Origin of the sequence: Pseudoalteromonas amylolytica (genome assembly GCF_001854605.1) — a bacterium.
GTDB lineage: Bacteria > Pseudomonadota > Gammaproteobacteria > Enterobacterales > Alteromonadaceae > Pseudoalteromonas > Pseudoalteromonas amylolytica.
The window spans coordinates 1-57,671 of record NZ_MKJU01000038.1 but is presented as its reverse complement, the minus strand read 5'-3'; the positions used below and the strand labels follow the sequence as shown (position 1 = coordinate 57,671).

At 44.6% G+C, this 57,671-nt stretch carries 54 protein-coding genes (1 of these 54 running past the window's edge); 34 read left to right on the top strand and 20 right to left on the bottom strand.

Annotated features, from left to right (window positions below; all coding sequences use genetic code 11):
- The 9 genes from BET10_RS20920 to BET10_RS20880 form a co-directional block, all read left to right on the top strand.
- On the top strand, positions 1-23 hold the end of the coding sequence (locus tag BET10_RS20920) for a restriction endonuclease subunit S (RefSeq protein WP_240503728.1). It extends 631 nt beyond the left edge of the window; the window shows 23 of its 654 coding nt (coding positions 632-654); its start codon lies beyond the left edge, outside the window; it ends in the stop codon at positions 21-23.
- Positions 24-117: 94 nt separating this feature from the next.
- The gene (locus BET10_RS20915) at positions 118-363 is read left to right on the top strand and encodes a DUF2188 domain-containing protein (RefSeq protein WP_070988069.1); all 246 of its coding nucleotides are present in this window, start codon (positions 118-120) and stop codon (positions 361-363) included.
- A gap of 9 nt (positions 364-372) precedes the next feature.
- Positions 373-603, top strand: coding sequence for a hypothetical protein (locus BET10_RS20910; RefSeq protein WP_005085357.1), 231 nt, complete (start codon positions 373-375; stop codon positions 601-603).
- Between the two features lie 81 nt (positions 604-684).
- Positions 685-2,307, top strand: coding sequence for a type I restriction-modification system subunit M (locus BET10_RS20905; RefSeq protein WP_070988067.1), 1,623 nt, complete (start codon positions 685-687; stop codon positions 2,305-2,307).
- Between the two features lie 109 nt (positions 2,308-2,416).
- The gene (gene dinD / locus BET10_RS20900; protein ID WP_070988065.1) at positions 2,417-3,259 is read left to right on the top strand and encodes a DNA damage-inducible protein D; all 843 of its coding nucleotides are present in this window, start codon (positions 2,417-2,419) and stop codon (positions 3,257-3,259) included.
- A complete protein-coding gene (locus BET10_RS20895) occupies positions 3,256-4,464 on the top strand; it encodes a restriction endonuclease subunit S (protein WP_083330642.1) in 1,209 nt (402 codons plus the stop codon). The genes dinD and BET10_RS20895 overlap by 4 nt, the downstream gene beginning before the upstream one ends.
- Entirely contained in the window at positions 4,461-7,724 is a 3,264-nt protein-coding gene (locus tag BET10_RS20890) for a type I restriction endonuclease subunit R (RefSeq protein ID WP_070988063.1), read from the top strand. Before BET10_RS20895 ends, BET10_RS20890 begins: the two co-directional genes overlap by 4 nt.
- The gene (locus BET10_RS20885; RefSeq protein ID WP_070988061.1) at positions 7,724-8,470 is read left to right on the top strand and encodes a M48 family metallopeptidase; all 747 of its coding nucleotides are present in this window, start codon (positions 7,724-7,726) and stop codon (positions 8,468-8,470) included. Before BET10_RS20890 ends, BET10_RS20885 begins: the two co-directional genes overlap by 1 nt.
- A 407-nt stretch (positions 8,471-8,877) precedes the next feature.
- Entirely contained in the window at positions 8,878-9,102 is a 225-nt protein-coding gene (locus BET10_RS20880; protein ID WP_070988059.1) for a hypothetical protein, read from the top strand.
- A 16-nt stretch (positions 9,103-9,118) separates the two neighbouring features.
- On the opposite strand, the gene BET10_RS21655 is transcribed toward BET10_RS20880, so the two are convergent.
- Positions 9,119-9,388 (bottom strand): hypothetical protein, encoded by a 270-nt coding sequence (locus BET10_RS21655; protein WP_170829194.1) that lies wholly within the window; start codon positions 9,386-9,388, stop codon positions 9,119-9,121.
- A 467-nt stretch (positions 9,389-9,855) separates the two neighbouring features.
- On the opposite strand from BET10_RS21655, the gene BET10_RS20870 reads away from it, so the two are divergent.
- From BET10_RS20870 to BET10_RS20860, 3 genes are read left to right on the top strand one after another with little or no spacing between them, the layout of a single operon-like run.
- Positions 9,856-10,047: a helix-turn-helix transcriptional regulator gene (locus BET10_RS20870; RefSeq protein WP_025630236.1), complete on the top strand. Its 192-nt coding sequence runs from the start codon at positions 9,856-9,858 to the stop codon at positions 10,045-10,047.
- 12 nt (positions 10,048-10,059) lie between these two features.
- Positions 10,060-11,733, top strand: a complete 1,674-nt coding sequence (locus tag BET10_RS20865; RefSeq protein ID WP_070988057.1) for a DUF927 domain-containing protein — start codon at positions 10,060-10,062, stop codon at positions 11,731-11,733.
- Between the two features lie 59 nt (positions 11,734-11,792).
- Positions 11,793-12,128, top strand: a complete 336-nt coding sequence (locus BET10_RS20860; RefSeq protein ID WP_070988055.1) for a helix-turn-helix domain-containing protein — start codon at positions 11,793-11,795, stop codon at positions 12,126-12,128.
- 20 nt (positions 12,129-12,148) lie between these two features.
- Here BET10_RS20860 and BET10_RS20855 read toward each other — a convergent pair whose 3' ends face one another.
- Complete coding sequence (locus tag BET10_RS20855) at positions 12,149-13,327, bottom strand: site-specific integrase (protein ID WP_070988053.1); 1,179 nt, start codon at positions 13,325-13,327, stop codon at positions 12,149-12,151.
- A gap of 171 nt (positions 13,328-13,498) precedes the next feature.
- Positions 13,499-14,863: a tRNA uridine-5-carboxymethylaminomethyl(34) synthesis GTPase MnmE gene (gene mnmE, locus BET10_RS20850; protein WP_070988050.1), complete on the bottom strand. Its 1,365-nt coding sequence runs from the start codon at positions 14,861-14,863 to the stop codon at positions 13,499-13,501.
- A gap of 104 nt (positions 14,864-14,967) precedes the next feature.
- On the opposite strand from mnmE, the gene BET10_RS20845 reads away from it, so the two are divergent.
- Positions 14,968-17,223: a winged helix-turn-helix domain-containing protein gene (locus BET10_RS20845; protein WP_170829193.1), complete on the top strand. Its 2,256-nt coding sequence runs from the start codon at positions 14,968-14,970 to the stop codon at positions 17,221-17,223.
- Here the strand turns inward: BET10_RS20845 and BET10_RS20840 are convergent.
- The 7 genes from BET10_RS20840 to rpmH all read right to left on the bottom strand — a co-directional run bounded on the left by BET10_RS20840 (position 17,199) and on the right by rpmH (position 21,976).
- On the bottom strand, positions 17,199-17,984 hold the full coding sequence (locus tag BET10_RS20840) for a thioredoxin domain-containing protein (protein WP_070988046.1): 786 nt from the start codon (positions 17,982-17,984) through the stop codon (positions 17,199-17,201). The two genes, BET10_RS20845 and BET10_RS20840, sit on opposite strands and share 25 nt — an antisense overlap.
- Positions 17,977-18,462: a TlpA family protein disulfide reductase gene (locus BET10_RS20835; RefSeq protein ID WP_083330639.1), complete on the bottom strand. Its 486-nt coding sequence runs from the start codon at positions 18,460-18,462 to the stop codon at positions 17,977-17,979. The genes BET10_RS20840 and BET10_RS20835 overlap by 8 nt, the downstream gene beginning before the upstream one ends.
- A 23-nt stretch (positions 18,463-18,485) precedes the next feature.
- Positions 18,486-19,178: a cytochrome c biogenesis protein CcdA gene (locus tag BET10_RS20830; protein ID WP_070988045.1), complete on the bottom strand. Its 693-nt coding sequence runs from the start codon at positions 19,176-19,178 to the stop codon at positions 18,486-18,488.
- 200 nt (positions 19,179-19,378) lie between these two features.
- Positions 19,379-21,013 (bottom strand): membrane protein insertase YidC, encoded by a 1,635-nt coding sequence (gene yidC, locus BET10_RS20825; RefSeq protein WP_070988043.1) that lies wholly within the window; start codon positions 21,011-21,013, stop codon positions 19,379-19,381.
- Between the two features lie 8 nt (positions 21,014-21,021).
- A complete protein-coding gene (yidD, locus tag BET10_RS20820; protein WP_205987564.1) occupies positions 21,022-21,261 on the bottom strand; it encodes a membrane protein insertion efficiency factor YidD in 240 nt (79 codons plus the stop codon).
- Positions 21,262-21,373: 112 nt separating this feature from the next.
- Positions 21,374-21,835 (bottom strand): ribonuclease P protein component, encoded by a 462-nt coding sequence (rnpA, locus tag BET10_RS20815; RefSeq protein ID WP_070988041.1) that lies wholly within the window; start codon positions 21,833-21,835, stop codon positions 21,374-21,376.
- A gap of 6 nt (positions 21,836-21,841) precedes the next feature.
- A complete protein-coding gene (gene rpmH / locus BET10_RS20810; RefSeq protein ID WP_008488847.1) occupies positions 21,842-21,976 on the bottom strand; it encodes a 50S ribosomal protein L34 in 135 nt (44 codons plus the stop codon).
- A 558-nt stretch (positions 21,977-22,534) separates the two neighbouring features.
- On the opposite strand from rpmH, the gene dnaA reads away from it, so the two are divergent.
- The 8 genes from dnaA (at position 22,535) to BET10_RS20770 (ending at position 33,727) form a co-directional block, all read left to right on the top strand.
- Positions 22,535-23,935, top strand: a complete 1,401-nt coding sequence (gene dnaA / locus BET10_RS20805; RefSeq protein ID WP_070988039.1) for a chromosomal replication initiator protein DnaA — start codon at positions 22,535-22,537, stop codon at positions 23,933-23,935.
- Between the two features lie 13 nt (positions 23,936-23,948).
- Positions 23,949-25,052 (top strand): DNA polymerase III subunit beta, encoded by a 1,104-nt coding sequence (gene dnaN / locus BET10_RS20800; RefSeq protein WP_070988037.1) that lies wholly within the window; start codon positions 23,949-23,951, stop codon positions 25,050-25,052.
- Between the two features lies 1 nt (position 25,053).
- A complete protein-coding gene (recF, locus tag BET10_RS20795) occupies positions 25,054-26,142 on the top strand; it encodes a DNA replication/repair protein RecF (RefSeq protein ID WP_070988035.1) in 1,089 nt (362 codons plus the stop codon).
- A gap of 12 nt (positions 26,143-26,154) precedes the next feature.
- Entirely contained in the window at positions 26,155-28,578 is a 2,424-nt protein-coding gene (gene gyrB, locus BET10_RS20790) for a DNA topoisomerase (ATP-hydrolyzing) subunit B (protein WP_070988033.1), read from the top strand.
- Between the two features lie 257 nt (positions 28,579-28,835).
- Positions 28,836-29,849, top strand: a complete 1,014-nt coding sequence (locus BET10_RS20785; protein ID WP_070988031.1) for a hypothetical protein — start codon at positions 28,836-28,838, stop codon at positions 29,847-29,849.
- Positions 29,850-30,167: 318 nt separating this feature from the next.
- The gene (gene glyQ / locus BET10_RS20780) at positions 30,168-31,067 is read left to right on the top strand and encodes a glycine--tRNA ligase subunit alpha (RefSeq protein WP_070988029.1); all 900 of its coding nucleotides are present in this window, start codon (positions 30,168-30,170) and stop codon (positions 31,065-31,067) included.
- Between the two features lie 2 nt (positions 31,068-31,069).
- Positions 31,070-33,139: a glycine--tRNA ligase subunit beta gene (glyS, locus tag BET10_RS20775; RefSeq protein WP_070988028.1), complete on the top strand. Its 2,070-nt coding sequence runs from the start codon at positions 31,070-31,072 to the stop codon at positions 33,137-33,139.
- A 144-nt stretch (positions 33,140-33,283) separates the two neighbouring features.
- Entirely contained in the window at positions 33,284-33,727 is a 444-nt protein-coding gene (locus BET10_RS20770; protein ID WP_070988026.1) for an early set domain-containing protein, read from the top strand.
- 55 nt (positions 33,728-33,782) lie between these two features.
- On the opposite strand, the gene tusA is transcribed toward BET10_RS20770, so the two are convergent.
- The 3 genes from tusA to fadB all read right to left on the bottom strand — a co-directional run bounded on the left by tusA (position 33,783) and on the right by fadB (position 37,542).
- A complete protein-coding gene (gene tusA / locus BET10_RS20765; protein WP_070988024.1) occupies positions 33,783-34,022 on the bottom strand; it encodes a sulfurtransferase TusA in 240 nt (79 codons plus the stop codon).
- Between the two features lie 180 nt (positions 34,023-34,202).
- The gene (gene fadA / locus BET10_RS20760; protein ID WP_070988121.1) at positions 34,203-35,369 is read right to left on the bottom strand and encodes an acetyl-CoA C-acyltransferase FadA; all 1,167 of its coding nucleotides are present in this window, start codon (positions 35,367-35,369) and stop codon (positions 34,203-34,205) included.
- Between the two features lie 10 nt (positions 35,370-35,379).
- Positions 35,380-37,542 carry a fatty acid oxidation complex subunit alpha FadB gene (fadB, locus tag BET10_RS20755; RefSeq protein WP_070988022.1) on the bottom strand — a complete coding sequence of 721 codons (2,163 nt, stop codon included), beginning with the start codon at positions 37,540-37,542 and terminating at the stop codon, positions 35,380-35,382.
- A gap of 272 nt (positions 37,543-37,814) precedes the next feature.
- Between fadB and BET10_RS20750 the strand changes: the two genes are divergently transcribed.
- The 5 genes from BET10_RS20750 (at position 37,815) to BET10_RS20730 (ending at position 44,121) form a co-directional block, all read left to right on the top strand.
- On the top strand, positions 37,815-39,701 hold the full coding sequence (locus tag BET10_RS20750; RefSeq protein WP_070988119.1) for a transglycosylase SLT domain-containing protein: 1,887 nt from the start codon (positions 37,815-37,817) through the stop codon (positions 39,699-39,701).
- 125 nt (positions 39,702-39,826) lie between these two features.
- Positions 39,827-41,149: a Xaa-Pro dipeptidase gene (gene pepQ / locus BET10_RS20745; protein ID WP_070988117.1), complete on the top strand. Its 1,323-nt coding sequence runs from the start codon at positions 39,827-39,829 to the stop codon at positions 41,147-41,149.
- Between the two features lie 67 nt (positions 41,150-41,216).
- Complete coding sequence (locus BET10_RS20740; RefSeq protein WP_070988020.1) at positions 41,217-41,831, top strand: YigZ family protein; 615 nt, start codon at positions 41,217-41,219, stop codon at positions 41,829-41,831.
- Positions 41,832-41,880: 49 nt separating this feature from the next.
- Positions 41,881-43,332 carry a TrkH family potassium uptake protein gene (locus tag BET10_RS20735; protein ID WP_070988018.1) on the top strand — a complete coding sequence of 484 codons (1,452 nt, stop codon included), beginning with the start codon at positions 41,881-41,883 and terminating at the stop codon, positions 43,330-43,332.
- A gap of 114 nt (positions 43,333-43,446) precedes the next feature.
- Positions 43,447-44,121 (top strand): flagellar brake protein, encoded by a 675-nt coding sequence (locus BET10_RS20730; protein ID WP_070988016.1) that lies wholly within the window; start codon positions 43,447-43,449, stop codon positions 44,119-44,121.
- Positions 44,122-44,126: 5 nt separating this feature from the next.
- On the opposite strand, the gene trkA is transcribed toward BET10_RS20730, so the two are convergent.
- Genes trkA through def form a run of 4 tightly spaced genes read right to left on the bottom strand, consistent with a single transcriptional unit; the run spans position 44,127 to position 48,309 of the window.
- A complete protein-coding gene (gene trkA, locus BET10_RS20725) occupies positions 44,127-45,503 on the bottom strand; it encodes a Trk system potassium transporter TrkA (RefSeq protein ID WP_070988014.1) in 1,377 nt (458 codons plus the stop codon).
- Between the two features lie 9 nt (positions 45,504-45,512).
- A complete protein-coding gene (gene rsmB / locus BET10_RS20720; RefSeq protein WP_070988012.1) occupies positions 45,513-46,799 on the bottom strand; it encodes a 16S rRNA (cytosine(967)-C(5))-methyltransferase RsmB in 1,287 nt (428 codons plus the stop codon).
- On the bottom strand, positions 46,796-47,743 hold the full coding sequence (fmt, locus tag BET10_RS20715) for a methionyl-tRNA formyltransferase (protein WP_070988010.1): 948 nt from the start codon (positions 47,741-47,743) through the stop codon (positions 46,796-46,798). Before fmt ends, rsmB begins: the two co-directional genes overlap by 4 nt.
- A 59-nt stretch (positions 47,744-47,802) precedes the next feature.
- Positions 47,803-48,309: a peptide deformylase gene (gene def, locus BET10_RS20710; RefSeq protein WP_070988009.1), complete on the bottom strand. Its 507-nt coding sequence runs from the start codon at positions 48,307-48,309 to the stop codon at positions 47,803-47,805.
- Between the two features lie 119 nt (positions 48,310-48,428).
- Between def and BET10_RS20705 the strand changes: the two genes are divergently transcribed.
- The 6 genes from BET10_RS20705 to hemF all read left to right on the top strand — a co-directional run bounded on the left by BET10_RS20705 (position 48,429) and on the right by hemF (position 53,297).
- Entirely contained in the window at positions 48,429-49,550 is a 1,122-nt protein-coding gene (locus BET10_RS20705) for a LysM peptidoglycan-binding domain-containing protein (protein ID WP_070988007.1), read from the top strand.
- A 24-nt stretch (positions 49,551-49,574) separates the two neighbouring features.
- Complete coding sequence (gene dprA, locus BET10_RS20700) at positions 49,575-50,678, top strand: DNA-processing protein DprA (RefSeq protein ID WP_070988005.1); 1,104 nt, start codon at positions 49,575-49,577, stop codon at positions 50,676-50,678.
- 2 nt (positions 50,679-50,680) lie between these two features.
- A complete protein-coding gene (locus BET10_RS20695) occupies positions 50,681-51,154 on the top strand; it encodes a DUF494 family protein (protein ID WP_070988003.1) in 474 nt (157 codons plus the stop codon).
- A 79-nt stretch (positions 51,155-51,233) separates the two neighbouring features.
- Positions 51,234-51,809, top strand: a complete 576-nt coding sequence (locus BET10_RS20690) for a DNA topoisomerase family protein (protein WP_070988001.1) — start codon at positions 51,234-51,236, stop codon at positions 51,807-51,809.
- Complete coding sequence (gene tsaC, locus BET10_RS20685; RefSeq protein WP_240503727.1) at positions 51,802-52,377, top strand: L-threonylcarbamoyladenylate synthase type 1 TsaC; 576 nt, start codon at positions 51,802-51,804, stop codon at positions 52,375-52,377. Before BET10_RS20690 ends, tsaC begins: the two co-directional genes overlap by 8 nt.
- A gap of 5 nt (positions 52,378-52,382) precedes the next feature.
- On the top strand, positions 52,383-53,297 hold the full coding sequence (hemF, locus tag BET10_RS20680; protein ID WP_070987999.1) for an oxygen-dependent coproporphyrinogen oxidase: 915 nt from the start codon (positions 52,383-52,385) through the stop codon (positions 53,295-53,297).
- 51 nt (positions 53,298-53,348) lie between these two features.
- Here the strand turns inward: hemF and BET10_RS20675 are convergent, their stop codons facing one another.
- Positions 53,349-54,956 carry a methyl-accepting chemotaxis protein gene (locus tag BET10_RS20675; protein ID WP_070987997.1) on the bottom strand — a complete coding sequence of 536 codons (1,608 nt, stop codon included), beginning with the start codon at positions 54,954-54,956 and terminating at the stop codon, positions 53,349-53,351.
- A gap of 105 nt (positions 54,957-55,061) precedes the next feature.
- Positions 55,062-55,511 carry a group II truncated hemoglobin gene (locus tag BET10_RS20670; RefSeq protein ID WP_070987995.1) on the bottom strand — a complete coding sequence of 150 codons (450 nt, stop codon included), beginning with the start codon at positions 55,509-55,511 and terminating at the stop codon, positions 55,062-55,064.
- A 27-nt stretch (positions 55,512-55,538) separates the two neighbouring features.
- On the opposite strand from BET10_RS20670, the gene aroE reads away from it, so the two are divergent.
- On the top strand, positions 55,539-56,363 hold the full coding sequence (gene aroE / locus BET10_RS20665; RefSeq protein WP_070987993.1) for a shikimate dehydrogenase: 825 nt from the start codon (positions 55,539-55,541) through the stop codon (positions 56,361-56,363).
- Entirely contained in the window at positions 56,360-56,596 is a 237-nt protein-coding gene (locus tag BET10_RS20660; RefSeq protein WP_070987991.1) for a DUF1488 family protein, read from the top strand. The genes aroE and BET10_RS20660 overlap by 4 nt, the downstream gene beginning before the upstream one ends.
- Here BET10_RS20660 and BET10_RS20655 read toward each other — a convergent pair.
- Positions 56,582-57,112, bottom strand: a complete 531-nt coding sequence (locus BET10_RS20655) for a gamma carbonic anhydrase family protein (RefSeq protein ID WP_070987988.1) — start codon at positions 57,110-57,112, stop codon at positions 56,582-56,584. The genes BET10_RS20660 and BET10_RS20655 overlap by 15 nt on opposite strands.
- Positions 57,113-57,671: the final 559 nt, after the last annotated feature.

Sequence of the window (57,671 nt, the reverse complement as noted above, 5' to 3'; positions counted from 1 at the left end):
ATTTAGCAATGAATACCCAGTAATGACAGTTACTGGGTTTAGACGAGCCGAAAGTGTGACCGCACTTTTAGCAAAACTTTAATCCACGTTTCATTTGAAAAAACAGGAGCCAGAATTATGGCAAAGAATACATCATCAAGCAAGGGCAATACCCGACATGTCGTACCACATCCTGATGGATGGGCGAACAAAAAAGGCGGTGCAGAACGCGCTTCAAGCGTACACAGCACCAAAAAAGAGGCCGAAGCTGCGGCGCGCGAACAAAGCAAGCGCGAAGGCTCTGAGCTTTTTATACATGGCAAAGACGGCCAGATACAACGCAAAGATAGCCATGGTAACGACCCTAAAGACATTAAAGGATAAGGAGCCCTCATGAGTGATGAATACAAAAAGAAAATAGGTGTACCTGAATCGCATACCCTCAACATCGTAAGTAGTCAGTGGTCGCAACGAAAAGGTCAAGACACTGATACCTATGAATGTGAAGAGCTAAACGAGCAAGGTGAAGTCATTGCACGGTACACCATAAAGGATAGTACATCGATTTACCCTCCATTTGGGCGGTCGATTACCTGGACTCAGTCTGCCGTACTCGATTCTTAACCTTTTAACTTACAGCTAGCGGGGCGCTACCGGTATAGCCTGCCCCGCCCTATAGACACTGACCAAATTTGAGGGCCATTTATGAGCGATAAAATTCAGCAAAAAGACATCAACAATGCAGCATGGGCTGCATGCGATACTTTCCGAGGCGCGGTAGACCCTGCGCAATATAAAGACTACATCCTAGTAATGCTGTTCGTAAAATACATCTCCGATGTATGGAATGACCACTACGCAGAATATAAAAAACAGTACGGTGACGATGACGTCCGTATCAGACGTAAGCTTGAGCGCGAGCGTTTTGTGCTGCCAATGGTGGAACTGACAGAAGAAATTGAAGACCCAGCAACCAAAGAGAAGAAAACCGTTGTTACCGACACCTTTTTGGCCAACTACTATTCATTGTTAGAGCGTAAAAACGAACCCAACATCGGCGAGCTGATCAACATTGTTTTAGAGCATATTGAAACCGCGAACAAAGCCAAGTTAGAAGGCGTATTCCGTAACATCGACTTCAATAGCGAAGCCAATTTGGGTAAAACCAAAGACCGCAACCGCCGCCTAAAAACCTTGCTGGATGACTTCAACAAGCCCGCACTCGACATGAGCCCATCGCGCGTGTCTGAAGATGTGATTGGTAATACCTACATCTACCTTATTGAGCGCTTTGGCTCCGATGCAGGTAAAAAAGCAGGTGAATTCTACACCCCTCATAAAGTCTCTGAGCTGGTTGCGCGTCTGTCTGCACCAAAATCGGGGGCTCGTATTTGTGACCCTGCCTGTGGCTCAGCCGGGCTATTGATTGAAGCCGCTCGTCAAGTAGGTGACCGCAATTACTCACTCTATGGCATGGAAGTCAACGGCAGCACTTGGGCGCTTGCGCGTATGAATATGTTCTTGCACGGCTCCGACTCTGCTCGTATCGAATGGTGTAACACCCTCACCTCACCAGCGTTGGTCGAAAATGACAGGCTGATGAAGTTTGATAACGTGGTTGCCAACCCTCCATTTTCACTCGACAAATGGGGTTCAGAAGACGTTGAATCCGACAGATACAACCGCTATTGGCGCGGTCTACCACCTAAATCAAAGGCAGACTTTGCCTTTATCAGCCACATGGTTGAAGCCGCCGTTGAAAAAGAAGGCCGCATTGCCGTAGTGGTGCCTCATGGTGTGCTGTTTAGAGGTGCGGCGGAACTACGCATTCGTCAAAAGCTCATTGAAGAAAACCTGTTAGATGCTGTGATCGGTTTGCCCGGCAACTTGTTCCCAAGTACAGGTATTCCAGTGGCAATCCTGATATTTGACCGCTCACGTGAAAAAGGTGGTGCCAATGAAAACCGCAAAGACGTGCTGTTTGTCGATGCCAGCGGCAAAGACCATTACCAAGCAGGGAAAAACCAAAACATCCTGCTGGATGAACACCTAGACAAAATTGTTGCAGCGGTAACAACCCGTGAAGAGGTAGAAAAATACGCCCATTTAGCCACCTTTGACGAGATCAAAGAGAACGACTTTAACCTGAATATCCCGCGCTACGTCGACACCTTCGAAGAAGAAATCGAGATTGATATTGTGGCGGTACAGGCTGAGATCACCAGCCTTGAAAGCGAACTTGCCGATGTTCGCAGCAAAATGGCGGCGCTGTTAAAGGATATCGTACCTAACGAGGCGCAAAGCAACACAACGGAGGTGGCTGAATGAGTATGACGAACAACAACCATTTTGTTGACGCCAACAAAATGGTGTCTAAGTGTAAGTACGGCACTACAAACCATTTGCGTGAAGTCACGAAAATGGTGGGAGGTACGCGATGAGTAACAAGCAACTTACCCAACCAGAACATACCAGCTTTGAAAGCTTAAAGCATGAATCTGAAGGTAACGAGTTCTGGTATGCCAGAGAGTTACAGACTGTTCTTGACTACAGTACTTGGGACAAGTTTGAGCGTGTTATCAAAAAAGCGATCACAGCTTGTGAGGGCTCCGGCCAGTCGAGTGAAGACCATTTTTCCCAGGTGGGAAAAATGGTCGATATTGGCTCGGGGGCTAAGCGAACTACCCGTGATTATCAGCTTTCCCGTTACGCCTGTTACCTCATTGTGCAAAACGGTGATGCCAGCAAGCCGGTGATCGCCAATGGGCAGACCTATTTTGCCATTCAGACTCGTCGCCAAGAGCTACAGGATGACACTGGTTTTCAGCAACTAAATGAAGACCAAAAGCGTTTAATGCTGCGCAATGAACTGGCCGACCATAACAAGCAACTGGCCGCTGCAGCCCGTGATGCAGGTGTTGAGTCTGGTTTGGACTACGCCATTTTCCAAAACCATGGCTACAAAGGCTTATATGGCGGGTTAGACAATAAAGCTATTCACCAACACAAAGGCTTAAAAAAGAGCCAAAAAATCCTCGACCACATGGGCAGTACCGAGCTTGCCGCTAACCTGTTCCGTGCCACGCAAACGGAAGAGAAACTTAAGCGTGATAAGGTCAGCAATAAAGTCCATGCCAACCAAACTCATTTTGAAGTAGGTGCCAAAGTGCGCGCTACTATTGAGGAACTAGGCGGCACTATGCCAGAGGATTTGCCAACGCCGGAAAAAGGCATTCCCCAGTTGGCGCGTGCACAGAAGAAGTTGGAGAGTGATCAATGAAAAAACTGAAGCACTTTCTTGCTACTCCAGTAAAAAATGGTTATTCGCCTGTTTGTACTGATAAGCCGACTTCAAAAGTTGTACTTGGACTTGGCGCTCTGACTGGCACGGGACTAGATCTCTCGCAGGTAAAATGGGTTCCAGAGTCCAATACGCAAGCTGATAAATTTCCTATTGAGTCTGGTGATTTCTTGGTTAGTCGCTCAAATACACTTGATAAGGTTGGAAGAGCAGCTCTCTATCGTGGGGGGCTATCTAACTGTTCTTATCCTGATTTGATGATGAAATTTCGAGTTGATGAAGAGAAAATCATTCCAGATTTTATGGAATTGATTCTACAAAGTGCCCCAGCGAGAAAGCATTTTATGCGATGTGCATCTGGCACAAGTAGCACAATGGCAAAAATAACTAAATCTGTTGTTGAGTCGCTGAGGGTTCCAGAGTTTTCAATGCAGCAGCAACAGAGCATAGTTAAAATTGCCAGAGAGTGGGACAATGCCATCGAAAAAACAGAGGCGTTAATTGCGGCTAAGGAAAAGCAGTTTGAGTGGCTGAAGTCGCAACTTCTTTTAAACAACCCTAAATCAAAACGATGGAACACAAGTACATTAGGTGAGTTTATCGTTGAGAAAAAAGAGAAAAGCACTACGCCTGATTTATACCCTTGCTTAACCTCCTCTCGCCGAGGAATTTTTCTGCAAGAGGACTACTTCTCTAAACAAGTAGCAAGCAAAGATAATAGTGGCTACAAGATAATGAGTCGTGGGGACTTCACATTCAGGTCAATGAGTGATGATGGTTTATTTGTATTCAACAAACAAACCATAATCGACAAAGGCTTAATTAGCCCTGCATATGGTGTATTTTCTCCAAAACAAAACATGGACTCTGATTTTTTATATTATTTCTTGAACTCTCCTGCATTTAGGCGAGCTTTATCGCGCGAAGTTCAGGGCGGTACACGTACAGCATTAAAGCTAAACGCTTTGAAGAAATTAGAGGTAAAGATACCTTGTATTCAAGAGCAAAAGGATATCGCCAGCAAGCTTAATATTGCTAAAAAGGAAATTGATTTAGTAAAAGAACTCCTTGAAAAATACCGCAGCCAAAAACGCGGTCTGATGCAAAAACTGCTTACAGGTGAGTGGCAAGTGACCAGTGCTGAGGGTGAACTTCAGGATCGTACAAAGGAGAACGTCGCATGAGCACACCTCCAGTCAATTACGCAGCAAACTCGGAGCCTTCGGGCTTTGAGTTTAACGAAAAGTACTTGTCGCAAATTCCTGCCCTGCAACAGTTAATCAATTTGGGTTATCAGTACCTTACCCCTGAGCAAGCGCTGGCTGAAAGGGGTGGGCGCAGTGCCAATGTGATCTTGGAAGGGGTGCTACGTCAGCAGCTAAAAAAGATTAATCGCATTAACTATAAAGGTGGCGAGTATCTGTTTAGCGAAGAGAACATTCAAACCGCGATCCAAAAGCTCAAAAATATTAAGTTTGATGGCCTGCAAAAAACCAATGAGTCGATTTACGATTTAATCACCTTAGGCTCAGCCATGGAGCAAACCATTGAGGGGGACTCAAAAAGCTTTACCCTCAATTACATTGATTGGAAAACACCTTCAAACAACAGCTTTCATGTAGTCGCTGAGTTCTCGGTTGAGCGAGCACGCAGCACCGATACCGTGCGCCCCGATATCGTCCTGTTTGTCAATGGTATTCCCTTTAGCGTGATTGAATGTAAATCACCAAAAGTGGATGTAGAGCAAGCCGTATCACAAAATATTCGTAACCAGGGTGATGACTATATTCCGCGCCTGTTTACTTATGTGCAGCAAGTGTTGGCAGTGAATAAAAACGCCGCCCAATACGCCACAGCTGGCACACCTAAGAAGTTTTGGGGCGTGTGGAAAGAGCAGGAAGATAAACCCGCCGATGTCGATAAAGCCGTAAATACCTCCTTGAGCGAAGAGACTAAAGCACAGCTATTCAGTGGCGAGTTTGCTGCAGCACGGCCATTTTTTGATGCGCTAGAGGCGGAAGGTAAACGCTTGGTGACGGAACAAGATAATGCCATTTATAGCCTGTGCCGCCCAGAGCGTTTATTAGATTTGGTGTATCGCTTTACCCTTTTTGATGGTGGCATTAAGAAAGTAGCCCGCTATCAACAATATTTTGTGATTAAAGCGACTATCGCCCGAATTAAGCGTTTGGCCAATAAAGGCAATGGCACTAAAGAAAACCGCCAAGGTGGTGTTATTTGGCACACTCAAGGCTCGGGTAAGTCGCTCACCATGGTGATGCTCACCCGTGCTATGGCACTAGAGTCGCAGCTTATCAATCCGAGGATCATTTTGGTTACCGACCGGGATGATCTTGATAAACAATTGGGTAATACCTTTGCGGCCTGTGGTTTAAGCCGCGAACGTGCCACGTCTGGCCGAAACTTAGTTAAGCACCTGAAAAACAAAGTGGGTCTGATCACCACACTGATCCACAAATTTGACAAAGGCTGGGTGGCCGAGAAGTTTGTTGATGAGTCGCACGATATTTTTGTATTAGTCGATGAAAGTCACCGCACCAACTTTGGCTCATTGGCGGCCCGAATGCGCCAAATGCTACCTAATGCCTGTTTTCTTGGCTTTACCGGTACGCCACTACTGAAAAAAGAAAAGAATAACTTTGCCAAATTTGGTGGCCTGATTGAGCCGCACTATACCATTAAACAAGCGGTTGCCGACGAAGCAGTATTGCCACTGCTGTACGAAGGCCGACATGTTGAGATGGAGCAGAATCAGTCGGCTATCGACCTCTGGTTTGAGCGCCACACCGCCGATTTAAGCAAAGAGCAAAAGGCCGACCTTAAAAAGAAATACGCCCGCGCTGAAATGCTAAACAAAGCCGATCAGGTGATATATATGCGCGCCTTTGATATCAGCGAGCATTTTCGTGCGAACTGGCAAGGCACCGGCTTTAAGGCTCAGCTGGTTGCCCCGGGCAAACCGGCGGCGTTAAAGTACCAGCAGTTTTTGCAAGAGATTGGCACCGTCACCACAGAGGTGGTGATTTCTGGCCCTGATACCCGCGAAGGCCACGACGAAGTGGACGAAGGACCAACCGATGAGGTAGGTAAGTTCTGGGACAAAATGATGAAGCGCTTTGGCTCTGAAGAAGAGTACACTAAGCAAATCATCAATCAGTTTAAATACGGTGATGACCCTGAAATACTCATTGTGGTGGATAAGCTGTTAACTGGTTTTGATGCGCCGCGCAACACCGTGCTGTATCTATGCCGAACCCTGCGAGAGCACACGCTATTGCAGGCTATCGCTCGGGTTAACCGCCTGTACGAAGGTAAAGAGTTTGGCTATATCATCGACTATGCCAGCGTATTGGGTGAGCTGGATAAAGCCCTAACCATGTATGAAGCCTTTGAAGGGTTTGACGAAGATGACTTAGCAGGCACGCTCACCTCCATCAACGAAGAAGTGTTTAAACTGCCACAGCGTTACTCTGACTTATGGGATTTGTTTAAAGCCGTTAAAAACTCAAAAGACGAAGAAGCCTATGAGGTGTTGTTGGCCGATGACGAGTTGCGTGAAGAGTTTTACGAATGTTTATCGGCATACAGTAAATCTTTAGCCATCGCTTTATCGTCTGAGCAGTTCATCATGAGCTCTGATGAGAAGAAGCTACAAACCTATAAAAACGATTTAAAACGTTTTCAGAACTTAAAGGCAGCGGTTAAGTTGCGTTACGCCGAGGCGATTGATTATCGCGACTACGAGCCGAAAATTAAAAAGCTGCTGGATACCCATATTCAGGCTAATGAGGTGACTCAGCTTAACGAGCCAGTGAATATTTTTGATGAAAAAATGTTTACCGCCGTGAAAGAAGAGCAAGGGGTTTATCAAACCAAAACCACGGCATCAAAAGCGGACACCATCGCCCACGCCACGAAGCGCAGTATTTCGGAGAACATGGACAAAGACCCTGCGTTTTATGAGAAGTTTTCGAAGCTGATCCAAGCCGCTATTGATGACTTTAAGGCCAAGCGTATCTCAGACTTAGAATATCTCAACCGAGTGATTGATATTCGTAACAAAGTGGCCACGAAGCAGCATGATGATATGCCTGATTGCATTCGTGAAAACGACGAAGCGTGTGCCTACTTTGGCTTGATTAAGCCGCAGTTTCAGCAAGTGGCAACACTCAACGAGTTAGATGATGCTCAACTTGATGCCATTGCGGCACAAACATCGTTAGCAATACAAAAGATCATTGATGCCCATTGGAAAGTCGATTTTTGGGACGATGCCGACGTTCAAAAAACAGCGATGAATGATATTGACGATTTTCTTTATGACGAAGTCAAAGAGCAGTACGGCGTGACGCTGAGCTTAGAGCAAATGGACGAAATCATTGAGAAAACCATGCAGGTTGCGAAGCACCGGAGGCATTCTTGATGTCGTCAACCATCAAGCAGACTGAGTTACCAACGGCAAGCGCTGAAAGACTAGCGGTTGTATACGGAGGGGGAGAAATCCCCTTCCAGTTGGCTTTTTCTAAACGCAAGTCGCTGGAAATATCAGTTCACCCTGATAAATCAGTTTTTGTAAAAGCTCCTGAAGGCACCGATCGTGAGGCCATTGAAGCTAAGGTGAAAAAGCGCGCTCGGTGGATCAAACGTCAAATTCGCTATTTTGACCAATTTGACCCAAGAACCCCTTCTCGCAAATACGTAAGTGGTGAAAGCCATTTGTATCTCGGTAGAAAGTATAGGCTAAAAATTGATGCAGGTACTGACAACGGTGTGGTACTTAAAGCGGGCTTTTTCTGGGTAACCTCTGCCAATGGTAAACCAGACCATGTGGAGTCGCTACTTAATGATTGGTATCGAGAAAAGGCCGATTTCCACTTAAATAAGGTGTTTTCGGATTGTTGGGAGAAGTTCAAACATTCAGATGCAGACAAGCCAACCATTAGAATAATGCAACTCAAAAAGCGCTGGGGCAGTCTATCAAAAAGCGGAACGCTGACCTTAAACCGCGAGTTAATTAAGGCACCGAAAGAGTGTATTGAGTACGTGATCATTCATGAACTGTGTCACCTAGAGCACCACAACCACGGTCCAGAGTTTTATCGCTTACTCGAACGTTCTCTACCAGATTGGGTGAAGCGAAAGCATAAACTAGAAATGGCACTTATTTAGTTAATACTGATGCTCTAGCCACTCCGAATGTATAACTGATCACGACGTGGCAGCAGAACCATAATTCCTTTTGATTGGCAATGATAAGCCCCCTAACGTGATTTAACTGTACCGATTTAGTCTAAACGGTACAGTTCGTTGCGGCTTAAGGTTTTGAGAAAAATGGCAGCCATCCCTTGTTATGTCTGCGATCAAGGCATTGAGGCCGTGTTTGCTAGGGCGGTAAGTGTACCGCTTTTCTAGGTGGCCCATGAACCAGTACACTTTTCAGATGGCTTGTATTGGGTTTGGGATTGTTCTGTTAGTACATAGTTTAAATATTTCAATTAGTTGTCGCATATTCGGTGTTCTGTGCCTGACTGGTTAATATGGTGTAACGAGGTAGGGGAACAGGTAAGCCGATAAAAATGAAAACTGTCTCAGCGGAAGCTGTGGCAAGCCATCCAGGCTGTGCTGGCATTGAACCTCATGCGTTCGCAGAAAAAGAGGCGAAGGCAACAGTATGTCGTGATTGGCTATGGCCGATAAAAGTGATGGTGAAGTTGGTTCTTTTTGTAGTGCTCATGTTTGCTTTACCCGCTCCAGTTTCATTTTTAATTATTTTGCTTACCGCATCATTTTGGTTTGGTTGAACAAACTCCATCGACGTTATGGTAGGCCAAGAAGGGGGAGAAGGTTTGCAGGGCATAGGCACATTTCAGTGGTAGATGGTTCGCCATCTGGCATATCAAGTCCAGGAATATACCAAGCTGGACAGGCTGGTGCGGAATTGATACCAGATACTCCAGATTTCATCTCTGATTCGAGATCACCCCATTGGTGTGGCGATATAAACCCTGTAAGTGGCCCTCCAATGATGGAAAACTCTTGTATTGATGTCGGTGGCAATGTGTTGAGGGATAACAGTATGACTAGCATTGATACCAGTTTTGACTGTGGTGGTATTAGCTGCGACCGATTTGATTCAACGATTTGAGGAGGTTGTATGGATTTGCTTTGGTATTGGCTCGCAGGTCTGCTTTTGACAGTGGCTGCTGTTGGGTGTGTCTACTGGTATTCCACATATCAGATGAAACGGAGTGAGAATAATAAGGACGGTTAATATTCCAGTTTTCTACTTTCCCTAGACTATGATGATGCCTCTTTCACATGTGAAAGTCGCGGTAAATTGTTTTAGTGGGCTTATGAATCTTCAGATCATGAAGAGCACGTTTTTTGCTGAATTTAATCACCGCACCATTATCTGCTTCTGTAATCCTAAATACCCTATTTTACAGGCCTTCTTTCATTCCAAACTGTCCAAAATGGGCCTGAGCACCGCGCGCCTTTGCGTTGCTCATCCTACAAGCTATTCCTTGATTATTCATTAGCTATCAGGAGTAGTTATGACCGAACAAAAACAATCAAATCAGCTATTAAGCTATCAAGAAGTCTGTCAGCTAACTCAGCTGTCTCAGGCAACCATTCGCCGTTATGTGAAAAATGGTTCTTTTCCTTCGCCAGTGAATTTATCGCCTGGTGCTCGAAGTGTGAGATTCCGTGTTGAAGACGTGCAGAAGTGGCTTTTGAGCCTGTGATAGGGAGGTCATATGAAGTTTCGTCATCACCATGATCAACTACAGTATTTCTGCCGTGAGCGAGGTTGGCGTTCGTTGAGCTCTTCAGTCAAGGTTCTTGCTAGAACGCGTTCACCTGATCGGAAGTCAGGTTTCAGTGCTTGTATTGAAATCATCAACATGGACAAGCAGACGATTCGAATGATAGTGCCTGCCAGAAAGATCATGGGAGGGACCAACTATCAATTAAGAGATGAATTATTCGATACCGGTTTTTGGCTGGAGCCTGAGCAAACTGCATGGAATATGGTCCAGCGCTATTTGCGGGAAGAGCTCAAAGCGGCGGAAACGGCCTTTTGTGTTACAAGAACAGGTTGGCATGACAAGGTGTTCGTTACTCCGGAGAAAAGTTTCGGACGGTCAGATGAGCCCTACTACTTTTCTGGTGGGATGGCAGACTCACTCTGTTTGGCAAAAGGGAGCTTAGCGGAATGGCAAAGCGAAGTCGGTTCTTTATTGGGCGGCAATCCCTTGCTTATATTTTCTGTTGGCGTCGCTTTGTCCGCGCCGCTGCTCAAGCCAGTAGGGATGGAAAGTGCGGCATTCCATGTGATGGGGCCGTCTTCGTCGGGTAAGTCTGTCACATCGTTTGTCGCTGCGTCTGTTTATGCTGATAAGTCTTATATCAAGTCTTGGAAAACAACCGCTAACGGTATTGAGGCGGTTGCATCAGAACATCATGACATGTTGCTTGTGTTAGATGAGCTAGGGTTGTGCTCGGCGGAAGATGCCAGTTCTGCGGCTTATCAAATCGTCAACGGATGTGGGAAGCTGCGAGCCACCGAAACAGGCGGCCTGGCGAATATAGCCAATTGGCGAACGCTGACATTGAGTAATGGAGAGGTTGGCCTGACAGAGCTGATGGAGTCCTCTGGTTATCAAGTGAAAGCAGGTCAGCTGATTCGAGTCATCGAAATTCCTGCCGAAGAGCGCTTTGGCTGTTTTGCGGATCTACACCGCTTTTCCTCACCATCTCAGTTTGCTGAGCACTTAGAAAAGCAGACTCAAAAGTACTTTGGCACTTTGTTCACGGCTTGGATGACGCTTATTTCAGATAAGCCCGATCTGGAAGTCGTTTTACAGCGTGAAATCGAAACGCTGAGGCAGCATTGGTCTAAAAGTAATTACTCCGGCCAGGTTCATCGGGTATTGAAGCGCTTTGTCCTTGTTGGTGTAGCGTTGTCTGTTGCGTCACGAAACCAGTTAGTGCCATGGTCTGAAGAAGAGTCACTCTATTCCGTATATAGCGTTTTTAGCCGCTGGTTATCTCACAGAGGGCACCAGCACAATCAAGAAACGTATGAGGTGTTAAGTGCTTTGAAACAAGCCATTAGCCATTGGGAAAATAAGCTTCCTGAATTTTGTACGAGCAGATCTTCAAAGTTTGGTTACTGGCGGCAGGATGGTGATGACGTCCAGTGGCTTATCCACAAACAAGAGTTTGTTAAGCAGCTACGACTGCGGCGTCAGTACAAGAGTCAATTGAGCCCTTTGATTCATAAAGGGTGGTTTGAAACCAATGAAGATCGTAGAGGAACACTTCGGATTATCGAGAAGAAAAACGGTACTGAGTTTGATCATCGTTTTTTCGCTTTCTGGCCGGAAAAGATCCTCTCTGAATTGAAGGAGATGGGCGTCGATGAATAATATATTCCCAGTTTTCCCACTCTTCCCAGAGACATTCCAATGGGCGAGGAGGTGATGTGATGACAACCAACGAGCAAGTTATTCTTCAGTCCATTCTCGCCAAGATTGACCGTGTTGAGCGCGCTATTCTGGAGCAGCGTTTGCAGCAACAAAAGGTGGAGTTGCTTGGAAAGGACATTCTAACCGTTGATGAATGTGCTGCTTTGCTGGGTTTATCAACCAATCAACTTTATAAGCTAACGAGCTCGGCAGAGATCCCTTACTTTAAGCTTGGCAAACACCTCCGATTTGAGCGTCAAGCAATCATGGATTGGGTTGAGGAGCAGCGCGTTTCATCTCGCCATGAGATACAAAAAAGGGCAGCAAACTATGTCGCCACCACTTCTCGTAAGTAGTACCTTCTATAGCAGCGGCCTTAGGCCGCTGAATCCTTTCCAGAAGAAGCAAAAATATCGGGGAATGTGAGCATGGCTTCCATCCTACGTTGTTCTATGATGTCAGCGTAGATCTCGGTTGTCTTGAGTTCGCTGTGGCCGAGCAGTTTCGATACTGCGTATATATCGATTCCTCGGCTAAGCTGAATTACAGCAAAAGTATGACGACCAGCATGGAACGTAACGTGCTTACTTATTCCAGCAGCCAGAGCCCATCTAAGCAGCTCTACATTTATATAAGAAGAGTATTTTAATCCCTTGAATACGCGCTCGTGAGAGGCTTTGGGGCTACCCAAAAGTGATTCTGCTGACTTTGGTATGTCTAAATACTGAAGGCTCTTAGCATCGCCCTGAGAGAGTTTGGCTTGGTCGAAGATAATTCGTTTGTGATTATTGAATGTCTCTACTTCTGACCAAGTAAGTCGATGGATATCGCACCAACGCATCCCCGTTGCACATGAGAACAAAAACGCACGTTTAAGGACTGGGTAGCGACATTCTGTGTGAGCTAAAGCGTTGACCTCATCCAATGTGAGATAAACACGCTTGGTCGTTTTCGCTTTGATACTGGTCACTTGTGAAAGCGGGTTATCACGAATAATACCTTCTCGATGCGCTTCGTTGATCGCCGCGCGAACTTTATTGAAGTAGGAGCTTTGTGTGTTGCGAGATAACGCGGTATCACTTTTGGTTTTCGCTTCATTGGTCAGGTAATACTTAAATCCGTCTAACCAGTCTTTATCCAACTCATCAAAGCTAAGATCATGTTTCCCGCAGTAGAACAGCAGGTGCTTACGTGCTGAAAGCCAGATCGAGTGGTTGGAGGTTGAGGTGGTTTGTTCTTTGATGTCAATTTGCCGTTGAAAGTAATCAATGAAGCTAGCTGAACGCTTAGTTCTATCCTCAAAACTATGCTTTTGGGATTGCCACTCAACCAGTCGTTTACTCTTAATGGTTTCGGCTAGGAGAAGGTGCTCTTTGTTATGTTTTCGCTGAGCTGGTGTTTTGGGTTTGTCATAGATAAACAGATCCAGCACTTCGTGTTCACGTTTTCGCTGACGAGATCCGTTTGATTTAGTGGTATAACCGTGGTCATAAATGAGACGCAATGTTCGCGTTCCATCTGATTTAAGTGTCCGTTTTTCAATGAAAATTTTCATGTTTGTCCCCAATTGGTCCCCAATACGGCATTTATCATGTCATTGGGGACCAGCTGGGGACTAGATTTGGCAATTAACGGCAACGGATGGAAACAAACGGCAAATGACGATCTAATAAAATCAGTGTGTTATCTACCGTTGCTTGCTGTTGTTTTCCGTTATTTGCCCACTTTACTTCCCGATACAAAATGAGCTAAAGATCTTGCCAAGGAGATCATCGGAAGTAAATTCACCAGTGATCTCGTTAAGATATTGCTGTGTCAAACGCAGCTCTTCGGCGAGGATCTCTCCTGCAATATGCATCTCTAACTGGGTTTTACCAATATCTAAATGTTCAGCGGCGCGCTCTAGTGCATCTAAATGACGGCGGCGTGCCATAAAGCCACCCTCAGTTGCACCTTGGTAGCCAATGCAGGTTTTTAGGTGATCGCGTAGCAAATCGATACCTTCGGTATTTTTGGCACTCAAGCGCAGAACAGGGTAGTCGCCTTGTTGGCACATACCCGCTGTTTCTGCAGATAAATCAATCTTATTGCGAATGACGGTAACATCCATGCCAGCAGGTAGCTGTTGCATAAAATCAGGCCAGATCTTGGTTGGATCCGTTTCTTGTGTATCCGTACCATCTACCATAAATAGCACATGATCGGCTTGACGAATTTCATCCCAAGCGCGCTCGATACCTATTTGTTCCACTTTATCTGGGCTTTCACGAAGACCTGCGGTATCGATGATGTGTAATGGCATACCATCAATATGAATATGCTCGCGCAGTACGTCGCGTGTAGTCCCCGCGATATCGGTAACTATCGCCGCTTCTCTGCCTGCTAAGGCATTGAGTAGGCTGGATTTGCCTGCATTCGGTTTGCCTGCGATCACCACCCGCATACCTTCGCGCATGATACTGCCTTGTTTAGCTTGTTTACGCACTTCATCCAATTGCGTGATGATGGCATTCAGATCACCGCTGACTTTGCCGTCAGATAGAAAGTCTATTTCTTCGTCAGGAAAATCAATCGCGGCCTCAACATACATACGTAGATGGATCACTTTCTCTACCAGCGTATTGATATGTTTAGAAAAATCTCCTTGTAAGGAGTGCAGGGCGCTCTTTGCTGCCTGCTCACTGGTGGCATTAATTAAATCCGCGATGGCTTCAGCTTGGGTGAGATCCAGTTTGTCGTTCATAAAAGCACGTTCTGAGAATTCTCCTGGCTGCGCTAGGCGTACTTTATCTATCTGACAAATTTCCTTAAGTAGCATGTCGATAACAATTGGACCACCATGACCTTGTAATTCCAGTACATCTTCGCCAGTGAAAGAGTTAGGGCCTTTAAAAAATAAAGCAATCCCCTGATCCAACTGCTCACCTTGTAAGGTGTTAAATGGCAGATACTCGGCATAACGAGTTTTAGGACATTTCCCTAAGATCTGATTGGCAACGGTTTGTGCTAAAGCGCCCGATACGCGGATGATCCCTACACCGCCACGCCCAGGGGCTGTGGCTTGTGCGACGATGGTGTCTTGTGAATTCATGGTGATATAAAAACTTGCTATTACAATAGGGGCGAATTGTACAGCAAAGCGACAAACACAGCTATTAGCTTACATGACTATTGGTGTACTATGAGCATATTAATTTGCGGGGAAAAGTCATCTTTGTGTATCAATTCAAGCAGTTTACGTTCGATCCTATCTTAGAAAAACTCAGTAGTGACGCTCACACTCATACGCTTAGGCCCAAGGTTGCAAAGCTCCTACAGTATTTTTTAGATAACCCAGAACAACTGCTTAGTAGAGAGCAAATTCTCAACGAACTATGGCAACACTCACAATATCGAGATAGTGCACTCACCCAGAGTATTCAGGAGCTTCGTAAAACATTGGGGGATGACGCACAGCAACCTGAGTTTATAAAAACAGTGCCACAAAAGGGTTACATGTGGATTGCCCCAGTTGAAGTCACTATTACTCCAAACATTAAATCAGCACCACAACGAAAAGGGTTATCTATTGCTATAACAATAGCGTTGAGTGCTTCGGTGATCGGCAGTGCAATTTGGTATACCAACATACATACTCCAACTGTTGCAGAGCATGTTAATACACAAGCTTTACCAAGTATTTTTATTGCTCCAGTTGAAAATTTAACGGGGCAAGGCCAGCTAGATTGGTGGGGTTTTGCTTTGCAGCAACAACTGAAGCAAGCCACCAGCGCGTACTTTAACGTTATTGATGAGGTATCCGCCGCGGGGGTTTCGCTTGAAAATGTGGTGCAAAACATCGCTGAAGTTGGCTTTAGCGCGAAACTCACGCAGCAACAGCAGCGCTATGTTTTACATTATCAAATCAACCGTCGTGGCCAGTCTTTACAGCAAGGGCAGCTTGTCAGTGAAGATTTGCAAACACCGATAGATGAACTTGTCAGTCAATTAGTGATGCAGTTAAGTGGCCATACCGAAGCGGTATCAACGGAGAAGATTTCAGCGAATGTTCAATCGAGACAAAGCTATCTTGGTGGATTACATGCGCTGAGCTATCAGGGGGTAGGTGCTGCGATCCCTTACTTTAGAGCCGCACTTGTTCATGACATCGACAATCAAGTAGCAAGATTGGAGCTGGCTAATGCCCTGTGGAAAACGGGCATGTGGCAAGCGTCGCGAGAGCATTTTGAGGCGATAAAGAATATCGACGCGACGAGCTATTTGGCGACACGCTATCACCTGTACCTTGGTCGTTACTGGCTGAACATGGGGGAGTATGAGCGTGTGACACCTTTACTTGAGCGCACTATTGCTATGGCTCGGGCACTGAATCACCAAAGATTATTGGCTCAGGGCTATCAATTACAAGCAGATTTGGCTTGGTTACAGTTGCGTTGGCAAGCGCATAGTAAAGCCATGCACAGTGCTAAGGTGTTATTGGGCGCGGGGTCGTTAAGCCATTCAGAATCGCAACGCGCATTTTATTTAGCGAACCCACCACAAGCCGGTGTAGAGCAAAGCACAGAGCTGGATATGAGCGAAAATCTAGCTGTGGTACAAAAAGCCATTCGCTATTATCGACAGCAGCAACAGCTAGCTCCACTGATGTTGAGCTATTTTGCTCTAGGACAAAACTATCTTGCGCCGCTGGCGGCACGTGAGCAGGCACTTAAGCAAGCCTTAACAATGGCGGATTCGCAAAATAATCTGTACGTAAAAAACGATATATTGCTTTATATGGCTTTTTATTACATTCAGCTACATGATGGCGATGGGGCCCTACGAGCTTTGGCACAACTTAAAGCTGAGGATACGCCGCGCATAGGCCTGCAGGTCAAAGCACAGTTCTTAACAGCGATGGCCACCATGGACAGGGTACTGCAAGAGACGATGCCCAGTGAAGGCGCACTAAACAATGCATTAACGCATTTTAAGCAGCTGCTGGGTCGCACAGATATTGATAAAGTCACACAAGCCAGTGCACAGTTGATGAATGCATGGCTGCTGATAAAACAACAAGCGTATGAGCGGGCGAAACCTTTACTTGAGCGTGCCGGTTCGACCTTTGAGCAGTTACAGCTTACCGATAGCCTCAGTTATGTGCGCTATACTCAGATGTATATACGAGTTTCTCAGGGGCAGTATCAAGATGCTATAGCAATGCTTGCGGCGAAACCTGTGCAAAAGCTCGAAGCACTTTATGGCAGTTTTGCACTTACTCGCCTTGGCCAGCACCAAGCTGCAGCAAAGCAACTACAGGCGGCTAAACAGCAGTTTGCATCGCAATGGCAACAACAAGATGATGACTTTTTTGAGCAGGTGGTTGCAACAGCGAGCAGTCAGTCATTACATCTTGAGCTGTTGCCACCACCTTATAGTGTGTACTGTCAATCAGAGTGGCGACTTGAGTAAGTTGCCAAATCCGATTGTGCTGGCGCTGTTGTACTGCGATAAACGACTTGATTGTTGTTATCGAGTATCACCCAATAGGGCAAACTGGTAATGCCATAACGGCGAAATAGTGCATTGTGCTTATCAAATAGTACAGGGTGATTGACTCGTAGCCGTTTTTGATAGTTTTTTACATCTTGCAAAGAGACATAAAACGGTTTGATAACAGTGAGTTTTTCCATGTTATCTGGAATGCGTATTTCATTGTGTTGCATCGCTTTATGTTCACAATGTGGCAAGTGACGAGCTGGGCAAAGCGCATCGGAAAATAATATTAAACGTATGTTCTTCGAGTGAACTTTAAAGCTATATTGCGCGCCACTGAGAGCATTGACTATCAGATGGTGCGCAGCAATCGGCTGATGCTCTGAGCTGGGAAGCGAAGGAAGCTCACCTAGCTCGATTTTGTTCACCATCTTACCTTGCTTTATTTGCACAATTGTTGGTGTACGACGCACCCCATACTGAAACGCAAGTTTATTATCTTTGTCTATTTCTAGAGAGCTATACAAAGGGTAAGTGTTTACATACCTATCTATATCCGCTTGTGAAACATTCATATCTAGTTGTATAAAGCGGCGCGGAAATTCACTCGTTGGTAACGTGCTCGGTGGAATATATTCTCCCCACATATCGATAAATACCAATTCATAGCTATCATCAGTGGCGTTGGCAACAAAGCTCAGTAATAGAGAGGTAGTGAGCAGCAAGGTTCTAATCATGGCTAAGCTCCTTTGCTAAATACGTCGATAGAGCTGTTTGTAATGCTTCATCCATCAACGCCGTGCGATATATTTCGTTACCCTGTTCATCAAGTAATATGTGAGTCGGAGTACCAATGACGTCAAAGCGTCTAGTGATGCTGCTATCGCTATCAAAGAGCGTGGCGATTTGGTATTGATTGTTATCCAAAAAGCGCTTTACCAAGTCTTCGGATTGATTAAGTCCAATGTTGATGGACAGAACCTCCAAGCGTGGCGAGCGATTGTTGTAGATACGATTTAAATGTGGCATCTCTTCAATGCAGTAGCGGCACCAAGTGGCCCAAAATTTTAAATACGTTACTTTGCCTTGGGTATTAACATGATCACCCTGCAACGTTTTACCTTGTATGTAACGTGGTTGAGCGTGTGATTCGGCATTGAGTGTAAGGCTACTGAGTCCTATCAATAGGGCTGTCAGCGTATTGCGTATATTCATATATTGGCTTCCTTATAAAGTGATTAAAAAAAGAGGTTCTGACCTGCTTTGATGAGGTAAAACTGCGCCATGACAAATAGCAGTAATGCAAATATGTTGGGTGCGATGCTAAGCCACGGACCGGACTTGGGCAGTCGAGCAAGTAATTGGCTAAAGGTGCCCACTAAAAACAGCAAGCTACTCATGCCCAAGGCAAAGAAAAACAGCAACATTCCACCCAACCAAACGTGTTGTTGATTTGCTACCAATACCAACAGCCCCATTAATACTGGGGAGGTACATGGTGCCGCAACCAGTCCACTGGTCGCACCCATCATTAAGGGATTGTGAGAGCGAGCGTTATTGAAGATGGAAAGGACGGGGAGTGTAAGCCAGCCCTTCATTATCGCTGCCATATACAACAGTAAATTAGCAAAGCCGATGAGTAACCAAGGGTTACTCGCGACTTGTCCAAATAGCTGCCCTGTTTGTGCGGCCAGTAAGCCAAGTAGGGCATAAAGCAATGCAAGCCCAAGGCAGTATAGAGCTGCGTTTTGTAATGCCCGAACGTGATTGCCTGCTTTGGGTGCTAACATGGCGACTGTGATCGGTAACAGCGGATAAATGCAAGGTGATAAGCTGGCAAGTACCCCTGCGCCAAAAGCTGCCAGTACGAGCCACCAGTGAAGAGAGGGTGACGTAAGTAGTGTTAATAAGTAAGTGTTAAATTCGCCCATCGTTGCTTTCATTCATTGCTGTGATTTTGGATGAGGCGAGTATTTAGAAAAACTGCGAAAGACACCATCAAATAGGTATAAAATCGCGATAAAATAATATCAAATATTTGATTGTATTGATTTTATATTGTGTAGGCAGGGCTTGCTGACAAACAAAAGCGCCCGCGAAAAGCGGGCGTTTTTATGAAAGGCTGAATGTGTTATCTCACTTTCAGACCCTTTTTCTCCATACCGCGGTAGATGTAAAGCATCTGTGCGATAGTGATCAAGTTAGACACTAACCAGTACAGTACCAACCCTGAAGGGAACGGGAAGATAATAAAGAAGAACGTAAATACCAGCGGCATATAGGTCATCATCTTTTGCTGCATTGGATCAGTGACAGTCATAGGTTGTAGCTTTTGTGTCAGGAACATACTTGCACCAAACAAAATTGGTAGCACATAGTATGGGTCTTTTGCTGAAAGGTCGGTTAGCCACAACATAAACTCAGCATGACGTAGCTCAGTTGACTCTAAGAACACGTAGAATAGCGCTAAGAAAATAGGCATTTGCAATAGTAAAGGCAAACAGCCGCCCATAGGGTTCACTTTTTCTTTGCGATATAGCTCCATGGTTGCTTGACCAAACTTCTGACGGTCATCGCCATAACGCTCTTTTAGGGCCTGCATCTTTGGCTGTAGCATACGCATTTTAGCCATAGATGTGTATTGTGCTTTAGTTAGCGGGTATAGGGCTGTTTTAACTAAAATAGTAATCGCGATAATAGCAATACCCCAGTTGCCCACAACACCGTAAATAAGTTTAAGCAATACAAATAGTGGTTGTGAGATAAAGAACAACCAACCGTAGTCAACGGTTAAATCAAGGTCTTCTTGGATAGCTTCTAGTGCGTCACTATCTTTTGGACCCATGTAGTAGGTTGCATTCATCGTTGATGAGCTGTTCGCAGCAACATTAACAGGTTCATTTTTTACCCCAATGATGCCCTGACCATTACGTAACAACGTATAAATAGTACTGTTAACGGTTTGATTTGGCACCCAAGCACTTACGAAGTAATGCTGAATAAAGGCAATGTAGCCACCTTGAGTATTCTTGTTAAGGTTGGCTTCGCTCATATCATCAAAGCTGTACTTCTCGTAAGGCTCTTCATTAGTACCGTATGCTGCCCCTAAATAGGTTTGGTCGACCATACTACCTTTGTTCTGTACTGTGCGCTTGACCTGAGTATAAAGCTGTACTTGAATCGGATCAGCGCTGGTATTGTTAACGTCATACTCTAGTGCTACATCATATTTGCCAGCTTTAAACACATAGGTTTTTGTGTAAACAATCCCTTTGCTATCGACAAAGGTCAGTGGCACGCGTAATTCATCACCTTCAAGGGTATAAGCTGATTGAGTGCTTTCATACACTGGACGACCGTCACGAGACGCATCTGGACCATTTAGGCCAATTAATCCACTTTGTGCGATATATTGTTTGTTTTCAAATTCGCCCAATAGCAGGTAAGGCTCTTCACTGCCATGAGTTTCAGCATGTTGGAGAAGTTTCGCCTCAACAATGTCACCGCCCTTGGTATCGATTTTTACGTCAAGTACATCGGTTTTCACTGAAACAGTTGAACGAATGGCTTTAGTTTGCGCAACAGGTACGTCGTCTTGGCTCGAAGCCGGAACGTCATCCGATACAGGGGTTGATGTAGGGGTGGTCACTTGTGTGGTGGCACTGGTATCGATTTTTGGTTGGTTGTATGCAGTGTTCCATTCTTGAAACAATAAATACGACACAAGCAATAAACCGATAAATAAAAACGTGCGTTGTGATTCCATAACAGCTCTTATTTCTCGTGTTGGTGTTTAACTTCGGTTGATTTATCAGGCACGGGATCATCCCCACCTGCGCTTAAAGGGTGACATTTTAATATGCGTTTAACCGCTAACCAACTCCCTTTTAGCATTCCATGACAATTAATTGCCTCAATTGCATAACTTGAGCAGGTTGGGTTAAATCGACAGTGTGGGCCCAATAATGGACTGATAAAGCGCTGATAACCTTTAATTACAGTAATTAAGGCCATTTTTGGTATGGCGATAATAGGTCGATACCAAGACTTAAGCGCTTTATATGTCATTGCCACATTAACTATGTTCAAAAGGTGAGCTAAAGATACCTTAATTACAGGACCAAAGCTATGAACTGGAAGTATTATCGCGCTTTTGCTGTTTATTAGCGGGCGATTTATTAGGTTTGGCATTTTTAGCTGGCCGCTTTTTAAACGGTTTAGGTTTTGGTGCGCCAGGCTTGCAGCGTTCGTTTATTTTTCGCCACAGTTTATTCAATTGCTTTGTAAGCTCTTCATTACTTTGTTCGGCAATGCCATCTTTTACCATCAAAACGATATCGATGTTATCAAGCTTGTGTTGGTTTAAACGAAAACTTTCGCGAGCAAGTCGTTTAATTCTGTTGCGTTGACATGCGAGCTTACAGCGTTTTTTGGCGACAGTAAGTCCTAGACGAGGGCGTCCAACATCATTGGGCTTTGCTAGTAAAGTAAAGAAGGGGGTTGCTGCGCGAGCAGGCTCTTGAAATATTCTGGAGTAATGCGAGGGAGTTAACAGACGTAACTCCCTGCCAAAGCTAAAGCTTTCCACTAACTATTAAGCAGAAAGTACTTTACGGCCTTTAGCACGACGACGTGCTAGTACTTTACGGCCATTTGCAGTTGCCATGCGAGCACGGAAACCGTGAGTACGTTTGCGCTTTAATACGCTAGGTTGAAAAGTTCTTTTCATAACAATTCCATCCGATCGGTTAAGTTTAAAACACCCTATGCAGGTCGCGATCCTGGCACAGGTGCCATTGCGAGCGCGAGATAGTAATGCCGACAGGCCCTAAAGTCAATCATAATCTTACTTTGCTGGTGGCTTTTTACACATCAGACAAAATTAAGCCTGTCAGTTAGGGTTGCGGCTATTATATAGCAAGATCTTTCTAACAACCTAATAGATCATGATCGATCTGATCTCATTGAAGTTTTCCACAGGGTGTGTGTGAAATTAGGCAACAAGCTCTGGAAAACTAAAATAGATCACAAAATAATAATGAGATCTTGCTGGTTTTTTGCTATGATCTACTTCTTGGATCTAAAATAAAATAACACATAAAACAATATGTTATGAAATATTGTGAGCGAGATCCTCTTTTTTGAAAAAGTCAATATTGATGTTGTGGATAAGATCACTTCATAATACTCGGCTTCCACGAATAATTTAATGATAATAAACAATAATTCCTGTATATTTTTACACCTTTTTGGTGTCCGGGAATATTAACTGCATTTGGAGTTCAGCGTGTATCTGTCGGTTTGGCAAAGTTGTTTATATGTATTGCAAGATGAATTACCATCTCAGCAATTTAGTATGTGGGTAAGACCACTACAAGCAGAAAGTACCGAAGATACCTTAACGATTTATGCACCAAATCGCTTTGTATTGGATTGGGTTCGAGAAAAATACCTAAATCGCATCAATGAGTTGTTGATCGAAATTTGTGGAAATGAAGCGCCTGAGTTGCGCTTTGATGTTGGTAGTAAGCCGATCATGGGTGGAGTATCTGTAGAAGATAAACAACCTTCTGCCAACGCTGCATCTAGCGGATCGGAACTGGCTCCTTCCGCACCAATCGCTTCATCTAACACCCAAAAAGTAGAGCCTGCACCAAAGTCGGCATATAAGCCAAACATTAAAGAAAACTACACTTTTGATAATTTTGTTGAGGGTAAATCTAACCAACTCGCAAAAGCTGCTGCGACGCAGGTTGCTGATAACCCTGGTTCTGCTTTTAATCCTGTCTTCATTTATGGCGGTACGGGTCTTGGTAAAACACACCTCCTACATGCGGTAGGCAACGGTATCTTAGACAAAAAGCCGGATGCAAAAATCGTTTATATGCATTCTGAACGTTTTGTACAAGATATGGTTAAGGCGTTACAAAATAATGCCATAGAAGAATTCAAACGTTATTACCGTAGTGTTGATGCACTCATGATTGATGATATTCAATTCTTTGCTAATAAAGAGCGCTCACAAGAAGAATTTTTTCATACATTCAACGCATTATTAGAAGGTAATCAACAAATTATCTTAACTTCGGATCGTTATCCAAAAGAAATTGAAGGCGTTGAAGACAGACTGAAATCGCGCTTTGGTTGGGGCTTAACCATTGCCATCGAGCCACCAGAATTAGAAACGCGAGTGGCTATTCTTATGAAAAAGGCTCAGCAAAGTAATATTTCGCTCCCTCACGAAGTGGCATTTTTTATTGCCAAAAAACTGCGTTCAAACGTGCGTGAGTTAGAAGGGGCACTAAACCGTGTGATCGCCAATGCGAACTTTACGGGCCGCCCAATCTCAATTGATTTTGTAAAAGAAGCCTTGCGCGATTTGCTTGCCTTACAAGACAAGTTAGTAACGATAGATAACATTCAACGTACGGTTGCAGAGTACTACCGTATTCGTGTTTCGGATTTATTATCTAAACGTCGTAGTCGATCAGTGGCGAGGCCACGTCAAGTCGCAATGGCTTTATCTAAAGAATTAACCAACCATAGCTTGCCGGAAATCGGCGATGCATTTGGTGGCAGGGACCATACCACGGTCTTACATGCATGTCGTAAAGTGAAGGCACTTCGTGACGAATCTCATGAAGTAAAAGAAGATTATCAAAACCTGATCAGAACATTGTCATCTTAAGGGCTGTTAAGTTATGCAAATTACCATTTCAAGAGAGCAATTTTTAAAGCCACTCATGCAAGTTTCGGGCGCTATCGAAAGAAAGCATACGTTACCGATATTATCTAATGTCTTGCTTGAGATTAAAGATGGCACTTTGGCAATGACGGGGACCGACCTCGAAATAGAGCTGGTCGCGACCGCGCAATTAGAGCAACCTTGTGGTGACGCTAAAGTAACGTTACCCGCTAAAAAGCTACTCGATATTTGTAAAAGCTTGCCCGATGGTAGTGAATTAAAATTGGAAAGCCAAGAGCACCAGTTATTGCTGACCAGTGGTAAAAGCCGCTTTTCATTAACGACACTTGCTGCGGAAGATTTCCCTAATCTTGAGCAGTGGGATGGTGAAATAGAGTTTCAGTGTACTCGCTTAGAGTTACGTAAACTGTTAGAAAGTACGCACTTTTCAATGGCTAACCAAGACGTGCGTTATTATCTAAATGGTATGTCGTTTGAAGTGGATGGCAATGAAATTAAAACGGTTGCCACTGATGGTCACCGCTTGGCTATTGCGCAAAAAACCTTATCGAGCTCCGTGAATACACAACGCCAGTTGATCATTCCACGTAAAGGTGTGCAAGAAATCATGCGTCTGCTTGCAGCTGATGATGAGAATGTGACAATTCAGTTTGGTGCCAACCATGTTCGTTTGATTGATGCTGAATTTACATTTACCAGTAAATTGGTGGATGGCCGCTTCCCAGACTATCGTCGTGTATTGCCACGCGGTGGTGATAAATTGGTTCATGCAAATCGTGAGTGGTTACGCAGTGCATTTCAACGTGTATCCATTTTATCAAATGAAAAGTTTCGTGGTGTACGTCTCAATTTATCAAATGGTGTACTGAAGATCAGTGCTAACAACCCAGAGCAAGAGCAAGCCGAAGAAGTTGTGGAAGTAGGCTATCAGGGAGATGATTTGGAGATAGGCTTTAACGTCTCATATGTTTTAGATGTACTGAATACATTGAGAACTGAAGATGTGCAGTTTACTTTGCTTGATTCGAACAGCAGCGCCTTAATTGAGGGGGTTGGTGATGAAGAGGCAACTTATGTTGTGATGCCAATGCGTTTATAATATGAGCTTGACGCATCTTAGCCTTGGTGATTTTCGAAACATCGAGGCGTTATCTTTTGAACCTAGCCCCGACATCAATATTATCTACGGGGCAAATGGCAGCGGTAAAACCTCTTTACTTGAGGCCATTTATTTTCTCTCCCATGGCAAATCTTTCCGCACCAACAAGCACAAAATTCTGATCCGCCATGAACAGTCTCGTTGTATTGTTCATGCTAAAAAACAAATACATAACTTGTCTATACCGGTTGGTATAAGTAAGGATAATGCGGGAGAAACCAAACTTAAGATTCAGGGTCAATCAAGTCGGAAAATGTCAGAATTGGCTCAACTTATTCCTGTGCAAGTTATTACGCCGGAGAGCTATGAGCTATTTTTTGGTGGACCAAAGGAGCGTAGGAAGTTTCTTGATTTGGGTGTGTTCCACGTGGAACATGCCTTTTTTAACGCTTGGCGTAATTTTAATAAAATCCTTAAACAACGCAACGCGCTACTCAAATCAAGACCATCAAACTACGCTGAGCAGATCAAATATTGGGACAAAGAATATGTTCGTCTTGCTGAAGAAATAAATATACACAGAAAGACTTATATAAGTAGGTTTGAGGCGCTATTTTTTGATAAAATAGTCTGTCAAATACCCATATTTTCTGGGTTAGAATTACGATATGATGCTGGGTGGAAAGATTGTCTAGCATCACAATTAGAGCAACAATTTGAACGCGATGTAAAGCTTGGCTATACAAGTAAAGGGCCTCACAAGGCTGACTTTAGCTTTTATAGTGAAGGGTATGGCGTAGAAAATATTTTGTCTCGTGGCCAACTAAAATTACTTTTATATGCACTCAAAGTAGCGCAGAATAGTTTGATTGAGTCAGAGACAGATAAGCAGTCAATACTGCTTATAGATGACTTACCTTCAGAGTTAGGTGAAGAGACAATGCAGAGTGTTTCTGCTTTATTAGCCCTATGTCAGTCACAACTGTTCATTACGGCTATCACCGCTGAAAGTATTTCTGCTGTTGTGGAACCCATGCAAAGAAGTTGCAGTATGTTCCACGTGAAACATGGCAGCTTAATAACAAAATAATTGGAAGAAACCATGTCTGAAAATTACGATTCGTCCAGTATTAAAGTACTGAAAGGATTGGATGCGGTAAGAAAGCGTCCAGGAATGTATATAGGGGATACTGATGATGGGACAGGTCTACATCATATGGTATTCGAGGTTGTAGATAACTCAATCGACGAAGCGCTGGCTGGCTACTGTGATGATATTTTTGTCACTATCCATACGGACGGGTCAGTATCTGTTCGTGACAATGGTCGAGGAATTCCTACTTCAATTCATGAAGAGGAAGGTGTTTCAGCCGCTGAAGTTATTATGACCGTTCTACACGCGGGTGGTAAGTTTGACGACAACTCCTATAAAGTATCAGGTGGTCTGCACGGTGTAGGTGTATCTGTTGTAAACGCACTTTCTGAAAAACTACAATTAACAATCCGCCGTGAAGGCAAAGTGCATCAACAAAAATACTCCATGGGTGTACCGGATGCACCATTAGAAGTGATTGGTGAGTCAGACACGACTGGTACAGAACTACGTTTCTGGCCAAGTAGCGAAACCTTCTCAGATACAAATTTTCACTACGATATTCTAGCTAAGCGTTTACGCGAACTATCATTTTTGAACTCTGGTGTAAGTATTATTCTTAGCGATGAGCGAGAAGAGAATAAGCAAGACCACTTCAAATATGAAGGTGGTATTCGTGCGTTTGTTGAATATTTAAATCGTAAGAAAACACCAGTTCACCCAAGCGTATTCCACTTTACCTCAGAGCGTGAAGATGGCATTAGTGTTGAAGTCTCTATGCAATGGAACGATGGTTTCCAAGAAAACATCTATTGTTTCACCAACAATATTCCTCAGCGTGATGGTGGTACACACTTAGCCGGTTTCCGTGCTGCGTTAACAAGAACGCTTAATAACTACATGGAAAAAGAAGGCTTTAATAAGAAAGCCAAAACCACCAGTAATGCAACCGGTGATGACGCTCGTGAAGGTCTAACTGCGGTTGTGAGCGTGAAAGTGCCAGACCCTAAATTCTCTTCACAAACGAAAGATAAACTGGTTTCAAGTGAAGTGAAGTCAGCAGTAGAACAGGCTATGGCTGAAAAGCTTGGCGAGTTTCTACTAGAGCATCCAACCGATGCTAAAACGGTAGTCAGCAAAATTATTGATGCGGCCCGTGCGCGTGAAGCGGCTAGAAAGGCCCGTGAAATGACGCGTCGTAAAGGTGCAATGGACTTAGCCGGTCTACCAGGTAAACTTGCCGATTGCCAAGAGCGTGACCCAGCACTTTCTGAACTATATATAGTGGAGGGTGACTCTGCGGGTGGTTCTGCAAAGCAGGGCCGTAACCGTAAGAACCAAGCCATTTTGCCTTTGAAAGGTAAAATCTTAAACGTAGAGAAAGCGCGCTTTGACAAAATGCTTTCTTCTCAGGAAGTGGCAACGCTTATTACCGCATTAGGTTGTGGTATCGGTCGTGATGAATACGACCCTGAAAAGCTACGCTATCACCGCATCATTATCATGACCGATGCAGACGTCGACGGCTCGCACATTCGTACCTTGTTGTTGACTTTCTTCTATCGTCAAATGCCAGAAATCATTGAGCGTGGCTATGTTTATATTGCTCAACCGCCACTGTATAAAGTGAAGAAGGGCAAGCAAGAACAATACATCAAAGATGATGCGGCATTGACTGTATATCTAACGTCGCTCGCGCTAAATGGCGCGGCACTTTACCCAAGCGAAGGTGCTACTGCAATAGAGGGTGAAGCGTTGGAAGAGATAGTTAATGACTATCAAAATACGGTGAAAATCATAGAGCGCTTGAATCGCAAATATCCATCCTCTGTGACTAATCGTTTGATCTATCAGCCTGAACTCACTGAAAGTGACTTAGCGGACCAAGCAAAAGTACAAAGCTGGACCGATGGTTTGATCAAAGACCTAATAGACTGGGATGAAGATGCAACCATTTTTAGCTCAGATGTTAGCTTTGATGATGAGCGCCACATGTATTACCCTGTGGTCAAAATTCGCCAACATGGAGTGGATAAAGCCTATACGCTTGACTATAACTTTATTACTTCAAAAGACTACATTCGCATTGCCCACACAGGCAAGCAGATTAGTAAGCTGTTGGAAAAAGACGGTTATATCCAACGTGGCGAGAAAGTCTTCCCAGTCGACAACTTTGTTGATGGCCTAGAGTGGCTGATTGGAGAGTCAAAACGCGGCTTGTATACACAACGTTATAAAGGGTTGGGAGAAATGAACCCTGACCAGCTTTGGGAAACCACAATGGACCCAGGCGCTCGTCGTATGTTGCGTGTAACCATTGAGGATGCAATCGCTGCGGACCAGCTGTTTGCTACATTAATGGGCGACCAAGTTGAGCCGCGTCGTGAGTTCATTGAAACGAATGCTTTGCGCGTGGTTAACTTAGACGTTTAATACAATGTGGGATCTCAGAATCCTTGCAAAAAATTCTCATACATTTGAAAATTTGTATCAGAATCCTTAAAAATTGGAAGGCTACCTGAACACTCAGGTAGCCTTTTTTATTGGCGTAATGATGACTTATATAATCAGTGATTGTAAGTAAAGAGGTATCGTAGAACGATTAAGAACGTACTGATTGGCAAGAATGTCGAGCTAAAAATTTTACTCAATATGCCTATTTAAGTGTAAGTAAAAACATAAGGAACAGTATGCGTGCAATATTTGGGTTAAGTCTTAATAATTTTATAAACATTAGCTGCTTATTTGGCTGTGCAGTTGCGTATGCAAATGAAGCAAAAGTGTTTTCTGTCGACATTAATGCTCAGTATACAGGCGCTTCGACTATGGTTGTTACAGACTCAGTTGTGAAGGTGTTCTACGAAACATTTGATACAGACTTTAGACATGCAGAGATTTACAGTGCTGCTCTTTTGGATAGTGAGCCGAGACCGCGACTAAAAGAGCTTAATCTTGCCAAAAAATATAACCTAATCGCTCGTCCATCGCTTGTGTCAAACAAGTATTTATACATCGTCGCATCACAGAAATACTGGGGTAAAAATGGCTCGGTATTGCGAGTAAACCTCGAGAGTAACGTCGTCGAGAAAGTGCTCATGCCTAGAGGTGTAAGTGTTGGTTCACTATTGAGATTTAAAGGCCTAACCGATAGTAAAGTATTCGCGACTTATCGAGCAGGGAAAAGTAATATATTTATTGCACACAGTGATGATGGTTTAAACTTTGCTAATGAACAAAGTGTTGCTATAGGCACGATGCCGGATATTTCGGCTTTTGGAAATGGTACTTTGATTTCGGCGTATCAGGCTGGACCGGATTTACGTAACATGAAGGTGTACTTTTCTATCCAAGAAAAAGGGGGGACTACCTCTAAGCCTAAGCGAATTGCAGAACACAAAAATATTCACGATGCGTTTATGCTACGCAGAAGTGATGGCAATGTGGATGTGTACTTTGTCAAACAAGCTGAAAGCGAAGAACGGCTTATCCTATCAAGAAGGTGCATCAATCACACTGGCAGCTTAGGAATTGAAGAGGTGCTGCTCGATAGCAAAAAATACAATGTAGCTAAACCAAGTGCTCAAATGTTCAATCACAATGAGGTCATTGTTTCATTTATTAACCAAACAGGTCCAGCAAGTTCAAGCCTACATTATATGAAACTAGATAGTGAGGCTGCAGCTTGTGGAGTGACCCATAAGTAGAAGGGACGTCTTAGAATACTCTGTGTTCTAAGATGCATGCCGCCTTAGTGATAAGCGCACCTCGTAGCGAAGTTCAATACACTTTGACCGAGAGCCGGTTGTAGCTCGTACCCCATTTTCGCAAAGAAGATAAAGCGAATCGGGGTTACTCCATTAAAAGTGGAGTTTTTAACGGTATTTTTTGCATTTTAACGTTTAAAACGAGGCGCTGCTCGCGGTATACTGAGCACAATTTTCAATCATTAATCCTTGTCAGTGAGTAGATTATTACCACATGTCTCAAGGGCTATACAGATCCTAATTATAACTAAGCCAACTATGCAAAAATATGACGTAAAAACCTTTCAAGGGTTGATCCTGGCTTTACAGGACTATTGGGCACAGCAAGGCTGTGTAATTGCGCAACCTCTAGATATGGAAGTTGGTGCGGGTACATTCCACCCTATGACTTTTCTAAAGTCGATTGGACCAGAGCCAATGTCGAGCGCGTATGTTCAACCTTGTCGCCGTCCAACAGATGGTCGCTACGGTGAAAACCCAAACCGCTTGCAACATTACTACCAGTTTCAAGTGGTTCTTAAACCATCTCCAGATAACATCCAGGAACTTTACTTAGGTTCATTAGCAGCCATGGGCATTGATACGTTGACCCATGAAGTACGCTTCGTTGAAGATAACTGGGAGTCACCTACATTGGGTGCGTGGGGTCTTGGCTGGGAAGTTTGGCTAAATGGCATGGAGGTGACTCAGTTCACCTACTTCCAACAGGTTGGTGGTCTCGAATGTGCGCCAGTAACCGGTGAAATCACTTATGGTCTAGAGCGTCTGGCCATGTATATACAAGGTGTGGACAGCATCTATGACTTAGTTTGGACTGACGGACCTATGGGTAAAGTAACCTATGGTGACGTGTTCCATCAAAATGAAGTTGAGCAGTCAACATACAACTTTGAACACGCTGATGTTGATGCGCTATTTGCACAATTCGATCAGTGTGAAAAAGAAAGTCAAAAGCTAATCGAAGCTGGCTTACCATTACCTGCCTATGAGCAAGTAATGAAGGCATCTCATGCGTTTAACTTATTGGATGCGCGTCACGCAATTTCAGTGACAGAACGCCAGCGTTACATTCTGCGTGTACGTGCGTTATCTAAAGCTTGTGCACAGGCTTACTATGACGCTCGTGAAGCACTTGGTTTCCCGCTTTGTAAGGATTAAGCATGTTGACTGAAAATCTATTAGTAGAAATTGGTACTGAAGAGTTACCACCGAAAGCCTTACGTAAGCTTGCTGAGGCATTTAGTGACAATATGGCAGCTGAGCTTCAGGCACTTGAGCTTAGCTACCAAGCGATTAATTGGTATGCGTCTCCGCGTCGTTTGGGCTTAACTGTCAGTGCACTAGAGACACAGCAACAAGACAAGGTTGTTGAAAAGCGCGGTCCTGCGGTAGCAGCGGCGTTTGACGCAGACGGTAATCCAACGAAAGCCGCTCAAGGTTGGGCTCGAGGCTGTGGCATTGATGTGAACGATGCTCAAACCTTAGAAACAGACAAAGGCGCATGGCTACTGCACCGTGCAACCGTAAAAGGGCAAGAAGCAATTGAGCTGCTTGCTGATGTTATCAATAAAGCCTTAGCTAAACTACCAATTCCTAAACCGATGCGTTGGGGCGTGAACAAGACGCAGTTTATCCGTCCTGTTCATACGGTAGCCGCGCTATTGGGCGGTACGCAAGTACAAGGTGAAGTACTTGGCAAGCAGATCAGTAATGAGCTGCAAGGCCACCGCTTTCATCATCCAGAGCGTGTCACAGTGAATCACGCAGATGACGTGTTTGATGTACTCAAGGGCGCTTATGTTGTTGCTGACTATCAAACCCGTAAGGACATGATCCGCGCACAAATTGAAGCGGCAGCTGAGGCGGTAAATGCCAAAGTAGCCATGGATGAAGACTTGCTTGAAGAAGTAACTTCATTGGTAGAATGGCCAGTGACTTTAACAGCCTCTTTCGAAGAAGCATTTTTGGATGTGCCGGCTGAAGCGCTGATCTACACCATGAAGGATGACCAAAAGTACTTCCCGCTGTTAGACAACGATGGCAAGCTGATCAACAAGTTCTTGTTTGTGTCGAACATTGAAAGTAAAGACCCAAGCGTGGTTATTTCTGGCAATGAAAAAGTGGTGCGTCCTCGTCTGGCAGATGCGCAATTCTTCTTTGAAACCGATAAAAAGAAAACCCTAGAAAGCCGCTTGACGTCACTGAACTCGGTATTGTTCCAAAAGCAACTGGGTACATTAAAAGACAAGTCGGAGCGTATTTCTGCACTGGCGGGCTTTATCGCTGAGCAGGTTGGTGCTGATAAAGCACTAGCTGAACGCGCTGGCTTGTTAAGCAAGACGGATCTCATGACTGAAATGGTTATGGAGTTTACCGACGTACAGGGTGTAATGGGCATGCATTACGCACGTATTGATGGTGAGGCAGAAGAAGTGGCGCTGGCACAGAATGAACAGTACATGCCACGCTTTGCAGGTGACAGCTTGCCTTCAAATCCAATCAGCTACGCAGTGGCATTGGCTGATAAGTTTGACACTTTGGTAGGCATCTTCGGCATCGGTCAAGCACCAAAAGGGGATAAAGACCCATTTGCGTTACGACGTGCAGCAATTGGTGCATTACGCATCATGGTAGAAAAAGAGCTACCACTCGATATCAATAATATCGTTGCTAAGGCACAGCAGTTGTTTGGTGACAAGCTGAGCAACGGTAATGTGGCTGAAGAAGTACTTGAATTTATGCTAGGCCGTTTCCGTGCTTGGTATCAGGATGAAGGTATCAGTGTCGATGTGATCCAAGCGGTATTGGTGAGACGTCCAACTGCGCCGGTTGATTTTGACCGTCGTGTTAAAGCAGTGAGCCACTTCCGTACACTTGCTGAGGCGGATGCACTGGCTGCGGCAAATAAGCGTGTAAACAACATTCTTGCTAAGAATAATGTGACGAGCGATGCGCAAGTGAACCCAGCGTTACTCACCGAAGCGAGCGAAAAAGTACTGGCTGAACAAGTCGCTGAGCTAAGTGTTGAATTGACCCCGATTTATGAACAGGGTGATTACCAACAAGCACTGACTCGTTTAGCAAGTTTACGTGAAGCGGTAGATGACTTTTTTGATAACGTTATGGTAATGGCGGACGATGAAGCGGTGAAACTAAACCGTCTGGCGCTATTGAGCCAATTAAGCCGTTTATTCTTAAATACGGCGGATATCTCGGTATTGCAAAACTAATCTAAAAAGTAGTTACAAAAAAGCCAGCGTTAGTGCTGGCTTTTTCGTTTAACTCAGTAATAAAGTAAGATTAGTTAGCTAAGAGTAAGCGAGTATTCACTCTATAAACATTAATATCTTGTGCACTAGAATTGGAGTAACTACATGAAAAAGCTCATTACGGCTGTGGCGGCGTTATTTTTATCAGCTTGTTCGAGCCAAATCAAAATACTTGATAGTATCACCACACTACCTTCTACAGGTGAAACGTTCGATCGTACTATGTACTTACGTGGTGATTTTACGCTTTGGGATGCAGAGCCTCATTATATTTTGCAGCAGCAAAGTGAGGGAATATACACAGTTAAAGCCAAGTTTATGACGCCGGGTAAAGTGTATGAATTTAAAATCGCAGACGAACAGTGGAGCCAAGGGTTTAACTGTGGCTACAAAGTGCAAGGGGCGTTGCAGCTCAATCAGCCTCAACTAGCTGACTGTAACACGGTATATAATTACTTTAGCTTTATGCCCAACAAAAAAGGTTGGTATGTCATCACTTTTGACTATAGCGATAGTCGATCACCAAAAGTAATGGTGAGTAGAGCGTAATAAGGAGTCTTGTCATTGAGTCAATTTAGAAAAGTTACCAATGGCAAGCAACACTTTACAGGCCCTTCTTAATTAAATACTGAAAAGGTGCTTGTGCAACCTCTTTTGCAACCAAGGTATGGTCCATAAACTCACAAAAACTGGGAATGTCTCTGGTTGTTGAGGGGTCATCAGCAATGATCAATAGCGTCTCACCGTCATTCATTTTTCTTACCATACCACGGATCATCATGACAGGCTCTGGGCAGCGAAGGCCAATCGCGTCGAGGGTGTGATCAGGGTTTGAAAAGGGCATGATGTAACTCGCTTAACTATTGAATGTAAAATGAGCGTACTATTTTACCCACAGCGACTACACAAATAAACCTATGCCAATAAAAAGGTAAGAAAAAAGGCAAAGCGTATTACCACTTTACCTTTGTCACCAAGTTGAATTTGGTGAGTTGAGCGCGGCGAGCGCCAACTCAGGGGATGATTAATCTACGCGTTCAAATACGGTTGCGATACCCTGACCTAAACCAATACACATGGTTGCAAGGCCGTACTTCGCGCCTTTGTCTTCCATAATATGGATAAGTGAAGTGCTGATACGCGCACCAGAACAGCCCAGTGGATGACCGAGTGCAATCGCACCACCGTTTAGGTTCACTTTTTCATCGGCAACTTCCAACAGACCTAAATCTTTTAGAACTGGCAGAGATTGAGCTGCAAAAGCTTCGTTCAATTCTGCTACATCAATATCTTCAATACCGATACCAGCTTGTTGCAGGGCCTTCTTACTCGCAGGTACTGGACCATAACCCATGATAGATGGATCGCAGCCCGCGACGGCCATTGACTTAATGCGGGCACGAATTGGTAGGCCGAGTTCTTTGGCTTTGCTTTCGCTCATAACCAGCATGGCAGACGCACCATCTGATAGCGCTGAAGATGTACCGGCAGTTACGGTGCCTGAAGCTGGGTTGAATACTGGGCGCAGTTGGCTTAGGCCTTCAACCGTTGTTTCAGGGCGAATAACTTCGTCATGCTCAACTAAAACAGGCACGCCGTTTTCGTCATGACCTTCCATCGGTAAGATTTCTTTGGCGAAACGGCCTTCTACCGTCGCGGCATGGGCACGTTGGTGTGAGCGATAAGCAAACTGATCTTGTTGCTCACGGCTGATACCGTGTAAGGTCGCTAAGTACTCTGCAGTTAAGCCCATTACGCCCGCAGCTTGTGCAATTGAAGTCGACAGGCCAGGGTGAAAGTCTACGCCATGTGTCATTGGCACGTGACCCATATGTTCAACACCGCCAATAAGATATGTGTCACCAGCGCCGGTCATAATTGCGCGCGCTGCATCATGTAGTGCTTGCATAGAAGAACCACATAAACGGTTTACTGTGACCGCTGGGACCGAGTGAGGAATGCCAGCCAGTAACGCGGCGTTACGCGCTACGTTAAAGCCTTGCTCTAGCGTTTGTTGTACACATCCCCAATAAATATCATCGATAGACGCTGGGTCTACACTTGGATTGCGATCTAACAGCCCTTTCATTAAGTGAGCACTTAAATCTTCAGCACGGCGGTGTTTAAACACGCCATTTTTAGAACGCCCCATAGGGGTACGAAGACAATCAACGATTACTGCTTGTTGCATTACAGACATGTTACTGGCCCTCCACAGAATAGAACACTTTACCTTCGCTTGCCCATGCGCGGGTTTGCTCAGATACTTGATAAATCGCGCCTAAGTGAGCGTATTTATCAGCCATCGCGACAAAGTTGGCTAGGCCAATCTGGTCTAAGTAACGGAATGCGCCACCTCTAAATGGTGGGAAACCAATTCCGTAAATGAGTGCCATGTCTGCTTCTTGTGCAGAGGCAACGATACCTTCTTGTAAACAAAGTAGTACTTCGTTCAACATGGGCACCATACAACGTTCAATAATGGTTTGTTTGTCAAACTCGCTATGCGGTTCACAAATAGAGCTCAACAACTCAACAGAAGTTGCGTCTTTGGACTTTTTCAGACGACCTTTGCGATCTGGTGCGTACTGATAGAAGCCAAGCTTGTTCTTTTGGCCATAACGTTCAGCATTGGCAAGTACCGCTACTGGGTCTTTTTCTTGGCGAGCCATACGTTCAGGGAAACCATCGGCCATTACACCGGTACAGTGATTGGCCGTATCAATACCTACAACGTCAAGTAGGTAAGCCGGTCCCATCGGCCAGCCGAATACGTTTTCCATCACTTTATCAATCACAGTGAAGTCAGCGCCCTCTACAACAAGCTTGCTAAAGCCTGCGAAGTAAGGGAAGAGTACGCGGTTAACAAAGAAGCCTGGGCAGTCATTTACAACGATAGGAGATTTGCCTAGCTTTAATGCGTAATCAACCACGGCATTGATGGTCGCGTCAGAAGTTTTCTCGCCACGGATGATCTCTACCAATGGCATTTTTGGCACTGGATTGAAAAAGTGCATGCCACAGAAGTTTTCAGGGTGTTTAAGTGCAGAAGCTAGTTCATCAATACGGATGGTAGAGGTGTTTGAAGTCAGTACCGTACCTTCAGGTAGCTGCGCTTCAAGAGCCGATAGCACCGCTTGTTTTACTTTTGGATTCTCAACAACCGCTTCAACCACAATGTCTGCACTGTTTAAGTCACGATCTTCAAGCGTTGGCTTAATTTTGCCTAGTGTGGAAACCATTTTTTCCATACTCATGTGGCCGCGTTGTACTTTCTTGCCTAAAATCGTTGCCGCTTCATTCATGCCTAAATCAAGCGCTGCTTGATTAATATCTTTCATGATAATTGGCGTGCCTTTGTAGGCTGATTGGTAAGCTATACCACCGCCCATGATGCCAGCACCCAAAACCGCAGCTTGTTTGATTTCAAGCGATGAAGCTTTTGCTTGTTTCTTAGCGACACCTTTGATGTATTGATCCGCAAGGAAAATACCTGTTTGTGCGGCTGCTTCATTAGTTTTAGCTAGTTTTGCAAAGTTTGCGTTCTCGATGGCCATCGCTTCTGCACGCGTACAGTTAGCGGCCGCCTTGATGGTTTTTACAGCCATCAATGGAGCAGGGTAATGACCTTTAGTTTGACCCAGTACCATGCCTTCTGCCATCGCAAAGCTCATACCTTGTTCAGTACGATTCATTTTCAGTGGCTCAAGCTTCACCTGACGCTTGGCACGCCAGTCTAGTTTACCTGCCACGGCTTGTTCCAATACGCTGATGGCTGCATCCAGTAGCTTTTCTGGTGCGACAACACCATCTACTGCACCTACTTTCAATGCATCATCCGGGCGATTTTCTTTACCTGTAGTGATCCACGTCATCGCATTATCAGCGCCGATTAAGCGAGGTAAGCGTACGGTACCACCAAAGCCCGGCATTATACCCAGTTTTACTTCTGGAAGACCGATTTTGGCACTGGTACTTGCTAAACGGAAGTCTGTTGCCAGTAGCCATTCACAGCCACCGCCCAGTGCTAAACCGTGAATTGCTGAAGCTGTTGGAAATGGTAGGTCTTCGATGGCATCAAATACATCGGTTGCATCTTTGATCCAGCCAACAAGTTCTTCTTCTGGGCGTTGGAATGTAGGTAAAAACTCAAAAATGTCGGCACCAATAATAAAGTGGTCTTTATCACTGGTAAATACCATCGCGTCGATATCGCCGCGTTGGCTTAATTCTTGGAATGCTTTTGCGCATTCTTGCAGGGTTTGCTGAGAAAGTTTGTTAACAGAGCCTGAGGCACAAAACTTAAACTCAGCGATCTTGCCTTTGCAAAAATCAACAACAAAGGACTCGCTTTTATATAACATGCTTGTTCTCCCGTGTAATTACACTGGTACGATGAGTTGCTATTTCACCCAGTTTGGCCGCTTTAAATGAAAAATGCAATGAAAAATTTACTCAGCGTTTACCCACACCTTAAAAAGCGTAAGCTTTGGTGATATGGTTGCTAAGTCTCTTTTTATGAACTTACAGCCTAGTCGTCTTTAGCGATTTTGCTTAGTAGGTTGGGTTGTTGGATAACAGAAGTTCGTTGTTGTTGTCTGGCGCGTTTCAAAGACAATTATTTGTGAAGGTCGATATGAACTCATGGATCTCAAGAATCGCTGCTACTTCTCTTGTAGTTTCAAGCTGGTTTTCATTAGCAAGCAGCGATCATGAAGCATTTAAGGAAGCGGAGAGGATTGCTTGGTCGGGCAACTACAGTGCATTTAGTCAAGCTATCAGTGAGCTAGAGCACCCGCTTAAACCTTACGTAGAAATGGCGTTTTATAAGCGTCATCCACGGCTTGATCGTCAACAGCAGATAGCGCACTTTCTTACTGTGTATGACAGTACGCCATTGGAGTGGCCAGTGCGCGAAAGCTGGCTGCAATACCTCAAACGCAGAGGTAAAAAGGCACTCTTTATTGAATATTACAAAAACACCTCTGATGCCGAGCTCAAATGTGCTTACTTACAGTACCAACTTGAGTTGGGTGCGCCTAAAAAAGCAATATTGGAGCAAGTCAAAGAGCTATGGGTGGTGGGCAAATCGCAACCTAGGGCATGTAATAGCATTTTTAATACATGGCAACAGGCTGGGTATTTAAATTCAGAATTAGTGTGGCAACGCATCAGCGAAGCTGCGCAAGGTGGACAAGTATCTTTACTGAGATATTTAAAGACGCTATTGCCGAAGGATGAAGCTTATCTTGCTGATTTGTACACGACGGTTAGGCGAGACCCAAGCGCTGCCGCTGGTTTATATCGGTATAAAAATCGCAACAGCAAAGAAGCTGAAATTGCAGTATATGGTGTGCGCCGACTGATTTGGCGAGACCAAAAGCTTGCATTGCGTGCATGGGATAAACTACAAGGCATGTTCAAGTTCACTGAGCAGCAAAAGAATAGCGTGGCGTATCGCTTTGCCTTGGCTTTGGCCTCAAAAGGTCACCCAGAAGCAAAGTTTTGGCTCAACAAAGTACCGCCAGAGCTACAAGACAGCAAACTTCGCCAGTGGATGATGAGTAATATGCTCAAAGAACAGGATTGGTCTGGCATTGCGGCGTTGTTTACTGGCATGGAAAATCTCAGTCATGGACAAACTTATTGGCTGGCATATAGCTATGCACAACGTGGCGAGCAGGACAAAGCGAAGCAGTTATGGCAACGCATTGCTAAGGAGAGAGATTACTACGGCTTTTTGGCTGCGGGACGCTTAGGGTTGGATGTTTCGTTAAATTCCAAATCGCTGGATGTCCCAGAGAGCTTATTGGCGAAAGTGGCTCAGGCTCCTGGGTTCAAACGCGCGAAGGCTTTATATCAGCTCGAGCGTTATACCTCAGCACGTCGTGAATGGAACTATTTGACTAATACTTCCAGTGAGGCTGAAAAACTGGCTGCTTCAATTTTGGCATCAGAACTGGATTGGTATGACAGCACCATTTATACACTGGCGCAGATTAAGGCATGGGATTACGTTGAATTGCGTTTTCCGATGGCTTTTGAAGAACTGTTTAAACGTTACAGCGAACATAATCATGTTGATGTGGCATGGAGTATCGCCATTGCGCGCAGAGAGAGCTCATTTGCGCCAGATGCACGCTCTCATGCCAATGCTTATGGCCTGATGCAGCTGTTACCGAGCACCGCACGTTACGTCAGTAAAAAGCGGGTGTCGAAGAGAAATTTAGTTCACCCTGCGACTAATATAAAAGTGGGTACGGATTATTTAGAGTATTTGAAGAAGAAAAATGACGGCAATGAAATGTTGGCAACAGCCTCCTATAATGCGGGCTATCATCGGATTAAAAAATGGCTGCCCAAGGATGCGATGCCTGCCGAGTTGTGGATAGAACTTATCCCATACAGAGAGACCCGAGAATATGTAAAGAACGTATTTGCTTACAGGCAGGTTTACCATACAAGATTGGGTAGAAAGGGCAACGTTGTTGCGCCGCTTTTAGAGATGCAGATTGGTGGCTAGTTTACACTGTATTGGATAGTGAACAGGCCACAGGCTTGGATGCAGAGCAATCTGGCGACTTCGCTGGATTGCTTTTTCGAGCTTGTGTTAGACTCAATTTATCACAACAAACGAAACGGTTAACCATGGAACAATTAGCACAATATTACGCCGAACATATTGCAACCTTGCAACAGCGCACAAAAACCATTATTGAGCGAGAAGGACTAGAGGGATTGGTGATCCACTCAGGTCAGGCGAAGCGACAATTCTTAGATGACATGTATTATCCATTTAAGGTCAATCCGCAGTTTAAAGCTTGGTTACCCGTGATTGATAACCCTCACTGCTGGTTAGTTGTGAATGGTCTGGATAAGCCAAAGCTAGTGTTCTACCGTCCCGTTGATTTTTGGCATAAGGTGCCTGATGAGCCGAATGATTTTTGGGCCGATTACTTTGATATTGAGTTATTGGTTCAACCTGATCAAGTTGAAAAGTTCTTGCCTTATGATAAGGCCAATTTTGCCTATATAGGTGAGTATTTAGAAGTTGCGCAGGCGCTTGGCTTCTCTATCGTCAACCCTGAAGCGGTGATGAACTACCTACATTATCACCGTGCTTACAAAACACAGTATGAATTGAGCTGTTTGCGCGAAGCAAACCGTTTAGCGGTACTAGGCCACAAAGCTGCACGAGATACGTTTTATGCAGGGGGTTCAGAGTATGCTATTCAGCAGGCGTATTTAAATGCCACACAGCATATGGAAAACGACACACCATATGGCAACATTGTCGCCCTCAATGAAAACTGTGCCATCTTGCACTACACACACTTTGAACGCGAAGCACCAAAACAACATCGTTCATTTTTGATTGATGCGGGTGCAAACTTTCATGGCTATGCGTCGGATATTACGCGTACTTACGACTTTGCAAAGCAGGGCGAATTTGCTGAGTTGCTGAGTGTGATGAATGATCATCAAATTCAGCTCGGTAAAATGCTGAGTCCAGGCAAGCTATATGGAGAGCTGCACATTGCATGTCATGACCGAGTGGCACAAGTTTTGGCTGACTTTGATATTGTGAAGTTACCCGCACAAGACATCGTGGCGAAGGGGATTACATCCACCTTCTTCCCGCATGGATTGGGTCATCACCTTGGTTTACAAGTGCATGATATGGGTGGCTTCATGGCGGATGAAGCGGGTACACATCAGGCGCCACCTGAGGGGCATCCATTCTTGCGCTGTACACGTAAGATCGAAGCGAAGCAAGTATTCACTATCGAGCCTGGTCTTTACTTTATTGAGTCTCTGTTAGGTGATTTAGCGCAAACAGACAACAAACGTTACATCAACTGGGAGAAAGTTGAGCAGTTCAAACCATTTGGTGGTATTCGTATCGAGGATAACATCATTGTTCATGATGACAGATTAGAAAATATGACGCGTGACTTAGACTTAGACTAATCACTCGGTGTATGATGAAAGGGAGCATTTGGCTCCCTTTTTTGTTTGTAAGGCGTTAAATAATTTCATGTCTGAATACCATATTCCAAGCGGCTCTTTGAGTTATCATGAAGAAATAAAAAAAAGCACATTTATTGTGCACTTGGCCCATACTCCGAATATTGATGATGCTAAAGCTTTTATTAAGCAAATCAATGACGAATACCCAGATGCGCGACATAACTGTTGGGCGCATGTGGCAGGACAACCTGGTGGCAGTCATGTTTACGGTTTCTCTGATGATGGTGAACCCAATGGCACGGCTGGCAAACCGATGCTGAATGTGTTGATTGGCTCTGGACTGGGTGAGATAACAGCGGTAACAACACGCTATTTTGGTGGTATAAAGCTGGGAACGGGCGGCTTAGTACGCGCTTATGGTGGTACGTTAAATAACGCATTGGCGCAATTACAAACCAGTTTAAAAATCCCTGCAGTTACCTTGATTGGGAGCTCGGACTATGCACTGCAAGGGGTGATAGAACAATACCTAAATACGCACTTTACGATATTGTCGATGGATAAGCAGTACGGCGCAGCTATTGAGTGGCGTATTGATATTGATCACCGTCAAACACAACGGGCGAGCCAAGAAATTTTAGATTTAACGCACGGTGCAGTTGAGTTAACAATCAAAGCGTAAGACAATCCATATTCTATAATTTTAAATCACTAAAAAAGCGAAACGCACCATGCAATTTCGTACCATAATAAAAATACTCGGCCAGCTGGTGGCTTTATTTAGCCTGACCATGGTGCCTCCAGCGCTGGTATCATTGATTTATAAAGACGGTGGTGGTGTACCATTCGTTCTGGCATTTGTATTTAGCATTGTCATTGGACTGATTGCTTACTATCCAAATCGTAAAGAAAATGGTGACTTAAAAGCGCGTGAAGGCTTTTTGATCGTGGTCTTGTTCTGGTTGGTACTAGGGTCATTCGCATCAGTGCCACTCATTTTCCTTCAGTCTCCCAACTTGTCATTGGCCGATGCGGTTTTTGAAGCATTCTCAGGGCTAACAACCACCGGTGCCACGGTGTTAACAGGGATAGAATACCTGCCTAAGTCGGTGCTGTTTTATCGCCAGCAACTACAGTGGTTAGGTGGTATGGGTATCATCGTATTGGCGGTTGCGGTACTGCCGATGCTCGGTGTTGGTGGTATGCAGTTGTATCGTGCGGAAACGCCGGGGCCTGTGAAAGACTCTAAGATGACGCCACGAATAGCCGATACCGCAAAGCACTTATGGTATATCTATGTTTCGCTTACTATTGCTTGTACGATTGCTTATTGGATTGCTGGCATGGGTTGGTTTGATGCCATCTGCCACGCTTTTTCAACCATCGCAATTGGTGGTTTCTCGACCTACGATGCTTCAATTGGTCATTTTGACAGTCCCGCTATCAATTTTATTTGTGTATTCTTCTTATTGATTGCGGGTGTGAACTTCTCATTGCATTATGCTGCGGTGGCAAGTCGTAACGTGAGAGCCTATTTACGTGACCCAGAGTTTAAAGTGTTTTTGCTTATTCAGCTGGCCCTTGTGGTGATCTGCTTTGCGGTATTGTCATCAAATCAGGTCTATAGCAATGGCGATGAAACCTTGGATCAGGCGATGTTTCAGGCGGTTTCCATCAGTACTACCGCGGGATTTGCCACGGATAACTTTTCGGCATGGCCACTGTTTTTACCAATTCTACTGATATTTTCCAGCTTCATTGGCGGATGTGCAGGGTCAACGGGTGGCGGTATGAAGGTTGTGCGGGTATTTTTGTTGTATCTACAAGGTGTTCGTGAGCTCAATCGACTTGTGCACCCTCGGGCTATTTACTCTATAAAACTGGGTCGTAAGGCCTTGCCCGATAAAGTCGTTGAAGCGGTTTGGGGCTTCTTTTCGGCCTATGCGTTAGTATTTGTGATCATCATGATTGCGCTGCTCGGCACGGGATTGGATAACATCACCGCATTTTCGGCAACGGCGGCGTGTTTGAATAATTTGGGTCCAGGCCTTGGTGATGTCGCTGCGCATTATGGTGATATCACAGATACCGCTAAATGGTTGCTTACCTTGGCAATGGTATTTGGTCGACTGGAGATATTTACTTTACTCGTGTTATTTACGCCGACGTTTTGGCGAGGCTAAAAACACCTCTTTTCATGAATATGGCCGATGGTTTGTGTGCCATATTCATCTTTCGAGAACCTCTGTTCTGTTCTATGCTTACCTGATGTGACATTTTCGTTGCGGTTTGTCGCCATGTTAAAAACGAAGTCTTACTCTGGTTATCAAAAAATCAAGTTGATCTCTGTTGGCCACCTTATTGACCTTGAAATACAATTGGCAGCTAGTTCAAAGCGCGTTAAGACGGAGTTTATAGGCTTTTTGGAAGGCCAATACATTATATTAAATTATCCTAACAGCAAGCAATTAGGTAGAGCGTCTGAGCATTTAAAAGAAGATGCAACAGTGATAGTCAGAGCGGTAGCAGACCATGGAGATGGACAAATAATAGCTTTTAAAACAGAAATAAAAGCTATTGCATACACCCCCACTAAGTTGCTTTTTCTCTACCCACCGCAAGAAATTCAAAGCCATTGTTTGCGCCATCATGTGAGGATCCCCACACTGATACCTGCGACTTTGATGACCAGCCGCTCAACCTGTGATGGGGTGATCAAAGATATGTCACGGACAGGGCTACAGTTCAGTCTACCTAGTGCCAAAGTTGACTTACCTTTATATGAGAAAGAGTGTCAGATAGTGATCGCGGCAAAAAATCAGCAGCAAATTAGGTTGCAAGGTGAAGTATGCAGCACAGTCCACCAAGGTGGTTCAGCCTTGGTAGGTATCAAACTGGTATCCGAAGAAAATAAAGTTGAATCCCTGTTACGCCAATGCATGATAGATTTGACTATATTGCATACTAGTTAGATAAGTTAGACAAATAACGCACTGACCTGAAAGAGTTTTTCAACCACACTGATTTGGCGTTTATCAATTAAGAACATGATGACATGGTCACCCGAGAGTATGGTGGTGTCGTCATGGGCTATCAAAACTTCGTCGTTGCGCACAATTGCACCTATGGTAGTACCAACAGGTAGCCTGATTTCACCTATGGTTCGTCCAACAACTTTAGAGGTGGTTTCATCTCCATGAGCTACCGCTTCAATGGCCTCAGCGGCCCCTTTTCGCAATGAGTAAACATTAACAATGTCACCCCGTCGAACATGGGTCAATAATGCTGAAATAGTGGCCTGTTGGGGCGAGATGGCAATGTCAATTTCACCACCTTGAACGAGGTCAACATAAGCACCGCGTTGAATCAATACCATGGTCTTTTGTGCACCCATGCGTTTGGCAAGCATGGCGGCCATAATGTTGGCTTCATCGTCGTTGGTAACAGCAATAAAGACATCGACTTGTTCGATGTGCTCTTCAGATAGCAGCTCTTGATCGGATGCATCGCCACAGAAAACCACCGTATTATCCAGCATTTCCGATAGCTGTGACGCGCGCTGCTGGTTTCGCTCAATAAGTTTTACGCTATGATTACGCTCCAGTGAGCGTGCTAAACCCGCACCTATGTTGCCACCACCGGCAATCATAATTTTTTTGTATGAGCGCTCAAGCTTTTGCAGTTCGTTCATGACAGCACGGATATGCTTCGTTGCAGCGATAAAGAAAATTTCGTCATCGGCTTCAATTACCGTTGTGCCCAGAGGCTTAATTGCTTTGCCTTGGCGGTAAATTGCTGCGACGCGGGTATCGACGTTAGGAATATGCTCTTTCAACGCTGATAAGGCATAGCCGACGAGTAAACCACCGTAGTAAGCCTTTACCGCAACCAAAGATAACATGCCCTCGGCAAATTGTAGAACCTGTAGTGCGCCTGGGTAGTCAATCAAACGACGGATATACTTGGTAACAAGTTGTTCAGGCGCAATATAGTGATCAACAGGTAAGTCATCATTTTGGAACAACTTTTCTTTATATTTCAGATATTGCTCTGAGCGAATACGCGCGATTTTGGTCGGGGTATTAAAAATACTATAAGCGACCTGACACGCAATCATATTCACTTCATCAGAGCTGGTAACCGCAATAATCATATCCGCATCTTCAGCGCCAGCTTGGCGCAACACATCGGGATGTGCGCTGTGTCCCGTTACTCCTTGCAGGTCATACTTATCTTGTAGTTCACGCAGTCTGTCACCGTCAATATCTACCACGGTGATCTCATTTTGTTCACCTACTAAGTTCTCTGCAAGTGTGCCCCCGACTTGGCCGGCTCCTAAGATGATGATTTTCATAGTTATAGCTTATTGTCGTTTGGTTATTTTTGCATAATAGAAACCGTCACTCAGTCCAGGGAGTAACTGTAGCCCTGGCGTTGTTGGGGTATCGTCCTGGTGTAGAGGTTGATGCAAAGCATCGTCTGTGTTTTGTAAAAATGCGGCTACTTGGTCACAGTTTTCTTCTGGTAAAACTGAGCAAGTGGCATACAGCAGCGTGCCTCCAGGTTTTAGCAGTGGCCAGATGTTCTCTAAGATCTGCTGTTGTAGCTGTGCTAGATCGGTAATATCGGTGTTGCGTCTGAGCCACTTGATATCGGGATGGCGACGGATGACACCCGTTGCAGAGCAGGGTACATCTAACAGAATACGATCATAGGGTTGCCCATCCCACCAATCATTTGGTGTAGATGCATCTGCATGTATGCAATGAGCGTGCAGGCCAAGGCGTTTTAGGTTTTCTTCCACCCGAAGTAGGCGTTCACTATCGGCATCTAGTGCGTCAACGTTAGCATCAGCTAACTCTAGTATGTGACACGTTTTGCCACCTGGTGCTGCGCATGCATCTAGAATGCGTTCGTTGTTTTGTGGGTTGAGAAGCCGAGCGGCGAGTTGCGCTGCGGCATCTTGCACCGAGCAGGCCCCCTCTCGAAATCCTGGAAGCAAATAAACATCACAGGGCTTATCCAACACGATGGCATCTTCAAAGCGAGGCTCAAGGCAATGGCTAATACCAGCCTCATCCAGCAGTTCGCTATATTCAGCAACACTGTAATGCGCTTGATTTACGCGCAACCACATCGGTGCTTGGTCTTGGTTGGCGGCTAGAATGTCTTGCCATTGATCAGGATAGGCTGCCTGCAACTTCTTCATAAACCAGCTAGGGTGATTATATTGACACACAGGGATACGGTTTGCGCTATCTTCTAATTCACTAAATTGGCGTTGGAATGTGCGCAGTATCGCGTTTACGAGTCCTTTTAAGCCTGGCGCTCGCATACTTTGCAAAGCATTGACGGTTTCTGCGACCGCTGCGTGTTCCGGTGTACGCATGTATTGTAGTTGGTACATACCCACATAAAGCAAAAATTGATAAACCCGACGTTTACCTTTGAGAGGTTGGTCAAGCAATTGCTGGCAGTAATGCTCAAGTGTGGGTAAATAGCGCAGCACGCCGTAGCATATCTGCTGTAGTAATGCTTTGTCTTTCGGGTTTAGTTTACTTGCGGCATTAGGCAATACAGTACTTAAAGACTGACCTTTGTCGACCACTTGAAACAGTGTTTGTGCGGCCAACGCTCGTACATTTGTCATGAGTGGCCTACCTTTGAGCCGGGTGCAACCCAATCTGCTCGACCATTGAGAAAGTCTTGCGCTGACATAGGCTTTTTACCTTGCGGCTGTAATTGATTGATTTTTAAAGCTTGTTCACCACAGGCAATGACAATACCTGTCTTATCGCTACTGAGTACAACGCCAGCTTCACCTTGTTGTTCAACCACCTCGGCTTGCCAGATTTTCACTGTTTGTTGTGCCATAGATGTAAAACACACAGGCCATGGGTTAAATGCTCTGACATTTAACGCGATTTGTGTGGCGGTCATGGTCCAGTCAATATTAGCCTCTTCTTTAGATAGCTTCTTGGCGTAGTTGGCTTGTGCATCATCTTGCTTGGTCGCGACTGCCGTACCATTACTAAGTTGCTCTAATGTATCGAGTAACGCAACGGGACCAAGTTGTGCTAGCTTGTCATATAGGCTCGCACTGGTATCTTGTGCTGTGATCGGACAGGTTGCAATGTGCAGCATATCACCTGTGTCCAACCCTTCATCCATTTGCATGATGGTTACGCCGGTTTGCTGATCGCCCGCCCAAAGGGCACGTTGAATTGGGGCTGCACCGCGCCAACGAGGTAATATAGAACCATGCACGTTTAGACAACCTAACTTAGGCGTTTCTAAAATGGCTTTTGGTAACAAGACACCATATGCCACGACCACCATTACATCAGCATTGAGCTCAGCAAGCTCACGTTGTGCATCTTCGGTTTTTAATGATTCAGGCTGATATACAGGTAAATTATGTTCAAGAGCCAATGTTTTTACTTCACTGGCTTTTAGTTTTTTACCTCGACCAGCTGGTCTATCTGGCGTGCTGTAAACCGCGACAACGTGATGAGGAGAGTTGATTAGGGCACTTAAATGACGCGCAGCGAAATCTGGCGTCCCGGCAAAAACAATGCGTAATGGCTTGGTCACTGAATTATCCAATATTAGTTAATGGGAAGAGAGTTAAGCGAGGATTGTCTGCGCGCAAATTAGCGAGCAGCCAACTTAGCTTCTTTTTCTAGCTTCTTACGGATACGTTGGCGCTTCAGTGGCGACAAATAATCTATAAATAACTTACCCATTAAGTGGTCAAGCTCATGTTGTGTACAAATCGCAAGCAGGCCATCCGCATCGTAACTATATTCTTCACCCTGTTCATTAAGCGCAGTAACCGTGATTTCTTCTGCTCTGTCTACTTTGGCCCAAGAGTGAGGTACCGACAAGCAGCCTTCTTCGCTGGTCGTAGAGCCCTCTTTACGAGTGATTTCAGGGTTGATAAGCACTCGAGGTTCATTACGTTCTTCAGATACGTCAATGACGACAATACGCTGGTGGATATTAACTTGAGTTGCTGCAAGACCAATCCCATTTTCATCATACATGGTTTCTAACATGTCTTTGACGATTTGACGCACATCATCGTTTACTTCCGCTACGGGTTTTGCCACTGTGCGCAGGCGCTCATCTGGGAATCTAAGTACTTCTAACTTTGCCATGGTTACCTTTTATCGTTAAGCTTAAATGCAAAATACTATATGTTCTTATTTTAGCCATTCGCGTTCCCCTTTAACAGGTTTTGGTTGATAATATCGAAAAATAACTCAAGGAAGCCGTAATGAAACACCCATTTACAGCTCTGATCATGGCAATTTGTATCACTTTTCCAACTTTGGCAGACGAATTGAGTGTGAAAGAGGATGCACCGACCCGCTATGTGGTCAAAGAGGGCGATACGTTATGGGACATTTCTAAATTATATTTATCGTCTCCTTGGCAATGGCAGACACTATGGAAGCAAAACCCCCAATTGGGTGACCCTAATTTGATTTACCCCGGTGATGTATTGGTGCTTGGGCATGACGCACAAGGAAAGCCAATGATAACGTTGGCCAAAGGGGTTAAGAAGTTGTCACCTACCGCTCGTGTGGTTGTGCAAAAGAGCACTGCTATTCCAACTTTACCCGCAGCGCTCATAGAGCCGCTGTTGGCATTTGAACAGGCATTGAGCGAAGATGATTTAACTGACCTGCCATTTATTTTAGGTGCAAATCATAACGTTAAGTTGGCAACGCAAGGGCACCTGTTATATATCAAAGGGGATCTTGAACAGTATGCGCATTATGGTATTTATAGTGTGGAAGATAGGTATGTTGACCCTGATTCGCAAGAAACCTTGGCCTATGAAGCCAACCTCGTAGGAACGGCGCGTGTTTTAGATACGGGTAATACGGCGCAGGGTAAGCCTGCAACAGTGAAGGTCGAAACTGCTAAGCGAGAGATAAAACCCAATGACATTTTAATGCCTATATCTCAGGGGCAAAGCTTTTCTGTACAATTCAGTATGCTTAGGCCTTCACATCCAGTGGAAGGTGAAATCATCTCCAGTGACAACAAGTTGCGTGAGTTCGGTGCGACTACTGTGGTGGTGTTGAACCTGGGCCGACAGCATAACGTACAGGAAGGACACATACTTGATATTAGCAAGCGCTCACCTAAAGTTATTGAAGGTAGCAAGGGGCCTCGTTACGTTGAGGATGCAAGCCGATTGGAAAAGCTATCTAGTAGTATAGGGGAGCTGTTTAGCACTTCAAGTTCAAAAAACAATGCGGTGTGGAACATGCCAGAAGAGAAAATTGGTGAGCTAATGATTTTTAAGGTCTATGACAAAGTTAGCTATGCGTTAGTGACCAGTGCGCTACAACCTATCAGGATTGGGGATAGTGTCAGTATAAATTAACGCTCAATGCTCTAAGGAGGGAGCATGGAAACTTTAACACAATTACAGTGTTTAGCACTGCACGCGTGCAAGGGGCTGGGAGTAGCCTCAATACTCGCACTACAAAAAAAGTGTGAGCTTAATTCACTTTTTCATTCATCAGAGGCAAAGTTGCAGCGGCTGGGTTTAAACGATGAACTCATCAAGCAACTCGGTCATATAAATTGGTCTTATCTTGAGCGCATCGTGGCCTACTGTAAGCAAACACAGATTTCGATCATTAGTTACTTTGATGATACTTACCCACCGTTATTAAAAGAGATCAGTAGTCCCCCTTTTATCCTTTTTTGTAAAGGGGATATATCGTTATTGGCCAAGCCTCAGGTAGCCATAGTTGGGAGTCGCAGTGCGACCGCGACAGGGTTAGAAATAGCCGCTGATTTTGCATATAAATTACGCCTTGCTGGACTCGTTGTTACATCGGGACTGGCCAGAGGGATAGATGGAGCAGCTCATAAAGGGGCGCTTGCAGGTAACGAGCTGTTATCGGGTACCACTATCGCAGTGCTAGGGACGGGGGTTGATATTGTGTACCCTAAACGCCATAACTTGTTATACCAACAGGTGTTGGAGGCAGGCCTGCTGGTCAGTGAGTTTTTTCCGGGAACTGGGGTAAAAGCAAATCACTTTCCACGACGAAATCGTATTATCTCAGGTTTGTCATTAGGAGTGGTGCTAGTTGAAGCTGAAATGAAAAGTGGCTCGTTGATCACTGCGCGCTATGCATTGGAGCAGAACCGTGAGGTGTTTGCGGTGCCTGGATCCATTAAAAGCTCTCTGTCACAAGGCTGTCATTACTTGTTGAAACAAGGAGCAAAATTAACGGAGAGCGTAGAAGACATTCTGGAAGATGTGAGCTTTTTGCCAGAAAACGGTCTATATAGTATAGAGAGTGTGATAAAAAATGATTCACCACAGGAGGACTGCCCAGTATTACAAAACCTTGGCTTTGAGGTCACTTCGGTGGATACCTTAACGCAAAGGACCCAGTGGCCCGTTGAACGTGTAGTTGCACGTTTATTGGACCTAGAGCTTGAAGATAAAGTAGAACGCGTCTTAGACGGCTACATTAAATTAGCAAGGGGTTAATCATGTTTGATATCCTAATGTATCTATTTGAGAACTATATCCACAGCGAAGCGGATATCTTTGTTGAGCAAAATGAGTTAACCGATGAGTTGTTACGGGCAGGCTTTAATCAAGAAGAAATCTATAAAGCACTGGATTGGTTAGAGCAGTTAGCTGACCTACAACATAGCGATGAAATCCCTTATCTAAACAGCAAAGCCGATAGCGCTATTCGAATTTACACAGAGCAAGAATGCCAAATGTTAGACGTTGAGTGTCGTGGTTTTCTTATGTTTGTTGAGCAAGTGGGTGTGATTGATTCAATAACAAGAGAAATGGTGATTGACCGCTTGTTTGCGTTAGAAAAGCCAACGATTGGGCTCGAAGACCTAAAGTGGGTTATTTTAATGGTGCTCTTTAACGTACCTGGTAAGGAGCAAGCCTATGCCCAGATGGAAGATCTTATTTTTGATGAACCGGGCGGCTACTTGCACTAATAAATTTTAGGGTCATCCCTTGACCCTAAGCCCATGGCGGTTATATTAGGCGCAAAATTGTGCACTGGCCGAAGGTGATATGAGTAAAATTGACCATTCTTTATTTAATGCAAAACAGCATGCGCTAGAAAAAGAGTATGAAGTTTGCCCCGAGTGTGGCTCTGAGCTGGTGATCAAACACAGCAAAAATGGCCCTTTTTTGGGGTGTGCCAGTTACCCCGCGTGTAATTACATTCGCCCTCTGGCTCACCATGATAACCATGACATTAAAGTATTAGAGGACTCCCCATGTCCAGAGTGTGGTAATCACTTAGTGATTCGAAACGGCCGCTATGGCATGTTCATTGGCTGTACCGGCTACCCTGAATGTCACTACATCGCACATGATGAGCAAGAGGCAGAAGCAGAGCAAGAAGTTGACTGCCCGAAATGCCACAAAGGCCAGTTAACAAAGCGTAAGAACAAGTTTGGGAAGTTCTTTTTTTCATGTGACCGTTATCCACATTGTAAGTACAGCTTAAACCAGCAGCCAGTTTCCCAAGCTTGCCCGAAATGTGGTTGGGGCGTTATGGTGCAAAAGCAAAGGTCGGGTAAAGCTGTGTTACAATGTCCACAAAAAACCTGTCAGCACAAGATAGAGAGTCAAAGTGAGTAATACACAACCGATTAATTTGCAGGATGCGCAGAGTGCATTTAACGCAGGTGACGTGCTTTGTTATCCTACTGAAGCCGTTTATGGCCTAGGGTGTGACCCAGACAATGAAGCTGCGGTAATGCAGTTACTCAACCTTAAGCAAAGAGACGTAACAAAAGGGCTGATCTTAGTCGCTGATAATTATGGACAGTGCTTGCCTTACGTTGATGATGCAAAAATTCCCATGGACAAACGGGCCGACATTTTTTCATCTTGGCCGGGGCCCATCACTTGGTTACTGCCTGCAAAAGTAGATACACCTAAGTGGCTGACGGGTAATCACGATACAATTGCGATTCGTATTAGTGCTCATCCAGTTGTAAACGCTTTGTGTCAAACGTTCGCAAAGCCTTTGGTATCCACAAGTGCAAACATTACTGGTGCTGAGCCTGTGATCAGTATTGCACAGGCCAAAGCCACTTTTCATGATCAGATAGCCTGTTATGTAATGGGTGAGTTAGGCGGGAGTGCTAATCCAAGCCAAATAAAACATGCACTCAGTGGTGCACTTATTCGAGGAAATCAATAATACACATGAGCAAGGTAAATTTAGAATCAGTTAAAGCGTTTTTGTTGACATTGCAGGACTCGATTTGTGCTGGTTTGGAACAGGCTGATGGTACAGCAAAATTTGTTGAAGATGCGTGGCAACGTGAGGAAGGCGGTGGCGGGCGCACACGTGTTATTCGTGATGGCGCTGTTATAGAGCAAGGAGGAGTAAACTACTCTCATGTTTTTGGTGAATCTATGCCTGCTTCTGCGACGGCACATCGACCAGAGTTAGCAGGCCGAAGTTTTCATGCTTGTGGTGTTTCACTGGTTATTCATCCAAAGAATCCACACATCCCTACCAGTCATGCCAATGTACGTTTTTTCATCGCAGAAAAAGAAGGTGAGGAGCCTATTTGGTGGTTTGGTGGTGGTTTTGATTTAACACCATTTTATCCAGTGCTAGAAGATGTAAAACATTGGCACCAAACAGCCCAAGACTTGTGTAAGCCTTTTGGTGAGCAGGTGTATGATGATTACAAAAAATGGTGTGATGAGTACTTTTACTTAAAGCACCGAGGTGAAACTCGTGGTGTAGGTGGATTATTTTTTGATGATCTGAATGAGTGGGGGTTCGATAAGAGCTTCGCGTTTATGCAGGCAGTAGGTAATGGTTATTTAGATGCTTATCTACCCCTAATTGAACGTCGCAAAGATACACCGTTCGGTGAACATGAGCGTCAGTTCCAACTTTATCGACGTGGTCGCTATGTAGAGTTTAATCTCGTGTGGGATCGCGGTACTTTGTTTGGCTTGCAAACCGGAGGGCGCACAGAGTCGATTCTCATGTCGATGCCTCCTTTGGCGCGTTGGGAGTATAACTTTAGTCCAGCTTCTAACTCTGCAGAAGCGAAACTATATGAGTTTTATCTTAAGCCTCAAGACTGGTTGGCTTGCTAGGGATATAAAAAGGCGCCTCTAGGGCGCCTGAACACAGCATAACAACTAGGTTTAATCTAATATAAAGCTCCGTACTTGGTCGTCTAGCGAGCGTGCCAGACTCAATAATTCTTCGCTAACTTTTTTACTGCCATGGGCGTCGATGAGTGATTGCTCGGCATTGTCTCTAATGGCTACCACGCTTTGGTTGATCTCTTCAGCCGCTAAGTTTTGTTGTTCAGTCGCATCTGCTATTTGTACGTTTAGATTATTAATCTCGTGCATTTGATTTGAAATATCTTTTAAAGCCTGCGCAACTTTTTTGACTTGCATTGCTCTGTCATCGGCTTCCTCACAGGAGGCGCTCATTGCTTTGACAGTCTGCTGCGCTTCACTTTGTAGCTTATCTATGGTGCGTTTGATTTCATCGGTCGAATCGTGAGTTCTGGTGGCAAGGGTGCGAACTTCATCAGCTACCACCGCAAAGCCTCTACCCGCTTCACCAGCTCTGGCAGCCTCAATTGCTGCATTCAACGCCAACAGGTTAGTTTGTTCGGCGATACTGCTGATCACCTCAAGCACTTTTCCTACTTCTAATGTTTGTGCTTGTAACTGACTCACTTGTGCCGCTGCTTGGCGCACATCTTGTGCTAACTGATTAATACTCACTTCTGTATGCTCTGCAACCGCCATACTTTCTTCAGCAAGGTGATTACTACTATCAGACTTTTCCGACGCAAAATGTGTGGTATTTTTCACTTCACTAGAAGAGCTTTCAAGTTCATTAATTGCTGCCGCAACGGAATCGGTGCCTTGCTTTTGTAATTGTATGGCACGCTCAGTGGCGTCGGCCGAGGTGTAAATCGTTTCGGCTGATTGGATAAGTACCTTAGAGGTATGTGACACTTGGCCTATATTGTCTTTGAAAGATGACATCATCTTATTAAAATTAACAGCAAGCCTACCCAACTCATCGTCTACGGTGTCATCAACCCTGAGACTTAAGTCCTTATTTTGTGTGGCCAGTCGCATTGTGCGGCCTAAAGTTTTTAACCTAACAATAAATAGCCTGCGGAACAGGCTACCCAACACCACAAATGCAATAACAAAAATAGTTGTCAGTAGGCCTGTATTCAGCCAAGTGTTGGTGGTTACGCTCTCATCAATATCTGCCAATGAATAGCTAATTCTTACTGCTCCAAGCACCTCGCCTTCTTCTGCTTGATGGCAACCCAAGCAGTTTGTGCCTTTATAATCACTGCTGGCTACCATAGGTTTGAGATAGGTCATAATTCGTTTGCCATCGCGAGACTCAACAAGCAAAGACTCAACCCCCCTCAGGGCTTGGTGTTCGGCATCGTTACTTGGTGATTGATTGGCGCTGCCTGGACCGTAAAGTTTAACCACTTTAGCACCACGAATTATATGGGCATCTTCAATGCTCTCATGAGCTCGTAGCTTTTGACTCAGGATCTCTCGGTTTGCCATAGTGCCAGTGAGCATCATCGTATTGATTGAATCGAAGTAATTATCGGCCAATAAACGGATATTGTTGGCGACGGTATCTTGTGCCAATGTTTGCTGCTGGTTAGAGCTACTTAAAATACTGGCGATCAGTACTAAAATGCCTGTTGCAGCCAACAAGGCATAAATTTTATGTTGAATAGAGGTCACACGCATCGCACACTTCTCCTTTATGAGGATGCGTATTATGACAAGCACAAAATTAGAGTTTTTGACTTAGCGCAAAAAGCAGCGCGGTTTAGTGTGTCGAGGACTAAGACTTTAGTCTTGATTTATCATATGACTTGCCAATTGCGCCAATGAGTGACGTAAACCTTCGCGCAGTAAGGGGTTGTCGATTTGCTCATCAAGCGCCTTGTTCATACAGTACATCCATTGATCACGTAAATCTTTATCAATTGGAAACGGCATATGGCGTTGCCTTAATCTTGGATGACCATATTTTTCTACGAACAAGTCTGGTCCGCCTAGCCAACCAGATAAAAACTCAAAAAATACCTGGCGTATCCTATCTAAAGGCTGAGGATGCATATCATATAAAGGTTTCGCATAGGGGTCGCTGGCCATAATGTCGTAGAATCTATCGGCCAGCGCACGTGCACCTGGTTCACCGCCCATAATCTCGTAGGGTGTTTTTTCAGGTGTAGGTGTTGACTCACTTTGTGATTTACTTGCATCCTGATTGAAGATGCGTTTTATTAACTGCTTCATAATATTGAAAACTTCTTAGGCGTTATCATGGACAAATACGCGGTGTTTGGACACCCCATAAAACATTCGAAATCACCGCTGATCCACCAAGCATTTGCGCGCCAGTGCATGGATCAGATCAGCTACGAGGCGATTCTAGCACCTTTAGACGGTTTTAAAGAATCCATTGAGAAGTTTTTTGCCTCTGGTGGTAAAGGTGCAAATGTGACTTTGCCATTTAAAGAGCAGGCCTTCGAGCTTGCTGATCAGCTTACGCAAAGAGCGAAACTCGCTGGTGCTGTGAATACTTTAAAGCAATTAGATGATGGGAAATTATTAGGAGATAACACTGATGGTGCAGGGTTAGTATCTGACCTAATACAACATAAAGCTCCACTTGATAATGCCACAGTTTTACTCGTTGGCTCCGGAGGGGCTGCTAGAGGGTGTATTTATCCTTTGTTGCAAGCGGGTGTCAGTAAGGTTGTGATAGCAAACCGTACAGCAAGCAAAGCACAATCCTTGGCTGCGGAGTTTTTGCCATTTGGTGATGTATCAGGGTGTGGCTTACAAGATATTCCTCAAGATGAATTTACCATAGTAATTAATTCGACTTCGTCGAGTGTCACTGGGGAAGTGCCCGACATTTCTCCATCAGTACTGCAACAGTGTGTACTGGCTTACGATATGTTCTACTCTGATCAACGCACGAGCTTTTTAATGTGGGTTGCATCACATAACGCCAAAGCACAGTTAGTTGATGGCTTAGGCATGCTAATAGGGCAGGCGGCAGAAGCCTATGAGGTGTGGCGCAATAAAAAACCAAACACAGAACATGTGATCAATGCGATGAAAAATAAAGAGGCACTATGAATCAGGGGATTCTTTTCAATGATGACGTAAATGTGGTTGAAAACACGTTAACCTTCACGGCGATGGTCAATGGTATGATAGTCAAATGCTTAATTGTGACACCACCAATGACGGATGAAGCCGCACTTAAGCATTTTCAGGCCCATCAATTTGACTATGAAATGCAGGCTGAACAATTAATAGAAGACGAAGTCTATGAAGAGGATGGTAGCATTTTATTAGCTTTCGTCTAAATACTCATCTTTAAGCTGAACATAGTTTTGAGCTGAGACTTTTAAAAATGCCAGCTCATCAGGACTAAGAGGACGAGACTTCTTTACTGGGCTGCCGACGTATAAATGCCCTGACTCAAGGGTCTTGTTGGGTGGAACCAGCGCACCGCCACCTATAATAACGTCATCCTCAACAGTGACATTGTCCATTACTATAGCGCCCATGCCTACAAGAATACGATTACCTAAAGTGCAGCCATGCAACATTACCTTGTGTCCAACAGTTACATCATCGCCTATGATCAATGGATAACCATTTGGATTAGACTTTGTAGCTCGGGTTAAATGTAAGACTGAACCATCTTGGATATTTGTTCGTTCGCCAATTTTAATATAATTAACATCACCTCTCGCTGCGACCAATGGCCAGATACTGCTATCTTTACCTATGGTTATGTCACCGACTAAAACTGATGATTCATCGACATACACGGCTTCATCAAGAGTTGGGGTAATGCCTTTATAGCTTCTAAGCATGGTTACCTCTATCTAGTATTTATACTGTGTTGTAAGTGTAGAGCTTCAGTTTCAAAGAATCTATAGTTTCAAAGGGCCATTTTTGCTTATAAAATTATCAAAAACAGAAGGTTTTGCTCAAAAATAATGCGAACGGTCTGTTTTTATCACTTTTCTTCAATAATTCTGTAAAAACCGCTTGCGCTTTTTGTTCGCCGCCCTATAATGCGACCCCACTGACACGGAGCGCTACGCTGAATAAGCAAAGCAACAACGAGTCAGCGTCGAGTAAAACTTAATTTTGCTTTTTCTTACCAAGAAAACTTAAAATTAAGTGTTGACAAAAAATAGGGAATGCTTAGAATGCACACCCCTAGCGAGATGAAGCCAAGTGCTGAATCATCGCAACGTTCTTTAAAAATATGAAGCAATCATCTGTGTGGGCACTCGTACAGATTGAGTTCTAACAAAANATTTAGAGTCTCAATTGAACTGAGTGACCAACGGCAATAAATTTAATTTGTTGCAGCACAGTCAATTCGTTCTTGGTAACAAGAACAAAATCAGAATTCAATGAGCG

Coding starts and splice junctions, on each gene's coding strand:
- BET10_RS20770 (WP_070988026.1), top strand. CDS start 33,284: ATGAAAAAGCTCATTACGGCTGTGGCGGCGTTATTTTTATCAGCTTGT.
- glyS (WP_070988028.1), top strand. CDS start 31,070: ATGTTGACTGAAAATCTATTAGTAGAAATTGGTACTGAAGAGTTACCA.
- yidD (WP_205987564.1), bottom strand. CDS start 21,261: ATGGCCTTAATTACTGTAATTAAAGGTTATCAGCGCTTTATCAGTCCA.
- yidC (WP_070988043.1), bottom strand. CDS start 21,013: ATGGAATCACAACGCACGTTTTTATTTATCGGTTTATTGCTTGTGTCG.
- dprA (WP_070988005.1), top strand. CDS start 49,575: ATGGAAACTTTAACACAATTACAGTGTTTAGCACTGCACGCGTGCAAG.
- BET10_RS20880 (WP_070988059.1), top strand. CDS start 8,878: ATGAAAACTGTCTCAGCGGAAGCTGTGGCAAGCCATCCAGGCTGTGCT.
- BET10_RS20740 (WP_070988020.1), top strand. CDS start 41,217: ATGTCTGAATACCATATTCCAAGCGGCTCTTTGAGTTATCATGAAGAA.
- BET10_RS20830 (WP_070988045.1), bottom strand. CDS start 19,178: ATGGGCGAATTTAACACTTACTTATTAACACTACTTACGTCACCCTCT.
- mnmE (WP_070988050.1), bottom strand. CDS start 14,863: ATGAATTCACAAGACACCATCGTCGCACAAGCCACAGCCCCTGGGCGT.
- BET10_RS20915 (WP_070988069.1), top strand. CDS start 118: ATGGCAAAGAATACATCATCAAGCAAGGGCAATACCCGACATGTCGTA.
- BET10_RS20735 (WP_070988018.1), top strand. CDS start 41,881: ATGCAATTTCGTACCATAATAAAAATACTCGGCCAGCTGGTGGCTTTA.
- BET10_RS20835 (WP_083330639.1), bottom strand. CDS start 18,462: ATGAATATACGCAATACGCTGACAGCCCTATTGATAGGACTCAGTAGC.
- BET10_RS20840 (WP_070988046.1), bottom strand. CDS start 17,984: ATGATTAGAACCTTGCTGCTCACTACCTCTCTATTACTGAGCTTTGTT.
- dnaN (WP_070988037.1), top strand. CDS start 23,949: ATGCAAATTACCATTTCAAGAGAGCAATTTTTAAAGCCACTCATGCAA.
- recF (WP_070988035.1), top strand. CDS start 25,054: ATGAGCTTGACGCATCTTAGCCTTGGTGATTTTCGAAACATCGAGGCG.
- BET10_RS20730 (WP_070988016.1), top strand. CDS start 43,447: ATGTTAAAAACGAAGTCTTACTCTGGTTATCAAAAAATCAAGTTGATC.
- BET10_RS21655 (WP_170829194.1), bottom strand. CDS start 9,388: ATGCTAGTCATACTGTTATCCCTCAACACATTGCCACCGACATCAATA.
- BET10_RS20670 (WP_070987995.1), bottom strand. CDS start 55,511: ATGAAGCAGTTAATAAAACGCATCTTCAATCAGGATGCAAGTAAATCA.
- BET10_RS20905 (WP_070988067.1), top strand. CDS start 685: ATGAGCGATAAAATTCAGCAAAAAGACATCAACAATGCAGCATGGGCT.
- pepQ (WP_070988117.1), top strand. CDS start 39,827: ATGGAACAATTAGCACAATATTACGCCGAACATATTGCAACCTTGCAA.
- BET10_RS20660 (WP_070987991.1), top strand. CDS start 56,360: ATGAATCAGGGGATTCTTTTCAATGATGACGTAAATGTGGTTGAAAAC.
- BET10_RS20865 (WP_070988057.1), top strand. CDS start 10,060: ATGAAGTTTCGTCATCACCATGATCAACTACAGTATTTCTGCCGTGAG.
- gyrB (WP_070988033.1), top strand. CDS start 26,155: ATGTCTGAAAATTACGATTCGTCCAGTATTAAAGTACTGAAAGGATTG.
- BET10_RS20910 (WP_005085357.1), top strand. CDS start 373: ATGAGTGATGAATACAAAAAGAAAATAGGTGTACCTGAATCGCATACC.
- aroE (WP_070987993.1), top strand. CDS start 55,539: ATGGACAAATACGCGGTGTTTGGACACCCCATAAAACATTCGAAATCA.
- BET10_RS20655 (WP_070987988.1), bottom strand. CDS start 57,112: ATGCTTAGAAGCTATAAAGGCATTACCCCAACTCTTGATGAAGCCGTG.
- glyQ (WP_070988029.1), top strand. CDS start 30,168: ATGCAAAAATATGACGTAAAAACCTTTCAAGGGTTGATCCTGGCTTTA.
- BET10_RS20785 (WP_070988031.1), top strand. CDS start 28,836: ATGCGTGCAATATTTGGGTTAAGTCTTAATAATTTTATAAACATTAGC.
- dinD (WP_070988065.1), top strand. CDS start 2,417: ATGAGTAACAAGCAACTTACCCAACCAGAACATACCAGCTTTGAAAGC.
- BET10_RS20690 (WP_070988001.1), top strand. CDS start 51,234: ATGAGTAAAATTGACCATTCTTTATTTAATGCAAAACAGCATGCGCTA.
- hemF (WP_070987999.1), top strand. CDS start 52,383: ATGAGCAAGGTAAATTTAGAATCAGTTAAAGCGTTTTTGTTGACATTG.
- BET10_RS20855 (WP_070988053.1), bottom strand. CDS start 13,327: ATGAAAATTTTCATTGAAAAACGGACACTTAAATCAGATGGAACGCGA.
- fadA (WP_070988121.1), bottom strand. CDS start 35,369: ATGCAACAAGCAGTAATCGTTGATTGTCTTCGTACCCCTATGGGGCGT.
- def (WP_070988009.1), bottom strand. CDS start 48,309: ATGGCAAAGTTAGAAGTACTTAGATTCCCAGATGAGCGCCTGCGCACA.
- trkA (WP_070988014.1), bottom strand. CDS start 45,503: ATGAAAATCATCATCTTAGGAGCCGGCCAAGTCGGGGGCACACTTGCA.
- tusA (WP_070988024.1), bottom strand. CDS start 34,022: ATGCCCTTTTCAAACCCTGATCACACCCTCGACGCGATTGGCCTTCGC.
- BET10_RS20705 (WP_070988007.1), top strand. CDS start 48,429: ATGAAACACCCATTTACAGCTCTGATCATGGCAATTTGTATCACTTTT.
- rpmH (WP_008488847.1), bottom strand. CDS start 21,976: ATGAAAAGAACTTTTCAACCTAGCGTATTAAAGCGCAAACGTACTCAC.
- rsmB (WP_070988012.1), bottom strand. CDS start 46,799: ATGACAAATGTACGAGCGTTGGCCGCACAAACACTGTTTCAAGTGGTC.
- fadB (WP_070988022.1), bottom strand. CDS start 37,542: ATGTTATATAAAAGCGAGTCCTTTGTTGTTGATTTTTGCAAAGGCAAG.
- BET10_RS20750 (WP_070988119.1), top strand. CDS start 37,815: ATGAACTCATGGATCTCAAGAATCGCTGCTACTTCTCTTGTAGTTTCA.
- BET10_RS20860 (WP_070988055.1), top strand. CDS start 11,793: ATGACAACCAACGAGCAAGTTATTCTTCAGTCCATTCTCGCCAAGATT.
- BET10_RS20695 (WP_070988003.1), top strand. CDS start 50,681: ATGTTTGATATCCTAATGTATCTATTTGAGAACTATATCCACAGCGAA.
- BET10_RS20675 (WP_070987997.1), bottom strand. CDS start 54,956: ATGCGTGTGACCTCTATTCAACATAAAATTTATGCCTTGTTGGCTGCA.
- BET10_RS20870 (WP_025630236.1), top strand. CDS start 9,856: ATGACCGAACAAAAACAATCAAATCAGCTATTAAGCTATCAAGAAGTC.
- BET10_RS20890 (WP_070988063.1), top strand. CDS start 4,461: ATGAGCACACCTCCAGTCAATTACGCAGCAAACTCGGAGCCTTCGGGC.
- BET10_RS20895 (WP_083330642.1), top strand. CDS start 3,256: ATGAAAAAACTGAAGCACTTTCTTGCTACTCCAGTAAAAAATGGTTAT.
- BET10_RS20885 (WP_070988061.1), top strand. CDS start 7,724: ATGTCGTCAACCATCAAGCAGACTGAGTTACCAACGGCAAGCGCTGAA.